This window comes from Streptomyces sp. NPDC048603 (assembly GCF_043199475.1).
Classification (GTDB): Bacteria; Actinomycetota; Actinomycetes; order Streptomycetales; family Streptomycetaceae; genus Streptomyces.
Map to the genome: position 1 here is coordinate 337,847 of NZ_JBICVY010000003.1, position 54,615 is coordinate 392,461.

56 protein-coding genes and 1 pseudogene (1 of these 57 running past the window's edge) are annotated in these 54,615 nt (G+C 72.4%); 29 read left to right on the forward strand and 28 right to left on the reverse strand.

Annotation, left to right across the window (positions count from 1 at the left end; all coding sequences use genetic code 11):
* Positions 1-107 precede the first annotated feature (107 nt).
* From pdhA (ACGFQ9_RS08185) to ACGFQ9_RS08195, 3 genes are read left to right on the forward strand one after another with little or no spacing between them, the layout of a single operon-like run.
* Positions 108-1,247, forward strand: coding sequence for a pyruvate dehydrogenase (acetyl-transferring) E1 component subunit alpha (pdhA, locus tag ACGFQ9_RS08185; protein WP_393572405.1), 1,140 nt, complete (start codon positions 108-110; stop codon positions 1,245-1,247).
* Entirely contained in the window at positions 1,247-2,251 is a 1,005-nt protein-coding gene (locus tag ACGFQ9_RS08190) for an alpha-ketoacid dehydrogenase subunit beta (RefSeq protein WP_393572407.1), read from the forward strand. Before pdhA (ACGFQ9_RS08185) ends, ACGFQ9_RS08190 begins: the two co-directional genes overlap by 1 nt.
* Positions 2,251-3,636: a dihydrolipoamide acetyltransferase family protein gene (locus tag ACGFQ9_RS08195; protein WP_393572409.1), complete on the forward strand. Its 1,386-nt coding sequence runs from the start codon at positions 2,251-2,253 to the stop codon at positions 3,634-3,636. The genes ACGFQ9_RS08190 and ACGFQ9_RS08195 overlap by 1 nt, the downstream gene beginning before the upstream one ends.
* Positions 3,637-3,703: 67 nt before the next feature.
* Here ACGFQ9_RS08195 and ACGFQ9_RS08200 read toward each other — a convergent pair whose 3' ends face one another.
* The 12 genes and pseudogenes from ACGFQ9_RS08200 to ACGFQ9_RS08255 all read right to left on the reverse strand — a co-directional run bounded on the left by ACGFQ9_RS08200 (position 3,704) and on the right by ACGFQ9_RS08255 (position 17,069).
* Entirely contained in the window at positions 3,704-4,102 is a 399-nt protein-coding gene (locus ACGFQ9_RS08200; protein ID WP_393572410.1) for a DUF2752 domain-containing protein, read from the reverse strand.
* A 17-nt stretch (positions 4,103-4,119) separates the two neighbouring features.
* Positions 4,120-4,371: pseudogene (locus ACGFQ9_RS08205) on the reverse strand (TM2 domain-containing protein); the annotation flags it as partial.
* 140 nt (positions 4,372-4,511) lie between these two features.
* A complete protein-coding gene (locus ACGFQ9_RS08210; protein WP_393572412.1) occupies positions 4,512-5,492 on the reverse strand; it encodes an NAD(P)H-quinone oxidoreductase in 981 nt (326 codons plus the stop codon).
* Between the two features lie 58 nt (positions 5,493-5,550).
* On the reverse strand, positions 5,551-6,642 hold the full coding sequence (locus ACGFQ9_RS08215) for a potassium channel family protein (RefSeq protein WP_393572414.1): 1,092 nt from the start codon (positions 6,640-6,642) through the stop codon (positions 5,551-5,553).
* Positions 6,639-8,342, reverse strand: a complete 1,704-nt coding sequence (locus tag ACGFQ9_RS08220; protein ID WP_393572415.1) for a molybdopterin molybdotransferase MoeA — start codon at positions 8,340-8,342, stop codon at positions 6,639-6,641. Before ACGFQ9_RS08220 ends, ACGFQ9_RS08215 begins: the two co-directional genes overlap by 4 nt.
* Positions 8,339-9,205: an NTP transferase domain-containing protein gene (locus ACGFQ9_RS08225; protein WP_393572417.1), complete on the reverse strand. Its 867-nt coding sequence runs from the start codon at positions 9,203-9,205 to the stop codon at positions 8,339-8,341. Before ACGFQ9_RS08225 ends, ACGFQ9_RS08220 begins: the two co-directional genes overlap by 4 nt.
* 187 nt (positions 9,206-9,392) lie before the next feature.
* Positions 9,393-9,929, reverse strand: a complete 537-nt coding sequence (locus ACGFQ9_RS08230; RefSeq protein ID WP_393572419.1) for a bacterial proteasome activator family protein — start codon at positions 9,927-9,929, stop codon at positions 9,393-9,395.
* Between the two features lie 178 nt (positions 9,930-10,107).
* On the reverse strand, positions 10,108-12,957 hold the full coding sequence (locus ACGFQ9_RS08235; RefSeq protein ID WP_393572421.1) for an FtsX-like permease family protein: 2,850 nt from the start codon (positions 12,955-12,957) through the stop codon (positions 10,108-10,110).
* Positions 12,954-13,703 carry an ABC transporter ATP-binding protein gene (locus tag ACGFQ9_RS08240; protein WP_393572423.1) on the reverse strand — a complete coding sequence of 250 codons (750 nt, stop codon included), beginning with the start codon at positions 13,701-13,703 and terminating at the stop codon, positions 12,954-12,956. The genes ACGFQ9_RS08235 and ACGFQ9_RS08240 overlap by 4 nt, the downstream gene beginning before the upstream one ends.
* A gap of 23 nt (positions 13,704-13,726) precedes the next feature.
* Complete coding sequence (locus ACGFQ9_RS08245) at positions 13,727-14,374, reverse strand: PadR family transcriptional regulator (protein ID WP_393572425.1); 648 nt, start codon at positions 14,372-14,374, stop codon at positions 13,727-13,729.
* Positions 14,375-14,566: 192 nt separating this feature from the next.
* On the reverse strand, positions 14,567-15,208 hold the full coding sequence (locus ACGFQ9_RS08250; protein WP_393572426.1) for a hypothetical protein: 642 nt from the start codon (positions 15,206-15,208) through the stop codon (positions 14,567-14,569).
* A 181-nt stretch (positions 15,209-15,389) separates the two neighbouring features.
* Positions 15,390-17,069, reverse strand: a complete 1,680-nt coding sequence (locus ACGFQ9_RS08255; RefSeq protein WP_393572427.1) for a protein kinase — start codon at positions 17,067-17,069, stop codon at positions 15,390-15,392.
* A 250-nt stretch (positions 17,070-17,319) separates the two neighbouring features.
* Here ACGFQ9_RS08255 and ACGFQ9_RS08260 point away from each other — a divergent pair, with 250 nt between their 5' ends.
* A complete protein-coding gene (locus tag ACGFQ9_RS08260) occupies positions 17,320-18,903 on the forward strand; it encodes a protein kinase (RefSeq protein WP_393572429.1) in 1,584 nt (527 codons plus the stop codon).
* Between the two features lie 156 nt (positions 18,904-19,059).
* Here the strand turns inward: ACGFQ9_RS08260 and ACGFQ9_RS08265 are convergent, their stop codons facing one another.
* Entirely contained in the window at positions 19,060-19,719 is a 660-nt protein-coding gene (locus ACGFQ9_RS08265) for a response regulator (RefSeq protein WP_393572431.1), read from the reverse strand.
* Between the two features lie 324 nt (positions 19,720-20,043).
* Between ACGFQ9_RS08265 and pdhA (ACGFQ9_RS08270) the strand changes: the two genes are divergently transcribed.
* The 7 genes from pdhA (ACGFQ9_RS08270) (at position 20,044) to ACGFQ9_RS08300 (ending at position 26,105) form a co-directional block, all read left to right on the forward strand.
* Positions 20,044-21,234, forward strand: coding sequence for a pyruvate dehydrogenase (acetyl-transferring) E1 component subunit alpha (pdhA, locus tag ACGFQ9_RS08270; RefSeq protein WP_393572433.1), 1,191 nt, complete (start codon positions 20,044-20,046; stop codon positions 21,232-21,234).
* A 2-nt stretch (positions 21,235-21,236) separates the two neighbouring features.
* Entirely contained in the window at positions 21,237-22,217 is a 981-nt protein-coding gene (locus ACGFQ9_RS08275; RefSeq protein WP_393572435.1) for an alpha-ketoacid dehydrogenase subunit beta, read from the forward strand.
* A gap of 11 nt (positions 22,218-22,228) precedes the next feature.
* Positions 22,229-23,707 (forward strand): dihydrolipoamide acetyltransferase family protein, encoded by a 1,479-nt coding sequence (locus ACGFQ9_RS08280; RefSeq protein ID WP_393572437.1) that lies wholly within the window; start codon positions 22,229-22,231, stop codon positions 23,705-23,707.
* 138 nt (positions 23,708-23,845) lie between these two features.
* Entirely contained in the window at positions 23,846-24,451 is a 606-nt protein-coding gene (locus ACGFQ9_RS08285) for a hypothetical protein (protein ID WP_393572439.1), read from the forward strand.
* Positions 24,451-24,792: a putative T7SS-secreted protein gene (locus ACGFQ9_RS08290; protein ID WP_393572441.1), complete on the forward strand. Its 342-nt coding sequence runs from the start codon at positions 24,451-24,453 to the stop codon at positions 24,790-24,792. The genes ACGFQ9_RS08285 and ACGFQ9_RS08290 overlap by 1 nt, the downstream gene beginning before the upstream one ends.
* A complete protein-coding gene (locus ACGFQ9_RS08295) occupies positions 24,774-25,826 on the forward strand; it encodes a putative T7SS-secreted protein (RefSeq protein ID WP_393572443.1) in 1,053 nt (350 codons plus the stop codon). The genes ACGFQ9_RS08290 and ACGFQ9_RS08295 overlap by 19 nt, the downstream gene beginning before the upstream one ends.
* A gap of 69 nt (positions 25,827-25,895) precedes the next feature.
* The gene (locus ACGFQ9_RS08300) at positions 25,896-26,105 is read left to right on the forward strand and encodes a hypothetical protein (protein WP_393572445.1); all 210 of its coding nucleotides are present in this window, start codon (positions 25,896-25,898) and stop codon (positions 26,103-26,105) included.
* Positions 26,106-26,154: 49 nt separating this feature from the next.
* On the opposite strand, the gene ACGFQ9_RS08305 is transcribed toward ACGFQ9_RS08300, so the two are convergent.
* The gene (locus tag ACGFQ9_RS08305) at positions 26,155-26,526 is read right to left on the reverse strand and encodes a hypothetical protein (protein WP_393572446.1); all 372 of its coding nucleotides are present in this window, start codon (positions 26,524-26,526) and stop codon (positions 26,155-26,157) included.
* A gap of 197 nt (positions 26,527-26,723) precedes the next feature.
* Here ACGFQ9_RS08305 and ACGFQ9_RS08310 point away from each other — a divergent pair, with 197 nt between their 5' ends.
* The 3 genes from ACGFQ9_RS08310 (at position 26,724) to ACGFQ9_RS08320 (ending at position 28,575) form a co-directional block, all read left to right on the forward strand.
* Positions 26,724-27,443, forward strand: a complete 720-nt coding sequence (locus ACGFQ9_RS08310) for a hypothetical protein (protein ID WP_393572448.1) — start codon at positions 26,724-26,726, stop codon at positions 27,441-27,443.
* A gap of 74 nt (positions 27,444-27,517) precedes the next feature.
* A complete protein-coding gene (locus tag ACGFQ9_RS08315; RefSeq protein WP_393572450.1) occupies positions 27,518-27,760 on the forward strand; it encodes a colicin immunity domain-containing protein in 243 nt (80 codons plus the stop codon).
* A 47-nt stretch (positions 27,761-27,807) separates the two neighbouring features.
* Positions 27,808-28,575 carry a hypothetical protein gene (locus tag ACGFQ9_RS08320; RefSeq protein WP_393572452.1) on the forward strand — a complete coding sequence of 256 codons (768 nt, stop codon included), beginning with the start codon at positions 27,808-27,810 and terminating at the stop codon, positions 28,573-28,575.
* 26 nt (positions 28,576-28,601) lie between these two features.
* Here the strand turns inward: ACGFQ9_RS08320 and ACGFQ9_RS08325 are convergent, their stop codons facing one another.
* Positions 28,602-28,967 carry a nuclear transport factor 2 family protein gene (locus ACGFQ9_RS08325; protein ID WP_393572454.1) on the reverse strand — a complete coding sequence of 122 codons (366 nt, stop codon included), beginning with the start codon at positions 28,965-28,967 and terminating at the stop codon, positions 28,602-28,604.
* Between the two features lie 71 nt (positions 28,968-29,038).
* On the opposite strand from ACGFQ9_RS08325, the gene ACGFQ9_RS08330 reads away from it, so the two are divergent.
* A complete protein-coding gene (locus tag ACGFQ9_RS08330) occupies positions 29,039-29,947 on the forward strand; it encodes a LysR family transcriptional regulator (protein WP_393572456.1) in 909 nt (302 codons plus the stop codon).
* Here the strand turns inward: ACGFQ9_RS08330 and ACGFQ9_RS08335 are convergent.
* The 3 genes from ACGFQ9_RS08335 to ACGFQ9_RS08345 all read right to left on the reverse strand — a co-directional run bounded on the left by ACGFQ9_RS08335 (position 29,936) and on the right by ACGFQ9_RS08345 (position 31,501).
* Complete coding sequence (locus tag ACGFQ9_RS08335; RefSeq protein WP_393572458.1) at positions 29,936-30,463, reverse strand: nitroreductase/quinone reductase family protein; 528 nt, start codon at positions 30,461-30,463, stop codon at positions 29,936-29,938. The genes ACGFQ9_RS08330 and ACGFQ9_RS08335 overlap by 12 nt on opposite strands.
* 25 nt (positions 30,464-30,488) lie before the next feature.
* The gene (locus ACGFQ9_RS08340; protein WP_393572460.1) at positions 30,489-30,908 is read right to left on the reverse strand and encodes a PPOX class F420-dependent oxidoreductase; all 420 of its coding nucleotides are present in this window, start codon (positions 30,906-30,908) and stop codon (positions 30,489-30,491) included.
* 146 nt (positions 30,909-31,054) lie between these two features.
* Positions 31,055-31,501: an anthrone oxygenase family protein gene (locus ACGFQ9_RS08345; protein ID WP_393572462.1), complete on the reverse strand. Its 447-nt coding sequence runs from the start codon at positions 31,499-31,501 to the stop codon at positions 31,055-31,057.
* Between the two features lie 92 nt (positions 31,502-31,593).
* On the opposite strand from ACGFQ9_RS08345, the gene ACGFQ9_RS08350 reads away from it, so the two are divergent.
* From ACGFQ9_RS08350 to ACGFQ9_RS08380, 7 genes are all read left to right on the forward strand, one after another.
* Positions 31,594-32,172 (forward strand): TetR/AcrR family transcriptional regulator, encoded by a 579-nt coding sequence (locus ACGFQ9_RS08350; protein WP_393572464.1) that lies wholly within the window; start codon positions 31,594-31,596, stop codon positions 32,170-32,172.
* A 66-nt stretch (positions 32,173-32,238) separates the two neighbouring features.
* Positions 32,239-32,775 (forward strand): HAD family hydrolase, encoded by a 537-nt coding sequence (locus ACGFQ9_RS08355; protein WP_393572466.1) that lies wholly within the window; start codon positions 32,239-32,241, stop codon positions 32,773-32,775.
* Positions 32,772-33,248, forward strand: a complete 477-nt coding sequence (locus ACGFQ9_RS08360; protein ID WP_393572468.1) for a GNAT family N-acetyltransferase — start codon at positions 32,772-32,774, stop codon at positions 33,246-33,248. Before ACGFQ9_RS08355 ends, ACGFQ9_RS08360 begins: the two co-directional genes overlap by 4 nt.
* Positions 33,245-33,706 (forward strand): DUF5753 domain-containing protein, encoded by a 462-nt coding sequence (locus ACGFQ9_RS08365; protein ID WP_393573003.1) that lies wholly within the window; start codon positions 33,245-33,247, stop codon positions 33,704-33,706. The genes ACGFQ9_RS08360 and ACGFQ9_RS08365 overlap by 4 nt, the downstream gene beginning before the upstream one ends.
* A 2-nt stretch (positions 33,707-33,708) precedes the next feature.
* Positions 33,709-33,906 (forward strand): DUF397 domain-containing protein, encoded by a 198-nt coding sequence (locus tag ACGFQ9_RS08370; RefSeq protein WP_393572469.1) that lies wholly within the window; start codon positions 33,709-33,711, stop codon positions 33,904-33,906.
* Between the two features lie 63 nt (positions 33,907-33,969).
* Positions 33,970-34,434 (forward strand): pyridoxamine 5'-phosphate oxidase family protein, encoded by a 465-nt coding sequence (locus tag ACGFQ9_RS08375; protein ID WP_393572471.1) that lies wholly within the window; start codon positions 33,970-33,972, stop codon positions 34,432-34,434.
* A gap of 88 nt (positions 34,435-34,522) precedes the next feature.
* On the forward strand, positions 34,523-35,809 hold the full coding sequence (locus ACGFQ9_RS08380; RefSeq protein WP_393572473.1) for an ATP-binding protein: 1,287 nt from the start codon (positions 34,523-34,525) through the stop codon (positions 35,807-35,809).
* Positions 35,810-35,825: 16 nt separating this feature from the next.
* Here ACGFQ9_RS08380 and ACGFQ9_RS08385 read toward each other — a convergent pair whose 3' ends face one another.
* The 3 genes from ACGFQ9_RS08385 to ACGFQ9_RS08395 all read right to left on the reverse strand — a co-directional run bounded on the left by ACGFQ9_RS08385 (position 35,826) and on the right by ACGFQ9_RS08395 (position 38,312).
* Complete coding sequence (locus tag ACGFQ9_RS08385) at positions 35,826-36,491, reverse strand: phosphotransferase (RefSeq protein ID WP_393572475.1); 666 nt, start codon at positions 36,489-36,491, stop codon at positions 35,826-35,828.
* Between the two features lie 78 nt (positions 36,492-36,569).
* Positions 36,570-37,112 carry a GNAT family N-acetyltransferase gene (locus tag ACGFQ9_RS08390; RefSeq protein WP_393572477.1) on the reverse strand — a complete coding sequence of 181 codons (543 nt, stop codon included), beginning with the start codon at positions 37,110-37,112 and terminating at the stop codon, positions 36,570-36,572.
* A 135-nt stretch (positions 37,113-37,247) separates the two neighbouring features.
* On the reverse strand, positions 37,248-38,312 hold the full coding sequence (locus ACGFQ9_RS08395; protein WP_393572479.1) for a hypothetical protein: 1,065 nt from the start codon (positions 38,310-38,312) through the stop codon (positions 37,248-37,250).
* A gap of 405 nt (positions 38,313-38,717) precedes the next feature.
* On the opposite strand from ACGFQ9_RS08395, the gene ACGFQ9_RS08400 reads away from it, so the two are divergent.
* Positions 38,718-40,631 carry a C1 family peptidase gene (locus ACGFQ9_RS08400; RefSeq protein ID WP_393572481.1) on the forward strand — a complete coding sequence of 638 codons (1,914 nt, stop codon included), beginning with the start codon at positions 38,718-38,720 and terminating at the stop codon, positions 40,629-40,631.
* 39 nt (positions 40,632-40,670) lie between these two features.
* Here the strand turns inward: ACGFQ9_RS08400 and ACGFQ9_RS08405 are convergent, their stop codons facing one another.
* A complete protein-coding gene (locus tag ACGFQ9_RS08405; RefSeq protein ID WP_393572483.1) occupies positions 40,671-41,636 on the reverse strand; it encodes a D-alanyl-D-alanine carboxypeptidase family protein in 966 nt (321 codons plus the stop codon).
* 137 nt (positions 41,637-41,773) lie between these two features.
* On the reverse strand, positions 41,774-42,973 hold the full coding sequence (locus ACGFQ9_RS08410) for a DUF418 domain-containing protein (RefSeq protein WP_393572485.1): 1,200 nt from the start codon (positions 42,971-42,973) through the stop codon (positions 41,774-41,776).
* Positions 42,974-43,174: 201 nt separating this feature from the next.
* Between ACGFQ9_RS08410 and ACGFQ9_RS08415 the strand changes: the two genes are divergently transcribed.
* The 4 genes from ACGFQ9_RS08415 (at position 43,175) to ACGFQ9_RS08430 (ending at position 47,643) form a co-directional block, all read left to right on the forward strand.
* Positions 43,175-43,858 (forward strand): GntR family transcriptional regulator, encoded by a 684-nt coding sequence (locus tag ACGFQ9_RS08415; protein ID WP_393572487.1) that lies wholly within the window; start codon positions 43,175-43,177, stop codon positions 43,856-43,858.
* 92 nt (positions 43,859-43,950) lie between these two features.
* Entirely contained in the window at positions 43,951-45,270 is a 1,320-nt protein-coding gene (locus ACGFQ9_RS08420; RefSeq protein ID WP_393573005.1) for a nitrate/nitrite transporter, read from the forward strand.
* Positions 45,271-45,356: 86 nt separating this feature from the next.
* Positions 45,357-46,400, forward strand: a complete 1,044-nt coding sequence (locus tag ACGFQ9_RS08425) for a helix-turn-helix domain-containing protein (protein WP_393572489.1) — start codon at positions 45,357-45,359, stop codon at positions 46,398-46,400.
* 58 nt (positions 46,401-46,458) lie between these two features.
* Complete coding sequence (locus ACGFQ9_RS08430; protein WP_393572491.1) at positions 46,459-47,643, forward strand: epoxide hydrolase family protein; 1,185 nt, start codon at positions 46,459-46,461, stop codon at positions 47,641-47,643.
* 125 nt (positions 47,644-47,768) lie between these two features.
* Here ACGFQ9_RS08430 and ACGFQ9_RS08435 read toward each other — a convergent pair whose 3' ends face one another.
* Entirely contained in the window at positions 47,769-48,602 is an 834-nt protein-coding gene (locus tag ACGFQ9_RS08435) for a maleylpyruvate isomerase family mycothiol-dependent enzyme (RefSeq protein ID WP_393572492.1), read from the reverse strand.
* A 158-nt stretch (positions 48,603-48,760) separates the two neighbouring features.
* Here ACGFQ9_RS08435 and ACGFQ9_RS08440 point away from each other — a divergent pair, with 158 nt between their 5' ends.
* Positions 48,761-49,555, forward strand: coding sequence for a carbon-nitrogen family hydrolase (locus tag ACGFQ9_RS08440; protein WP_393572494.1), 795 nt, complete (start codon positions 48,761-48,763; stop codon positions 49,553-49,555).
* A 10-nt stretch (positions 49,556-49,565) separates the two neighbouring features.
* On the opposite strand, the gene ACGFQ9_RS08445 is transcribed toward ACGFQ9_RS08440, so the two are convergent.
* Together ACGFQ9_RS08445 and ACGFQ9_RS08450 are read right to left on the reverse strand one after the other, a co-directional pair.
* Positions 49,566-50,060, reverse strand: a complete 495-nt coding sequence (locus ACGFQ9_RS08445) for an LURP-one-related/scramblase family protein (RefSeq protein ID WP_393572496.1) — start codon at positions 50,058-50,060, stop codon at positions 49,566-49,568.
* A complete protein-coding gene (locus ACGFQ9_RS08450) occupies positions 50,057-50,659 on the reverse strand; it encodes a Uma2 family endonuclease (RefSeq protein ID WP_393572498.1) in 603 nt (200 codons plus the stop codon). Before ACGFQ9_RS08450 ends, ACGFQ9_RS08445 begins: the two co-directional genes overlap by 4 nt.
* 135 nt (positions 50,660-50,794) lie before the next feature.
* On the opposite strand from ACGFQ9_RS08450, the gene ACGFQ9_RS08455 reads away from it, so the two are divergent.
* Positions 50,795-52,609 (forward strand): NHL domain-containing thioredoxin family protein, encoded by a 1,815-nt coding sequence (locus ACGFQ9_RS08455; protein ID WP_393572499.1) that lies wholly within the window; start codon positions 50,795-50,797, stop codon positions 52,607-52,609.
* 119 nt (positions 52,610-52,728) lie between these two features.
* On the opposite strand, the gene ACGFQ9_RS08460 is transcribed toward ACGFQ9_RS08455, so the two are convergent.
* Complete coding sequence (locus ACGFQ9_RS08460; protein WP_393572501.1) at positions 52,729-54,033, reverse strand: M18 family aminopeptidase; 1,305 nt, start codon at positions 54,031-54,033, stop codon at positions 52,729-52,731.
* Positions 54,034-54,132: 99 nt separating this feature from the next.
* Positions 54,133-54,615, reverse strand: partial view of a hypothetical protein gene (locus ACGFQ9_RS08465; protein ID WP_393572503.1) — the 3' portion only. It continues 246 nt past the right edge of the window; 483 of the gene's 729 nt are visible here — the last part of the coding sequence; the start codon falls outside the window, past its right edge; it ends in the stop codon at positions 54,133-54,135.

A 54,615-nucleotide genomic window follows, 5' to 3' on the forward strand; every position in this document is an offset into this window, starting at 1 on the left:
ACGACCGAACAATCGGTAGGTGAGGCGCCTCACACCGCAGCGCGCCTCCCCCAGCCACGGCTGGGAGGTGCCCCCAGCCCGCTTCCCACGAGGAGGTGTACGCCGCCATGACGGTCCAAGAGCTGCCCGGTGCCGGTGCGTCGTCGTCCTACCGGCCCACTCCGCCGCCCGCCTGGCGGCCCCGCACGGACGCCGCTCCGCTGCTTCCGGACCCCGAGCCGTACCGGGTCCTGGGCACTCCCGCGGCCGAGAAGCTCGACCCCGAGCTGATGCGCCGCTACTACGCGGAGCTGGTCCGCGGCCGCCGGTACAACGCCCAGGCCACCGCGCTGACCCGGCAGGGACGCCTCGCGGTGTACCCCTCCACCGTCGGCCAGGAGGCCTGCGAGATCGCCGCCGCGGTGGTGCTGCAGGAGCAGGACTGGCTCTTCCCCAGCTACCGGGACACCCTCGCGGCGGTGGCCCGCGGCCTGGACCCGGTCCAGGCGCTCACCCTGCTGCGCGGCGACTGGCACACCGGCTACGACCCGCACGAGCACCGGATAGCCCCGCTGAGCACCCCGCTCGCCACCCAGCTGCCGCACGCGGTGGGCCTGGCGCACGCGGCGCGGCTGCGCGGCGACGACGTGGTGGCCCTGGCCATGATCGGTGACGGCGGCACCAGCGAGGGCGATTTCCACGAGGCGATGAACTTCGCCGCGGTCTGGCAGGCCCCGGTCGTCTTCCTCGTGCAGAACAACGGCTTCGCGATCTCCGTGCCGCTGGCCAAGCAGACCGCCGCTCCCACGCTGGCCCACAAGGCCGTCGGGTACGGCATGCCGGGCCGCCTGGTCGACGGGAACGACGTGGCCGCGATGCACGAGGTGCTGTCCGAGGCGGTGGACCGGGCGCGTTCAGGCGGCGGCCCGACCATGATCGAGGCGATCACGTACCGGATCGAGGCCCACACCAACGCCGACGACGCCACCCGTTACCGGGTGGACGCCGAGGTCGAGGCGTGGAAGGCGCACGACCCGGTGGAGCTCCTCGAGCGCGAGCTGACCGCACGCGGCATCCTCGACGAGGAGGGCATTCGGGTGGCCAAGGAAGCGGCGGAGACCATGGCGGCGGCCCTGCGCGACCGGATGAACGCCGACCCGGTGCTGAATCCGATGGATCTTTTCGAGCACGTCTACGCCGAGCGGACGGACCGCCTGCGGGAGCAGGCGGAGATGCTGCGGGCCGAGCTGGAAGCGGAGAACGAGTAATGGCGGCTTCGGCACTGGCTGCGAAGCCGGCCACGATGGCGCAGGCCCTGACCCGGGCCCTGCGCGACGCGATGGCGGAGGACCCCACGGTCCACGTCATGGGCGAGGACGTCGGCACGCTCGGCGGGGTCTTCCGGATCACGGACGGCCTGGCCAAGGAGTTCGGCGAGGACCGCTGCACCGACACCCCGCTCGCCGAGGCGGGCATCCTCGGCGCCGCGGTGGGCATGGCCATGTACGGTCTGCGCCCGGTCGTGGAGATGCAGTTCGACGCGTTCGCCTACCCGGCCTTCGAGCAGCTGATCTCCCACGTCGCCCGGATGCGGAACCGCACCCGGGGCGCGATGCCGCTCCCGATCACCATCCGGGTGCCCTACGGCGGCGGCATCGGCGGCGTGGAGCACCACAGCGACTCCTCCGAGGCGTACTACGTGGCCACGCCCGGCCTGACGGTCGTCACCCCGGCCACGGTGGAGGACGCGTACGGGCTGCTGCGGGCCTCGATCGCCTCGGACGACCCGGTCGTCTTCCTGGAGCCGAAGCGGCTCTACTGGTCGAAGGCCGACTGGTCCCCGGAGGCTCCGGCGGCCGTCCCCGGCATCGGGAAGGCGCTGGTCCGCCGCCCGGGCACGGGCGCCACGCTGATCACGTACGGCCCCTCGCTCCCGGTCTGCCTGGAGGCGGCCGAGGCCGCCCGTCAGGAGGGCTGGGACCTGGAGGTCGTGGACCTGCGCTCGCTGGTCCCGTTCGACGAGGAGACGGTGGTCGCGTCGGTACGCCGTACCGGCCGCGCGGTGGTGGTCCACGAGGCCAACGGCTTCGGCGGACCGGGCGCGGAGATCGCCGCCCGCATCACGGAGCGCTGCTTCCACCACCTGGAGGCGCCGGTGCTGCGGGTGACGGGACTCGACATCCCGTATCCGCCGCCGATGCTGGAGAAGTACCACCTGCCCGGCGTGGACCGGATCCTGGACACCGTGGCCCGGCTGCAGTGGGAGAACTGATGCCCAAGGTGATGGAGTTCAAGCTTCCCGACCTCGGGGAGGGGCTCACCGAGGCGGAGATCGTCCGCTGGCTGGTGTCCGTCGGCGACGTGGTGGCGGTGGACCAGCCCGTGGTCGAGGTGGAGACGGCCAAGGCCATGGTGGAGGTGCCCTGCCCGTACGGGGGAGTGGTCACCGCCCGCTTCGGCGAGGAGGGCACGGAGCTTCCGGTGGGGGCTCCGCTGATCACGGTCGCCGTGGGCGTGGGCGACTGCAAGGACCTGGATCTGGACCTGGACCAGGCGGCGGGGGCCGCCGGGGGCGGCTCGTCCACTGCCGCGGCGGATGCCGATGCCGCCGCGTCGGGCTCGGGCAACGTCCTCGTCGGCTACGGCACGGACCACTCGCGTCCGGCCCGGCGCCGCCGCGTCCGTCCGGCGGGCGCGCCGGCTGTCCCGGCTCCGGTGGCGGCCCCGGCTCCGGCCCCCGCCCCGGCTCCGGTCCCGGCTCCGGCCGCGCCGGTCCACGCCGGGCCGGTCCCGGTCATCTCCCCGCTGGTGCGCAAGCTGGCCCGGGACAACGGGGTCGACCTGCGCGCGCTGCACGGGTCGGGCCCCGAGGGCCTGATCCTGCGGGCCGACGTCGAGGCCGCGCTCCGCGCCCCCGAGGTCCTGCCGGCCGCAGTCCCCGGCACGGCCGCCGCGGCCGTGCCGGCGGCGGGCAAGCGGATCCCGCTCAAGGGACTGCGGGGCGCCGTCGCCGAGAAGCTGTCGCGCAGCCGGCGGGAGATCCCGGAGGCCACCTGCTGGGTGGACGCGGACGCCACCGAGCTGATGGCGGCACGGGCCGCGATGAACGCGGCCGGCGGCCCGAAGATCTCCGTGCTGGCCCTGCTGGCCCGGATCTGCACGGCGGCGCTCGCCCGCTACCCGGAGCTGAACTCGACGGTGGACCTCGCGGCCAACGAGATCGTCCAGCTCCCCTCGGTCCACCTGGGTTTCGCCGCCCAGACCGAGCGCGGGCTGGTCGTCCCGGTGGTCCGCGACGCACACACGATGAACCCGGAGGCGCTGTCGGCCGAGTTCGCCCGGCTCACCGAGCTGGCCCGGACGGGGAAGCTCGCCCCGGCGGACCTCACGGGCGGCACGTTCACCCTCAACAACTACGGGGTGTTCGGCGTCGACGGCTCCACGCCGATCATCAACCACCCCGAGGCGGCCATGCTGGGCGTCGGCCGGATCGTCCCCAAGCCCTGGGTCCACCAGGGCGAGCTGGCGGTCCGCCAGGTGGTGCAGCTCTCGTTCACCTTCGACCACCGGGTCTGTGACGGCGGTACGGCGGGCGGCTTCCTGCGCTTCGTCGCGGACTGCGTGGAGCAGCCGGCAGTCCTGCTGCGCAGCCTCTAGCCGGAGTCCCGGGACGGGCCTTGACGGGCCTTGACGGGCCCCCGGTACGGCCTGGCGGGTCCCAGGCCTAGCCCAGGACGTTGCGGAGCACCGTCCACAGCGCGGCGATCGCGATGATCGCCGCGCTGCCGCGTTTCCCGACGGGCACGCGGTAGCGCCGGCCGCGCAGGGTGGCGGTGGTCAGCCAGTGGCCGTAGCCCAGCGCCACCACGGGCAGCACGGCCAGCAGTGCGGCGTTCGCGCGGGCCGCGCCCGCCAGGTCGCCGTGCAGCAGGCTGTACGCCATGCGCGTGCCCCCGCAGCCCGGGCAGGACAGCCCGGTCGCCCACTGCACCGGGCAGCGGGGCAGCAGCTGGGAGGGGTCGTACGGGCTGTGCCCGTACACGTAGACGGCGCCCGCCACGGCGGCCGCGCCGAGAACGACCGGCAGGGCCCGCACCGTCCACGGTGCGGGCCCTGCCGTCATGCCGTCCGAGCTCATGCTCAGCCGCGCAGGACGCGACCGTTCGAGTCGGTGGCGGTGCTGCTGGTGAGCAGCATGATGCCGTCGATCAGGGCCCAGATGCCCAGACCACCACAGGTCAGCAGCTGGCCGATGGCCATGCCCACGTGACCCGTGTAGAAGCGGCCGATACCGAGAGTGCCGAGGAAGAGCTGCAGAACGCCGGCGACGATCTTCGACTTCTCGGAGTAGGGGATACCGTTGGGAGCGTAGCCGAACGGCGCGTTGGGGTCGGGCTGCTGCGGGAATGCCATGAAAGCGGTGGCCTTTGCTGGTCAGTGATACGTGCTCAGGACGCGCGACTATTTCATCGCACTTACCGTCACCTTATATGCCGTACCAAGGGCCTTGGGAATGGCGGGAATGTTACAGATCAGCGACTGACCAGAAGAATCTTCCCCACATGTGTGCCGGATTCCAGCGTCCTGTGCGCATCCGCGGCATTCGCGAGCGGGAACGTCTCGTGGACGACCGGCCGTACCAGCCCGGCCTCGACCAGCGGCCACACGTGCTCGCGTACGGCGGCCACGATCGCGGCCTTCTCCTCCAGGGGCCGTGCCCGCAGCGAGGTCGCGGTCACCGCGGCCCGCTTCGACAGCAGTGCCCCCAGGTCGAGTTCGGCCTTGACCCCGCCCTGCAGTCCGATGACGGCGAGCCGCCCGTTCACGGCCAGCGCTTCCACGTTCCGGGACAGGTACTTCGCGCCCATGATGTCCAGGATGACGTCCGCCCCGGCCCCGCCCGTCGCCTCCCCGAGCGCGGCCACGAAGTCCTGCTCGCGGTAGTCGACGAGGATGTCCGCGCCCAACTCCTTGCAGCGCGCCAGCTTCTCCGGCCCGCCGGCCGTCACGGCCACCCGGGCCCCGACCGCCTTCGCCAGCTGGATCGCCATCGTGCCGATGCCGCTGGCCCCGCCGTGCACCAACAGGGTCTCGCCCGGCCGCAGATGGGCCACCATGAACACGTTCGACCAGACCGTCGAGACGACCTCGGGCAGTGCCGCGGCAGTGGTCAGGTCCACCCCGGCCGGCACCGGCAGCAGCTGTCCGGCCGGTACCGCGACCTTCTCCGCGTAACCGCCGCCGGCCAGCAGCGCGCACACCTCGTCGCCGACCGCCCAGCCGGAGACCCCGGGACCCACCGCCGTGATCCGGCCCGAGCATTCGAGTCCCGGATAGGGCGAGGCGCCCGGCGGCGGGTCGTAGAAGCCCCGTCGCTGGAGCACGTCGGCGCGGTTCACGGCACTGGCCGCGACCTCGACGAGGACCTCGCCCTCGCCGGGCACCGGATCGGGTACGTCGGCCCAGAGCAGGGCCTCGGGGCCGCCGGGCTGCGGAATGGTGATCGCATGCATGGCCCGGACAGTAGTACGCGCCGTCAGGACCCTGAAGTATGTGCGCCGGTGGGCGCGTTCAGCCCGCCGACGGAGGAGTCGCCGCCGGGGTGCCGGGCGGGGCCGCGCGGACGATGACGATCAGCCGGTCCGTCAGCTGGAGCGGGCCGGCGTGCGGGTCGTCGTAGGGCAGCAGCCGGTGGCCGCGGAGCACGCTGACCACCAGGTCGGAGGTCTCCCGGACGCCCTTGCCCACCTCGGACTTGTTCACCGGGCGCTCCAGCAGGTCCAGGCCGCTGCCCTGCTGGATCAGGTCCTCCATCACGGTGCCCGCGCTGGGGCTGAGCACCGACAGGCCGAGCAGCCGTCCGGCCGCGCTGGCACTGGTGATGACGGCGTCGGCGCCGGACTGGCGGAGCAGCGGGGCGTTCTCCTCCTCGCGCACCGCCGCGACGATCTTGGCGCCCCGGTTGAGCTGCCGGGCCGTCAGGGTGACCAGGACGGCAGTGTCGTCGCGCTGGGTGGCGATGACCACCTGACGGGCCTTCTGTACCTCGGCGCGGAGCAGGACCTCGGAGCGGGTGGCGTCACCGACCACCCCCGTGAACCCCTCCGCGTTGGCCGCGTCGACCACCTTGGCGCTGGGATCTACGACGACCACCCGCTGCTTGTCCAGGCCGGTGGCCAGGAGGGTCTGCAGGGCCGACCGGCCCTTGGTGCCGAAACCGACGACCACCGTGTGGTCACGCAACTGCTTCCTCCAGCGGTTCTGCCGCCACTCGTCCCGGGTCCGCTCGGTGAGGACCTCCAGGGTGGTGCCGACCAGGATGATCAGGAACAGCACGCGCAGCGGCGTGATCAGCAGGATGTTCATCAGCCGCGCGCTGTCGCTGTAGGGGACGATGTCGCCGTAACCGGTGGTGGAGAGGGTCACCGTCGCGTAGTAGACGCAGTCGAGGAAGTCGAGCGTCTCGTTGGCGTTGTCGTGGTAGCCCTCGCGGTCGGCGTAGACGATGAAGACCGTCAGGACCAGCACGAACAGCGCCATCAGCAGACGCTTCATGACCTGCCGGAGGGGCTTTCCCACCACCCGCGTGGGCATCTGGACCCGGTGCTGGGCGAGCTTCTCGTCGGCCTCGCGGGCCATCGCGTCCTGGCCGTGGAGCTTCACCGGTCGTACCGGCCGATGGGGTCGACGGAGTCGGCCGAGTCGGTGGAGCTGGGGGAAGTCCACTCTCCCGCCGTGGCGGTCCAGGGCAGTTCGAGGACCTCCAGTTCCTGGCCGGCCCGTGCGCCGCCGCGCGGTACGACGGCCAGCGCGTCGGCGGCGGCCACCCCGCGGAGCATGGCCGGGCCCTGGTAGCGCAGCGGTACGGCCAGGTCGCCGGAGAGGACCACCGGAACCAGCCGGGTGTCGTGGGGGTGACCCGGTACGTCGTCCCGCACGGCGGCGGTCCAGCGCGGGCGGGGCCCGAGGCCGGCCAGCCCGCGCAGGAGGGGCTCGGCGAGGGTGAGCAGCCCGGAGACGGCGGCCAGCGGGTTCCCGGGCAGGCCGACGAGGAACCGGCCGGCGGTGAGGCGGGCCAGCAGCATCGGGTGGCCGGGCCGGACGGCCACGCCGTCGACGAGCAGTTCGGCGCCGAGCCGGCGGAGCACGGGGTGCACGTGGTCGACCGGACCGGAGGCGGTGCCGCCGGTGGTGACCACCAGGTCGGCCGGCGAGTCGGTGAGGGCGCGGTGGAGCTCCTCGACCCCCTCGGGGTCGTCGCCGAGCCGGCGGGTGCCGAGGACCTGCGCGCCGAGCCCGGCGAACCAGGGCCCGAGCATGGGGCTGAGGGCGTCCCGGATCAGGCCTTCGTGCGGGCGGCCCTCGGTGAGCAGCTCATTGCCGAGGACCAGGACCTCCACGCGGGGCCGGGGGCGGGTGTCGAGTTCGTCGTAGCCCGCGGCGGCGGCCAGGCCGAGCACGGCGGGGGTGACCCGGGCCCCCGCGGGCAGCAGCCGGTCGCCCGTACGGCACTCCTGGGCGCGCGGCCGGATGTCCTGGCCCGCGACCACTTCGCGCCGCGGGTACAGCCGGGCCCGGTTCTCATCGGTGCGGGAGTGCTCGCTGCGGATCACGGCGGTGGTGTCGGCGGGGACCCGCGCGCCGGTGGCGATCGGCACGGCCTCCCCGTCGGCGAGCGGGGAGGGCTCGTCGCCGCCGGCCAGGGTGGTGCTGCCGGGGCGGATGACCCAGGGGCCGGGACCGGAGACGGCCCAGCCGTCCATGGCGGAGGTGTCGAAGGAGGGCAGGTCGGTGAGGGCGTCGAGCGGCTCGGCCAGCACCTCGCCGAGGGCGTCCGCGAGCGGCACCCGGTGGACGTGCTCCCGGCGGCCCGCCCCGGCCCGCCCGGCCAGGTCCCGGGCCCGGGACCAGGGGGCGGCGCGGTGGCCGCCGGCGTCGGGAGTGCGTGCGACCAGGGCGAGTGCCTGGTCGAGGGCCTGCTCGTGGGTGGGCCGTCGGCGGGCGCCGCGGTCGGGGGCGGGTGCCGGGGCGGGGCCGTGGTCGTGGCCCTGAGCGTGGTCGCGGCCCTGGTCGCGGTCTCGCGCCGGCTCGCGACGTGTGTCGTCGTTGCTGTCGCTGTCGCTGTCGCTGTCGCTGTCGCTGTCGCTGTCGCTGTCGCCGTTGCCGTTGCCGTTGCCGTTGCCGTTGCCGTTGCCGTTGCCGTTGCCGTTGCCGTTGCCGTTGCCGTCGTCCGAGGACGGAGGCGGTGGGCCGGCCTCGGCCCGGGCGGCCGGGGGGAGCGGGCTGCTCAGGCCCACGGCGTGGAGGAGGGCTTCGTCGAGGTCGCGTTCGGCCGGGGAACCGGGAGCGTGTGCGGGGGTCATCCGGAATCACCCGCGGCATCGGTGCCGGCCTCGTCGGCCCAGCGCAGGGCGAGCGCCGCGGCCTGCCGGGACGCACGGGTCACGGCCTCGGCGGGGTCGGCGCCGCCGGCGGCGGCCTGGGCGGCCGCGTAGCCGATCAGGAAGGTGGTCAGCGGCGCTGCGGGGCGGGCGACGCCGTGGGCGGCGTCGCGGGCGAGGTCGAGCAGGGTCTTGGTATCGACGTCGACGTCGATGCCCAGCTCGTTCTTGACGGCGGTGATCCATTCGTCCAGCACGTTCCCATGCTCCCTGATCCGGGCACGGGCGGCGGCGAGATCGTCCCAGGTGTCGCAGTCGAAGGAGGCGAGGGGCCGGGCGGTGACGCGGGTGAGGTTCAGCTCGGCGAGGAGGGCGCGCAGGGGCAGGCCGGTGAGGGTGCCGTGCTCGGTGGCCAGCAGCGCGATCTCGCGGCGCAGCGGTTCGGCACGGTAGACGGCGACGAGGGGCTGGTCGCGGCCCGAGGGGTCGCGGAGCAGGGCGCCGTCGGCGGCGGCGCGGCCGGCTTCCAGGAGCGGCGCGACGGTGGTCGTACGGTCCAGGAACGGCAGGTCGGCGGAGAGTACGAGCACCAGCTCGGCGGAGCTCTGCCGGAGCCCGGCGTCCAGCGCTGCCAGCGGGCCGGCGCCTGGTGGGGACTCGCGGGTCCAGGTCACGGGGCGGGCGGTGGGGCGGCGGGGGCCGACGACCACGGTGCGGCGGGCGTCGGCGCAGGCGCCGAGCACCCGGTCGAGGAGGGTGCGGCCGCCGACGCTGAGGCCGGGTTTGTCGGCACCTCCCAGCCGTTCGGCTGCGCCGCCGGCGAGGACGATGGCGTCGTAGCTCATGTGCTCGAGTATGGCCCGCGCGAAGTCCCGCGCCGACCCGGCCTCACCGGCTCCCGGCCGGCCCGGCCGACTCCGTCACCACTCCCGTCACCACCGGCTCCTCGGGCCCGCCCCGGATCCCGTGGAGCCGGGGCAGGCTCCCGAAAAAAGAACTCCGCCCCCTTCGTGGGGAGCGGAGTTCACGGGGTTACAGGTACGGGCCGCCCGAGCGGATCGGGCCGTGGCCTTCGTCGTCGTCCGTCGGGGCACCCGGGGGAAGGGCCCGGCGCATCTGCTCGAGCTGGGCCCGGGCGGCCATCTGCTGGGCGAACAGGGCCGTCTGGATGCCGTGGAACAGGCCCTCCAGCCAGCCGACCAACTGTGCCTGCGCGATGCGCAGTTCCGCTTCCGAGGGGATCGCTTCGTCCGTGAACGGGAGCGAGAGGCGCTCCAGTTCCTCGACCAGTTCGGGGGCCAGGCCGTCCTCGAGTTCCTTGACCGAGGAGGCGTGGATGTCCTTCAGGCGGACCCGGCTGGCCTCGTCCAGAGGAGCAGCGCGGACTTCTTCCAGAAGTTGCTTGATCATGCTGCCGATCCGCATGACCTTGGCTGGCTGTTCGACCATTTCCGTCACCGGGACCTCGCGCGACTCGTCATCGGCGCCGCCGACCGCCATCCCGTCCTGGCCCACGATCAGGACCTGCGGGGGGCTGTCCTGCGACCGTTCACTCCTCGGCATCTCCATGCCGCCATTCTCTCCCACACCTTCGTTCTCACACGGTGTGCCCCCTGGGAGGGGTGATCCACCCTCCCAGGGGGCTTCCTTGCGCCACACCGTCCGGTTCATCCGGGGTTGTGTGGGTTAGTGGTGTGCTGGTCGTCCCGGCCGGGGCGCGGACCCGCCCCCCGCCTACTCCTCCCGCCTACCCCGCCGCGCGGCGGGCCAGGGCGCCGGACGAGCGGGTGACCAGCGCCGCCAGCAGCGCCGCGCCCACCGGGACCAGCACCAGCAGGGCCGCCAGCGTGCCCCACGGCACGACCACCGGCACGAACGGCTTCGCCGTGTCGATGCCCCAGCCCTTGGCCATGCTCTCCTCCCAGAAGGAGATCTGCTCGCGCCGCTCGGTCAGCCGCAGGCCGATCGCCGGCAGCACCCCGGCCGCCGAGCCGAGCAGCACGCCCATGGCCGCGACCACCCCGCACTGGAAGCCCGACAGGGTCCGCCGTACCCGCGGCGGTGCACCCACCGCGGCCAGCGTCTTCAGGTCGGCCTCGGCGTCCGCCTGGGCCAGCCCGGTGGCGATGCCGGCCGCGCCGATGGTGACCAGGCCCGCGAACACGCCCAGGGCCAGCAGCACCAGGCTGTCGCTGCCCTGGTAGCCGTTCTCGATGTGCACGCCGACCTCGGCGCCGATCCGGTCGATCTCGCCTTCCAGGCGCTGCCGCTGCTCGCTGCTCGGCTTCGTGTCGAGGGTGAAGTACGAGCCGTACGGCACGGTCGTCAGTCCGGCCGCCCGCGCCGCGGCCGGCGGCAGGACCAGCCGGACGCCGTAGGCGTTCGCGGACTCCGGTGCCTGGTGCACGGGGAAGACCTTGTCCTGCCCCGGGGCGTCCTCGCCCTTGGTGGAGGCCTCCTCGGCCTTCTGCATGTCGGTGATCAGCCGGAGCGTGACCTTGCCGTCCTTGACCTGCCGCCGGTCGAAGGAGACCGCCTTCCCCGACTTCAACGCCTGCACCGTCCCCGGGTCGGTGACGGCCAGGGTGCTCAGCAGCTTCTCGTCCGCGACCAGCGTCCCGTATTCGGAGTAGCTTTCATGCTCCTTGCACCGCCAGTCCTTCCGGAAGGTGCGGATCTGCTCCGGGGTGAGGCTCTCCGGCCCCTTCCCCTCCCACAGCGGACACCGCTGGTCCTTCGGTACGAGCACCTCGGCTCGGCCACAGCCCTGTTCGCTGGACCAGGCGTCGCAGCCGGGACGGCCGACCGCGATCCGGTCGGTGTCCGCCCGTACGGCGACCGGCAGTTCACGGGAGAGCGCCTGCCGGACGGCCGGCACCTCCCGGTAGTCGTTGCCCTCGAGGGAGTTCATGGAGCCGACGCCGTACGGGAGTGTGGCCCGGTACTCGTGCCGCCCCTGGGCCTCCTGGCTCTGCTGGAACGTCGCGACCGCGACCGTGCCGGCCACCGCCGCGAGTACCGCCGCCACCGCCGGGGCCGTACGCCCCCGGTTGCGCACGGCGTCGCGCAGCGCGAGCCGCGGCGACAGCGGCAGCCACCGGCCGGTCCGGCCGAACAGGCCGACCAGCACCGGGGTGAGCGCCACCAGACCCAGCTCGGCCAGGATGCTGCCGGCCGCCACCACCATGAAGCCCAGGTCGGCCGCGGTCCCGTAGAGGGCGACGGCCACGCCCAGGGCGATGGCGATCAGGCCCAGCACCGGCAGCACCCGGTTGGCCTTGCGGACCCCGCGGCGGCCGGTGAGCGAGGCCAGCACGGTCTGCCGGGAGGCGGTGACCGCCGGGGCGATCGCGGCCAGCAGGCCGGTCAGGACGGCGATCAGGGCGATGCCCAGGAGCTCCAGCGGGCGGAAGTCCCAGCCGCCGAAGCGGTTGCCGAGCTGCTGCTCCAGCAGCGGCCGGAGCGCGACCGTCAGCAGGACGCCGAGCACCGTGCCCACCACGGCGGCCGCCGCGCCGATGACCAGACCGCCGGAGAGCACGATGGCCCGGATGTGGCTCCGGTCGCCGCCGTTGGCGCCGACCAGGCCGAGCTGGCGGCGCGACCGGCGGGCGCCCACCGCGAAGGCGGGGCCTGCCAGCAGGCAGATCTCCAGCATGGCGAGGCCGACCACGGTGGCGGCCATGGCCAGGGCGGTCGCCTCGAAGCCCTCGCTCGTCACGAAGAAACGGCCGTCCTCCTGCTGGTACAGCGGGACTTCGGAGTCGGCGGGCGGGTCGAGCACCACCGCGCGGGAGACCACGAGCAGGCCCTTGGCGTTGGCCTGCTGGACCATGTTCCACGTGAAACCTTCGCCGCCGACCTTGACCAGGTACCGGTCCTCGGCGGTGACCCCCTGCAGCCCGGCCGCGACCAGCGCCTTGTCCAGCGGGGCGAGCACGGTGCCGGGCGGAGCCAGCAGCTGGTCGGTCTTGAGCTCGTCCGGGAGCTCGTAGGCGCCGACGATCTTGTACTTCAGGTGCTCGGCACCACGCGCCACCACCGTGGAGCCGACGTAGAGGCCGGAGGATTCCAGGAAGTTCTGCGTGGCCGCGACCTCGCCGGGCTGCTGCGGCAGTCGGCCCCGGACGGTGGTGAACAGGCCCTTCGCCAGCGGGCTGCGGGTGTCGAGCTCGCGTACGGTCGTGTCGAGGATGCCGTGCCGGGTGCGCATCCGGGCACTGGCGGAGCTGTCCTTGAGGGACTGGGTGCCCGCCGGGATCGCGGCGCGGGGGTCGGCGGGGGTCTTGGAGCCCTGCGGGACCGGCTTGTGGTCCTCGAAGCCGCCGACCGGCGCGTAGTTCCGTCCGTCCGGCGACTGCAGCATCGGGCCGTCCAGCCCCGAGACCCTCAGACTGGCGTCGGCCGCGCCGAGGACGCGGTCCATCCGCTGCTCAGGGCTGAGTTCGGCGCTGCGCAGGGTCAGGTCCGCGGCGCTCACGCCGAGGATCGGCAGCGCGATCATCGACAGCACCAGGAGGCTGCGGCCCTTGGATCGCCAGGCGTCGCGGCGGGCGATCCGGATGGCGGCGATCCAGGAGTGGTACCAGGAGTTCACCGGGCGGCCGCCTGCCCGGACAGCAGGGTGTCGGCCCCGGCGCGCGCGGTCTCGTCGACCACGTTGCCGTCCCGCAGGAAGACCACCCGGTCCGCCCAGGCCGCGAACCGCGGTTCGTGGGTGACCAGGATGCCGGCCGCGCCCGCGTCGCAGCGGGCCCGCAGCAGCGCGAGCACCGACTCGCCGGTCTCGGAGTCCAGCGCGCCGGTCGGCTCGTCGGCCAGGACCAGGCGGCGGTCGCCGACCAGGGCGCGCGCGATGGCCACCCGCTGCTGCTGGCCGCCCGACATCTCGTCGGGGAACCGGTTGGCGAGCTGGGCCAGACCCATCTCCTCCAGCGCGGCGAGCGCGGAGACCCGGGCCTTGCGGGCCGAGACCCCGTCCAGCTCGCGGGGGAGCGCCACGTTCTCGGCGGCCGTGAGGGCCGGTATCAGGTTGTAGTCCTGGAAGACGTAGCCGATGCTGCGCCGGCGCAGGGCGGCGAGCTGCTTGCGGTTCGCGGTGGTGATGTCGGTGCCTTCGACGATCACCCGCCCGCCGCTGGGCTGGTCCAGGCCGCCGGCCAGGGTGAGCAGCGTGGACTTGCCGGACCCGGAGGGGCCCATGACGGCGACGAGTTCGCCCGGGTACACGTCGAGGTCGATGCCGCGCAGGGCGTGCACCTCGGTGGCCCCGCTGCCGTGCACGCGGGTGAGCCGCTGCAGCTGCAGGACGGGCTGCTGCCGGGAGTTGTTCGGATCGGGCATGTGGAGTGTCCCCCTGAGGCGGGTCAGCCGCGCGGTGTGCGGGCAGCGGGCCGAGTGGTGTGCGGTGCGGTGGCGGGCGCGGTGGCCGGGCCCGCGGTGTCCGCGGCCGTACGGGGCTCCCCGGTGAGGGCGGCGAGCCGTACGAGTCGGGTTTCGGAGTGGTCGAGCCAGCGGGCTTCGGCCTCGGTCTGGAAGATGAGCTGTTCCAGGACGAGCAGCCAGGCCAGGTCGTCGCGTTCGCGGGACTTCCCGCTCTCGATCGCGGTGAGCGCCTGGGCCTTGAGCCGCGTGTAGTCCTGCATGGCCTGGACGGTGGCGTGCCGCTGCGACTGGATGACGGCGCGGATGTCGACACCGTGGGCGCCCACGGCCATGGCGAGCTTGATGGCCAGCTCGTCACGCGGCGGGTTGGTGCGGTCGACGGGGCGGCCGTACCAGGAGCGCAGCTCGGTGCGGCCGGCGTCGGTGATGGCGTAGAGCGTGTGGCCGGCCTCGTCCTCGCCGCCGGGGGCGACCAGGCCGTCGCGTTCCAGGCGGGCCAGGGTCGTGTAGACCTGGCCGACGTTGAGCGGCCAGGTGGCACCGGTGCGCGATTCGAACTCGGTGCGCAGCTGGGAGCCGTACCGGGGGCCGCGTTCCAGCAGGGCGAGGAGACCATGGCGGATCGACATACTCAGTATGTATACCGAGTATGTCGCAACCGGCAACCGCCCTGGGTCCTACATCTCAAGGGGGACCGCCCTGCTGGGGAGGGCCCCCGGCAGGGCCGCGGGAAGGCCACGGGAGGGGCACAGGAGGGCCTCGGGAGGCCGCGGGAGGGCCGCGGGAGGGGGCGGCCCCCGGGCGCTGGTCCGCGGGGGCGGTCAGTCGCGCCGCAGGCGTACTCCGATGAATCCCAGGCCCAGGCCCATCAGGGCGAGCCCCGTGCCCAGCGGCAGTATGTGCGCCGCCAGGTCGGCCGCGCGGGAGTCCGCCTCGGTGCCGAGCGCGGTGGAGGGCGAGTCGCCCTCCGCCCGGGAGGCGGACGGCGGCAGGCCGGGGCGTTCGGGCCGGTCGGGAAGGCCCGGGCGGTCGGGAAGGCCAGGGAGGTCCGGCCGGTCCGGCCGGTCCGGCCGGTCCGGCCGGTCGGGGAGCCCGGGGCGGTCCGGGCGGTCCACGCGGGGCGGCGCGAGGGGCCGTGCGGCGACCACGACCTCGGGGTTGGCGGGCGCGTCGGCGGGCCGTCCGGGGCGCTCCCGCCCGGCCCCGGCCGGGCTGCCGGCCAGCTCGTGCAGCTCCTCGTCGCTGATCGGGACGGCGGAGGGGTCATCGGCGCCGGGGCGGTGCGCGGTGGGGCGGTGCGCGGCGGGGTGGTGTGCCGAGAGGGGGTGCGCCGAGGCGCTGTGCGGGAGGCCGTACGCGCGGGCGTACGCCGCCCCGCCGAACGCGGAGCCCGTCGGCAGCAGCAGGGCGCAGCCGAGCACCGCCACCGCGGCGGGCCGTCGGAGCGCGCGCAGTCGAGTCACGGGGAGCCCTCCCGTCACCGGAGTCCCCCCGGACCGGGTCCGGGGCGAGCCGAGATGTCAGGCTCAGATTCACATATCAGGGCAAAAGCGGCACCCGGAAACCGCCGTCACACATGCGCGCGTCCCGGGCCGCCCCAGGAGGGGCACCCGGGCACCCGGGCACCCGGGACGCGCGTCCGGCCTACTGCGCCGGGTAGCCGGTGGAGACGACCAGCGTGAACTCCGTGCCGGCCTTGTCCACGGCGGTGGTCGGCGCCGGGAACTGCTCCAGCACCGTGTCCTTGCCGTACACGGCCTCGTCGCGGTCCTGCGTCTTGATCTTCCAGCCCGCCGCCTGGATGCACGCCTTCACCGAGGCGAGGCTCATGTAGCGGAAGTCCGGGGCGCTGACCTTCTTCGGGTCGTCCCAGGACTTGTTCGCCTCGCTGCACTTCTCCGGCGCGATCGTGCGCGACGGGTCCGGCCCCTTGAAGCCCGGCTTCGACGCGCCCGGGGAGGCCGGGGCGCCCGAGCTGCCCTGTGCGTTGGTGTTCGGGTCCGACGGGTCGTCATCGCCGTTCATGTTGATGGCCGCGATCAGACCGCCGACCGCCAGCAGCGCCACCACGATGGCACCGACGACCACCGGCATGTTCCGCTGCCCGCCGGACGAGCCGGCGGCCGACGACGACTGCTGCGTCACCGGGGAGATGGTGAACGGCGGCGGGGTCTGCGGCGCGTATCCCTGCTGGTGCCCCTGCTGGTGCATCGGGGCCGGCGGCGGCGTGTGCTGCTGCGGCGGGTACGCATACCCCTGCTGCTGCATCGGGGCGGGCGTCGGCGGCGGGGTGTGCTGCTGCGGCGCGTACGGCTGGTACGGCTGCTGCAGGGCCTGCGGCGGCGGCTGCGGCAGGGAGGAGTCCACCGGCGGGAACACGGCGGAGCCGACCCCGGCCCCGCTGTTCACGGCGCCGCCCGGGACGATCACCGGCGCGGCGGTCTGCCCGGCCGCCAGCACCCGCGCGATCTCGTCGCGCATCGCCGCCGCCGTGGGGAAGCGCTCGTTCGGGTTCTTCTTCAGCGCCCGGGCCACCAGCGCGTCCATCGCGGGCGACACGGACCGGTTGACGGAGGACGGAGCCACCGGCTCCTCCTGCACGTGCGCGTACGCGATCGCCAGCGGCGAGTCCGCCTCGAACGGCAGCCGGCCGGTCAGCAGCTGGAACAGCATGATGCCGACCGAGTACAGGTCGGCACGGGCGTCCACGCCGCGCCCCAGCGCCTGTTCCGGCGACAGGTACTGCGGGGTGCCGACCACCATGCCGGTCTGGGTCATCGAGGTGACGCCGGACTGCATCGCGCGGGCGATGCCGAAGTCCATCACCTTGACCACGCCGCGCTTGGTCACCATCACGTTGCCGGGCTTGATGTCACGGTGCACCAGGCCGACGTCGTGGCTGGTCTCCAGCGCCGCCAGCACGTCGGCGGTCACCTTGAGCGCCTTGTCCGCGGGCATCGCGCCGTACTGGGCGACGTCCGCCTGCAGCACCGAGCCCAGCGGCTTGCCCTCGACGTACTCCATGACGATGTACGGCATCATCGTGCCGTCGAGGTCGCCCTCGCCGGTGTCGAAGACCGACACGATGTTCGTGTGCGACAGTTTCGCTACAGCCTGCGCCTCGCGGCGGAACCGCTCGCGGAAGGACGCCTCCCGGCCGAGCTCGCTGTGCAGGGTCTTGATCGCCACCTGGCGGTCGAGCGCCGCGTCGTAGGCGAGGTACACGGAGGCCATGCCGCCCTCACCCAGCAAATCCCTTAGCTGGTAACGCCCACCGGCCAGGGAACGGCCTGCGTAGCGGCCCTCGGTGCCGTCCTGGCTCATCGTCTTTGCTTCCCCTCGCCACTCTTGTGTCGCGCCCAGTCTGCCGGAGGGCAAGCCCACGTCAAGCCGGGCACCCGTTCCGTGACCACGCGGTTGTCATGCGGTCACGGCACGTTCATGCCCGAACAGTGACCGGCCGGAAGGCTGTAGCGTTCATGGGAGCACCCCGAACGAGAGCCCCGCATGCGCGGCCCGATAGAGACGACGGCGAGGACTGATGGCACCCGAACCCGAGGCAGGTGGCGCCGGGATGGCCGAGGATCCTGTCCACTGGGGAGCCGGCGGACTCGTCGGCGACGGCCGGTACCGGCTCACGCACAAGCTGGGCCGCGGCGGCATGGCCGAGGTGTTCGCCGCCGAGGACGTACGCCTGGGCCGCACGGTCGCCGTCAAGCTGCTGCGCGCCGACCTCGCCGAGGACCCGGTCTCCAAGGCCCGGTTCACGCGCGAGGCGCAGTCGGTGGCCGGCCTCAACCACCACGCCGTGGTCGCCGTGTACGACTCCGGCGAGGACCGGGTCGGACCGAACACCGTCCCCTACATCGTGATGGAGCTCGTCGAGGGCCGCACCATCCGGGACCTGCTGATCAGCGCCGAGGCCCCGGGCCCGGAGCAGGCGCTCATCATCGTCTCGGGCGTGCTGGAGGCGCTCGCCTACTCGCACCAGCACGGCATCGTGCACCGCGACATCAAGCCCGCCAACGTCATCATCACCAACGGCGGCGCGGTGAAGGTGATGGACTTCGGCATCGCGCGCGCCCTGCACGGCGCCCAGTCGACGATGACTCAGACCGGCATGGTCATGGGCACCCCGCAGTACCTGTCGCCGGAGCAGGCCCTCGGCAAGGCCGTGGACCACCGCAGCGACCTGTACGCGACCGGCTGTCTGCTGTACGAACTGCTCGCGCTGCGGCCCCCGTTCACCGGCGAGACCCCGCTCTCGGTGGTCTACCAGCACGTCCAGGACTCCCCGGTGCCGCCGTCGCAGATCGCGCCCGGCCTGCCGCCCGAACTCGACGGCCTGGTGATGCGTTCGCTGGCCAAGGACCCGGACGACCGGTTCCAGAGCGCCGAGGAGATGCGCGGTCTGGTCCAGTACGCCCTGCAGATGCTGCAGGACCAGGGCGGCAACACCGGCACCTGGAACACCGGTCCGGTCACCATGGCACTGCCGCACCGTCCGGGCCCGGCGGCCACCACCGCCATGCCGGTGGGCGGCACCGGTCCGGTGCCCGGCTATCCCTCGCACGCGAACACCTCGCAGTTCCAGCAGCCGATGGTGCCCCCGCTGAACCCGGACGACGGCTCGGCCTTCCCCGGCGGTGGCGGCGGCTACTACGACGGCGGCCAGGGCGGCCGCGGGGACGGCTACGGCAACGGGCGCGGCAGCGGCCGCTGGAAGGTGTGGCTGTTCGCCGCCCTCGCTCTGCTCGCGATCGGCACCGGTGTGGTCTTCGCCATCGACAAGGCCGGCTCGCACAAGACGCCCGGCGGCGGTACGACGACCAGCCAGACCCCGCCGGCCGGCAGCAAGCCGAACGAGGAGCCCGGCGACCAGCCGAAGCCGGAGGAAACCCCGGAGCGGACGGAGCCCTCGAAGCAGCACTCCAACACCTACGTCCCGTCGACGCCGAGGGGGACGCGCAGCTACTCGCCGTCGTTCTCGCCGAACCCGTCGGCCTCGAGTTCGGCCTCCACGAAGCCGAGCGGAGAGCCCTCGGGCGAGCCGAGCACGACGCCGTCGACGTCGACGTCCTCGAAGCCGTCGACCAAGCCGTCGACCTCGCCGGAGCCGCCCAAGACGGGCGACCCGGACCCGGGCACCGAGCCGTAGCGGCGGCACGCCGGGAGGGCCGGGCGCGTCCCACGGGGCGTGCCGGACCTCCCGGCGATCGCTCCGGACGGGCTCGGGCCCCGCTCGCGCCCAGGTCCCGCCCTGCTCGCGCCCAGGTCGCGCCCTGCTGGAGTCCCGCTCGGGCCCCCGTCGCGGCTAGCGCCTCTCGGCCTGGAGCCGGGCCACGTACGCCGCGGCCTGCGAGCGGCGCTCCATGCCCAGCTTCGACAGCAGGCTGGACACGTAGTTCTTGATCGTCTTCTCGGCCAGGTGCAGCCGCTCGCCGATGACCCGGTTCGTCAGGCCCTCCCCGATCAGATCGAGGATCTTCCGCTCCTGATCGGTGAGGTTGGCCAGCCGGCCGTCGCCCCTGCCGCCCGAGCCGTCGCGCAGCCGCTCCAGCACCCGGGCGGTGGCCACCGGGTCCAGCAGCGACTTGCCGGCCGCCACGTCGCGCACCGCGCTCAGCAGCTCGTTCCCGCGGATGGCCTTGAGCACGTAGCCGGAGGCCCCAGCCATGATCGCGTCGAACAGCGCCTCGTCGTCCGCGAACGAGGTCAGCATGAGGCACTTGACCTCCTCGTCCTGCGAGCGCACCTCGCGGCAGACCTCGACCCCGCTGCCGTCCGGCAGCCGCACGTCCAGTACCGCCACGTCGGGCCGGACCGCCGGGATCCGCACGAGCGCGTCAGCGGCCGTCCCGGCCTCTCCGACGACCTCGATGTCGCCCTCGCTGGACAGCAACTCGTAGACGCCTCGACGGACCACTTCGTGGTCGTCAAGGAGAAATACAGTGATTTTTCCCTGTTCGCGCACGAAGTCATCTTCACACACTCGCCTCTTCCCTGCCGGAGTTACCCGGGATAACGTGCCGTTGTTCCGGCCCCCTGCGAGGCTGTGACCAGTGGTTGTTCCGGCTCACCCCGGATTTACTTGGAAATCAAAGCAAAATCCCAGGTCAAATGGGGTTTCGCGGTTCCGTGGCGCACTGGGTAACGTGCTTTTCGCAGGGCACTCGCCGGGGCGCCTGTCACGCCTGTTTCCCGGACGAGTCGCACCCACCCCGTGCGCGGGTTACGGACCAGGCGAGCCGCACTGGTTCCCGGAGAACCCGGGTGCCGGACCGACGGAGGAGCACACGTGACCGTGGAGAGCACTGCCGCGCGCAAGCCGCGACGCAGCAGCGGCACCAAGCGAGCAGCGGCCGGGGCGAGCCCCCGCAAGACCGCCGGCACCGGTACCAAGAGTGCCGACCAGCTCGTACAGCTGCTGACGCCCGAAGGGGACCGGGTAGAGAACGCGGAGAACGCGGAATTTCTCTCCTACGTTTCCGACATCACAGCCGAAGACCTGCGCGGGCTCTACCGCGACATGGTCATGACCCGCCGTTTCGACGGCGAGGCCACCGCGCTGCAGCGCCAGGGCGAGCTGGGCCTGTGGGCCTCGCTGCTCGGGCAGGAAGCCGCCCAGATCGGCTCCGGCCGCGCACTGCGCGACGACGACTACGTCTTCCCGACCTACCGTGAGCACGGCGTGGCCTGGTGCCGCGACGTCGACCCCACCAACCTGCTGGGCATGTTCCGCGGGGTGAACCACGGCGGCTGGGACCCGAACACCAACAACTTCCACCTCTACACGATCGTCATCGGCTCGCAGACGCTGCACGCGACCGGTTACGCGATGGGCGTGGCCAAGGACGGCGCCGACTCGGCGGTCATCGCGTACTTCGGCGACGGCGCGTCCAGCCAGGGCGACGTGAACGAGGCCTTCACCTTCTCCGCGGTCTACAACGCCCCCGTGGTGTTCTTCTGCCAGAACAACCAGTGGGCGATCTCCGAGCCCACCGAGCGGCAGACCCGCGTGCCGCTCTACCAGCGCGCTCAGGGCTTCGGCTTCCCCGGCGTCCGGGTCGACGGCAACGACGTCCTGGCCTGCCTGGCCGTGACCCGCTGGGCCCTGGAGCGGGCCCGGCAGGGCGAGGGCCCGACGCTGATCGAGGCCTTCACCTACCGCATGGGTGCCCACACCACCTCCGACGACCCGACCCGCTACCGGCGGGACGAGGAGCGGGCCGCCTGGGAGTCCCGGGACCCGATCGAGCGCCTCAAGGCCCACCTGCTGGCTTCCGGCGGCGCCGACGAGGCCTTCTTCGAGTCGCTGGAGGCGGAGAGCGAGGCCCTCGGCAAGCGGGTCCGCGAGGCCGTACGCAACATGCCCGACCCGGACACGATGTCGATCTTCGAGAACATCTATGCCGACGGGCACGCGCTGGTGGACGAGGAGCGCGCCCAGTTCGCGGCCTACCTCGCTTCGTTCGAGGAGGGGCACTGATCATGGCTGTCGAGAAGATGTCGATCGCGAAGGCGCTCAACGAGTCGCTGCGCAAGGCCCTGGACACGGACCCCAAGGTCCTGATCATGGGCGAGGACGTCGGCAAGCTGGGCGGTGTCTTCCGGATCACCGACGGCCTGCAGAAGGACTTTGGCGAGGAGCGGGTCATCGACACCCCGCTCGCCGAGTCCGGCATCGTCGGCACCGCCATCGGCCTGGCTCTGCGCGGGTACCGGCCGGTCGTGGAGATCCAGTTCGACGGGTTCGTCTTCCCGGCGTACGACCAGATCGTCACGCAGCTCGCGAAGATGCACGCGCGGGCCCTGGGCAAGATCAAGCTGCCGGTCGTCGTCCGGATCCCCTACGGCGGTGCCATCGGCGCCGTCGAGCACCACAGCGAGTCCCCCGAGGCGCTCTTCGCCCACGTGGCGGGCCTCAAGGTGGTCTCCCCGTCCAACCCGTCCGACGCGTACTGGATGCTGCAGCAGGCCATCCAGAGCGACGACCCGGTGATCTTCTTCGAGCCCAAGCGCCGGTACTGGGACAAGGGCGAAGTCGACGTCGAGGCCATCCCCGGCGAGCTGCACCGGGCACGCGTGGCCCAGGCCGGCACCGACATCACCCTGGCCGCCTACGGTCCGATGGTGAAGGTCTGCCTGGAGGCGGCCGCGGCCGCCGCCGAGGAGGGCAAGTCGGTCGAGGTCGTGGACCTGCGGTCGATGTCCCCGGTCGACTTCGACACCGTCCAGGCGTCGGTGGAGAAGACCCGCCGGCTGGTGGTGGTGCACGAGGCGCCCGTGTTCCTGGGCGTGGGTTCGGAGATCGCCGCCCGCATCACGGAGCGGTGCTTCTACCACCTGGAGGCCCCGGTGCTGAGGGTCGGCGGCTTCCACGCCCCGTACCCGCCGGCCCGGGTGGAGGAGGAGTACCTGCCCGGACTGGACCGCGTGCTCGACGCCGTCGACCGCTCGCTGGCGTTCTGAGGAGAGCCGCTGTGACGATCCGCGAATTCAAGATGCCCGATGTGGGCGAGGGACTCACCGAGGCCGAGATCCTCAAGTGGTACGTCCAGCCGGGTGACACCGTCACCGACGGCCAGGTCGTCTGCGAGGTCGAGACCGCGAAGGCGGCCGTGGAGCTGCCCATCCCGTTCGACGGCGTGGTGCACGAGCTGCGCTTCGACGAGGGCGTGACGGTCGACGTCGGCCAGGTCATCATCACCGTGGACGTGGCCGGCGGGGAGCCCGCTCCGGCGGGCGCCGCTCCGGCCGCGCAGGCCGCGGCCGCCCCGGCCGCTCCGGCCGCGGCGGAGGAGCCCGCCCCGGAGGGCCGCCAGCCGGTCCTGGTCGGCTACGGCGTGGCCCAGGGCTCGACCAAGCGCCGTCCGCGCAAGGCTCCGGCCGCCGCGGCTGCCGTCGTGGCAGCTCCTGTGTACGAGGCCCCGGCGACCGCCCTGAACGGCACGGGCACCGGCACGGGCAACGGCGTGAGCAACGGGAACGGCAACGGCAACGGCTTCACGGCCCTGCTCACCACCGCCGAGCGCCCGCTCGCCAAGCCGCCCGTGCGCAAGCTCGCCAAGGACCTCGGCATCGACCTCGCCACGGTGATCCCCACCGGCGACGGCGGCGTCGTGACCCGCGAGGACGTGCACGCGGCGGCCGCCGCAGCCGCCACGGCCACGGCCGCGCCGGCGACGGTCCCGGCTCCGGCACCCGCTCAGGCGCCCGTCCCGGCGGCGGCACCGGCCGCGCTGGTCGCCGAAGCCGGCGCACGGGAGACCCGTATCCCGGTCAAGGGCGTCCGCAAGGTCACCGCCCAGGCGATGGTCGGCTCGGCGTTCACCGCGCCGCACGTCACCGAGTTCATCACCTTCGACATCACGAAGACGATGAACCTGGTGCAGGAGCTGAAGGCCGACCCGGACCTGGCCGGCCTGCGCATCAACCCGCTCCTCCTGATCGCCAAGGCCGTGCTGATCGCCGTACGCCGCAACCCGGACGTCAACGCGTCCTGGGACGAGGCGGCCCAGGAGATCGTGCTCAAGCACTACGTGAACCTCGGCATCGCCGCGGCCACCCCGCGCGGCCTGATCGTCCCGAACATCAAGGACGCCCAGGCCAAGACCCTGCCGGAGCTGTCGGAGGCCCTGTCCTCCCTGGTCACCACGGCCCGGGACGGCAAGACCTCCCCGTCCGACATGCAGGGCGGCACGATCACCATCACCAACGTCGGCGTCTTCGGCGTCGACACCGGTACGCCCATCCTGAACCCCGGCGAGTCCGCGATCCTCGCGGTCGGCGCGATCAAGCTCCAGCCGTGGGTCCACAAGGGCAAGGTGAAGCCGCGTCAGGTCACCACCCTGGCGCTGTCCTTCGACCACCGCCTGATCGACGGCGAGCTGGGCTCCAGGTTCCTCGCGGACATCGCGGCGGTCCTGGAGAACCCGAAGCGCCTGATCACCTGGGCGTAAGGCACAAGCAGCGCCATCGCTCCGAACGGCCGGTCAACCCCCTGCGGGTGACCGGCCGTTCGCTTGTTCGCCAAAGCATCGCCTGCGTACGGTGTGCCGGAAGGGGGCCGACGGAGCCCCGGGACGGGGGCTCCGGGCGTGAGCGGTGACGACGAACTCCAGATATCCGCGCAGGCTGTACAGGGTGTGCAGAGCGGTTTGCGAGCGGCGATTTCGGAACTCCGGGAATCCGGCGCCGACGCGGGCGGCGCCTCGATGGGCGCCGGATTCGAGGACCTGTCGATGACGGGCATGGAAGCCGGACACCCGGGCCTGGCAACGGACTTCGAGGATTTCTGCGAACGCTGGGAATGGGGCGTACGCTCCCTCGTCCAGAACGCCAGCGTCCTCGCCGCCCGCATGGGCATAGCGGCCGGCACCCTCTGGGAGGAGGACCAGTACCGGCACGGCTCCCTCAAGGTCCTGGTCAACTCCCTCTACGGCAACCCGTACGCGAGCGAGGACGAGGTCGAGAAGAAGCCGTGGGGCGACTTCGCGAAGCTCCCGTGGGAGGTCTACAAGCCGGACTGGAGCGTCGAGGACTTCGACCAGGCGCGCAAGGACATGGGGCAGACCTGGAAGGACACCGGCCGAGAACTGGAGGAGAACGGCCGGATCGGCTCCCTCAAGGACCTGCTCGACCAGACCGGGGACGGCACCGGGAACGGGGCAGGGGCCCGCGGCGTGGCCGGGGGACGTGACTGATGGGCCTGCGTGACTTCGTCCCCGACCCGGTGGAGAACTGGGTCGAGGACCGGGCCGAGGACGCCGGCGACCTCGTCGAATGGGCCGGCGACAAGACCGCGAAGGCAGCGGACAAGGTAGGCCTGCACGACGCCGGCGACTGGGTCCGCGACAAGAGCCGCTCCGCCGCCAACCGCCTGGGCGCCGACGTCTCCGAACTTGAACTCGGCGAGACCGAGGACCCGAAGAAGCTGGTCTACGGCAGCGTCTCCAAGATCCGGGCACAGGCGGCCCACCTGAAGGACTTCCTTCCTTCACCGGTGTCGGCAACGGTCTCAAGGGCATGCAGGGCGACGGCCTGAAGGGCAAGTCGGCGGACTCCTTCCGTGAGGCCGTCGCCAAGGAGCCGCCCAAGTGGTTCAAGGCCGCCGACGCCTTCGCCAAGGCCGCGGACGCGCTCACCCGTTTCGCGGAGACGGTGGAATGGGCCCAGGGCCAGGCGGCGGACGCCCTCGCCGACTACAACGCGGCCCGCAAGGCATCGCAGGACGCCGTCGACGCCCACAACAGATGCGTCGACGCGTACAACGACGCGATCAAGGCGAAGAAGGACCCGCTGCCGCCCCGCCCCGGCACCTTCACCGACCCGGGCAAGGCGAAGGCCGCTGCGGCCCAGGACAAGCTCGACTCGGTCCGCAAGCAGCGCAACGACATGGCCGAGACGGCGCGCGCTGCCGTCCGCGCGGCCCGCGACGCGGCACCGCCGAAGCCCTCGTACGCGGAACAGCTGAACGACGGCCTCGACTACCTCGACATCGCCAAGACCCACCTGGCCGGCGGACTCTTCAAGGGCACGGCCGGTCTGATCAACTTCGGCCGTTCGCTCAACCCGACGGACCCCTACAACCTCACCAACTTCGACGAGTACCTGACGAACCTCAACTCGACGGCCGCCGGCCTGGTGAAGGCGGTCAACGACCCGGCCGGCACGGGCAAGAACATGCTCGACGAGTTCATGAAGGACCCGAGCGAGGGCGTCGGCAAACTCATCCCGGAACTGCTCGGCACGAAAGGCATGGGCGGCGCGAAGAAAGCCGGATCGGCCGCAAGGATCGCGGACGACGCCGCCGGCAAGGGCCGCACCTCGGTCGACAAGGACGGCCCGGAGGCCACCAACAAGCAGAGCTCGGTGTGCTTCAGGATCCGGATTCCTGGTAGCCCAGTTGTTAACTGTCGGCTGGAGTTTCGCCACAGAGTTGTGTTGGAGGCTGCTGAGCGGATGGCATCGTGCTCGCCGAGTGGGGCGAGAGGGCCTTTCCTGAGCCGGGCCAGTGGATCGCCTTTCGGGCGGCCGGGGTGGGACTGTACCCGTACCGGGTCTAGCCAGGTCTGGTGAATCCTGACGGCCTGGCCTGCGCCCTGCGGTTCGGTGCGAGCAGCTGAGGTCGCATGGGAGCATCTCGTTATGCGCCTCGTAGCTGACGGGATGACACCGGTTTCGAGATCGGTGCTGGTGCACGACGTGACGGCCGACGGCGGATACGCCTTCGAGCTGGCCCATCCGCTCTTCCTGTTCGCGGGGGATCGAATCATGTTCGAGGCTGCCGCCCTGGTGGTCGTGCGGGCTGACGGACAGCGGTTGTCGTATGCCGGCGACTGGTCCACACGATGCTGACTCGGTGCTGGGCCGTTTGCTCCTCATCGCAGTGCTCGCCATAGGGGTGTCAGTTCATCTGGAGCCAGGTCCAGATGGCGAGGCCCGTGGCGAACGGGCAGGCCAGGATGCCCAGGACCAGCAGGCGGGTCGTCGCGGGCAGGCGGCGGATGGCGGGGATGAAGGCCAGGCCGGTGAAGGTGCCGACGGCCGCGACGGCGATCAGGACGATGGGGGTCAGGAATTCGCCGACAGGCCCTCCGGCCGCGGCGCTCCAGATGGCCACAATGCCCACGACGATGGTCAGCCAGGCGAGCGAGCCGAGGGTGATCGTCCACAGCAGGCCCGCGAGTACGGCGATGGCGGGGTGCTCGCGGCGGGTGGGCTGTACGGCACGCAGCGGGGCGGGCTGCCAGGGACCGTACTGGGCGGGAGGGTTCATCGGGCTGCTCCTTCGGCGGGGACGGACATGATCGTCGCGCCGGGAGCGGCCCTTCGGCATGGGCGCCGGTGCTCAGTCCGGGGTGAGCGGGTACTCAGGTCGTCTCTCCCGGCCTCGGCGAGGCTGGGGATGCCGGAAATGGTTGGCCGGCGGGGCGGGACGACGCCAGGCTGAGTGTGCCGGGGAGTGTGGTGAGCATGGTTCCCCGCGGCCACGGGATGGGAGAGGCGATGGGGTCAGCGCGTGGTGACAAACCGCTCGGGACGCGGGACTTCGGTCGGGCGCGGGCCGTGCTGGAGAGGTTCTCGCCCCTCGCCTGGTTGCGGTACACGGACGCCAGACATCGGCAGCTCGGGCACTTTCAGGTCCCGGTGCTCGGGTGGCGCTTCGCCGAGCCGCGGGACGAGCTGATACCGGTCTTCGAAGAGGTGGTGAGGGAAGTGCCCGTGCGGGTCGGCCGGGCGCCGCAATCCCACGGTCTGAGCGTGGAGTTCAGCGTGCGGGCTGAGGACGGGGAGGAGCCGTCCGGGTTCGATCTCGGGGACATGCGGTGGGTCGGGGGGTTCGGGACGGCGGATTCCGTCGGGAGGACGCCCGACCAGGGGATGATGATCCACCTGTCGGTGCCTGAGCTTGTCGAGCGGTTGATGCCCATGCTGCGCAGGCGGACGGGATACGTGTCGTTCGAGGGGGCCGCCAGTTCCTTCCGGCTGGAGTTCCGGGCGGTCCGGCACGGGGTCCGGATCGCCGGGACCGACGGAGCGGTGGGCATCGTCAGTCGCGACGTACTCGCTGCGGCTGTGCTGCGGGCTGCCGAGGGAATGGCCGGTGCCTGGGCAGCTCCCCTCTCGGATGGGGATGCCGCCCGGCGCATGAGCCTGGACGCGCTGGCGCAGCTGCGGGGGTTCGTGCGGTGAGCAGGGGCGGCAGGCAGTGGAAGCATGCGGCGGACGTTCCGGCGGATTCTGCGACCGGGCGGCAGCTGGCGCTCATGCGGCAGTTCGCGGAAGGGCGGATCCCGCCGGACGTGTTCGCCGTCGGGTGGCTCGGTGCCCGGCGGGCGGCCATGGAGTCCGGCGAACGGGTGGCGGAGCGGATCGGGCGTCCTCTTGATCAGGTGTTTTACGCCCTGGATGACTATCCGATCGACCCCCGGTTCCGGGAGGAAGGTGACACCACCGACGAGCAGTTGATGGCGTGCGTGCAGGAGCAGGTGGGGCGCATCGGCGGATGAGGGGTCGTGGAGCGGTTACGCTCCCGCCGGAGAAGGGGGCGGGCAGCGTGCCGATCACCGAGGTGCAGGTGTACTCCGTCGAAGAGGCGGACGGGGCCGGCGGGGTGTGTGTCGTGCGGTGTGTGGGTGGGGTCGCGCGGGTCGGGCAGCTGTACGCCGCCGGGGAGTCGCGGATCGTGCTGCGGCGGGCCGAGCGGTGGGGGCGGGCCGTTCCGCAGGTCGATGCCGGGCACTCGGCGAAGGTGTGGCTGAGGGGGCCGGTGGTGGCCTTGCTCGGCAAGGGGCAGGTGATCCGGTCGGTGCCGGTGCACGGGCTGGGGATCGAGGACGCCGAGTTCTGGCTGGGCGGTGGGGTGGGGCCCGCCGATCAGGGGGATCTGCACTCGGTGAGGGTGCTGAGCGTCAACCGGCTGCAGGACGGGGGGCTGCAGGCGGAAGAGCGGGTGCGGTGGGGGCGGGTGGCGCTGCTGGCCATCGAGGGCATCGGCGGACACCCTTTCGCGGCCGCCCACAGTGCCGCCATGGTGCGCGCCTACCTCATCCGCCACCTCGGTCCCGACCTCGCCGAACCGGACCGGCTCCGGGATCCCGCCGGCCTGTGCCGGTTCGTACTGGAGCGGGTCGGCACCGATCCGGAGGAGGCCGTACGGGCCGGCCGGGTCTGGCGGGACCTGGACCGGGAACGGATCGTGCACCTGAGGCGGGTGAAGGGACTGCTGGGCGCGCTGGAGGCGGCCCGGCCGCATCTGGTGGAGGGGGATCCGCTCGGCGCCGCCGTGGATGCCTGGCTGCGGGTCCGGGTGGAGCTGCCGTAGGGGCTGTCGCCTGGCGGCCGGGGTGATCAGCGGTCCAGCGCCGCCAGGATGCCGCGGGGGTCGAAGGTGACGCGGATCCGGGTGATCCTGCCGTTCTCGACGCGGGTCCAGTTCGCGGTGGGGGCCGGCGGGGCGACGGTGGTGTGCAGGTCGAACCAGGTGATCACGTCGGTGCCGTCCGCCACCCGGGTGTGGACCTCGATCCTCTCCAGGATCTGTGCCATGCCGCGCAGGCCGTTGAGGCAGGCGTCGGCGCCGGAGGCGGTGCCGAGTGCGCCGACGAAGTCGACGTCCTCGGCCAGGAGGCCGCGCAGGGTGTCGAAGTCGCCCGTCTGCCAGGCGGTGAAGTACTTCTCGGAGATCTCTGCCGGAGTCATCGTCGTCGTCTTCATGTGTTCATCGTCGCTTCCCGCCTTCCCATCGGTCCAACAGATGGATCGGATGGTTGATATCATTGCTGGTTATGGAGATGCATCAGCTGCGGTATCTCGCGGCGGTGGTGGACGAGGGGACGTTCACGGCGGCTGCGGCCCGGCTGCACGTCAGCCAGTCCGGTGTGTCCACCCAAGTGGCCAAGCTGGAACGCGAGCTCGGGCAGCAGCTGTTGGAGCGCTCCGGGCGGCGGGTGCGGCTGACGGCGGCGGGGGAGGCGGTGCTGCCGCTCGCCCGGGAGGCGCTGGAGGCGCTCGCGGGCATCGAGTACACGGCGGCGGAGTTCGCGCAGGCCGTCCGCGGGCGGGTGCGGCTGGGGATGATCCGGGGCTGTTCGATACCGGGATTCCTCGATGCCGTCGCCGACTTCGGGCGGGCCCATCCGGGTGTCGACCTGAGCCTTCACGAAGACGACTCGCAGGCGTTGCGGGGGCAGGTCCTGGCGCGGTCGATCGACCTGGCGCTGTTCGCCTTCCCGGGACGCGGCGGGCAGGCCGGGCAGGCCGGGCAGGCGGCTGAGCCGGAGCTGGACGTCACCGTCGTCATCGACGAGCCGATCGCCCTCGCCGTGCCCGAAGGGCACCGCCTGGACCGGGACTCGGTGCGGCTGGCCGACGTACGGGCGGAGGCGGAGCGGGTCCTCTGTCTGCCGCACGGGACCGGGATCCGGGCCGCCTATGAGCGGTCCTGCCTCCAGGTGGGGATCGAGGCGCGTGTCGACATCGACGCCAGTGCGCCGCAGACGCTGCTCGGGCTGGTCAAGCGTGGGGCCGGGGTCGCCGTCCTGAGCCCGTCGTCGGCGGGCGGGGTGGAGGGACTGCGGACCGTTCCCGTCACCGATGCCGCCACGCACGCCTGCCTCGGCCTGGCCATCCGCTCCGATCAGCGCTCCCCGGCCGCCCGGCTGCTGCTCGCGGGGCTGGCCGCGTCACTGGCCTGACCGGTGGTCGTCGTCCGGCTGAGGTGAGGCCGGAGGGGGCGCGGCCGGTTCCAGGATCACCACCGCCGTTTCGGCGGGGCGCAGGGCGGCGTACGCGTCCAGGTCCTTGTCGATCTCGCGCCAGCGCGCCCACAGCCGGGTCCGTTGCTCGCCCATCGCAGCGCGGGCGCGTACGGGGCGGCGGGTGCCGCCGGGGAGGTCCGCGGTGCCGTACGGGTGGGACCGGAGGTTGAGCCACCAGAGCGGCTCGCCGGGGCCCCAGCCGTTCATGGCCAGGGTGACCAGGTCCGGGCCGTCCTCGAAGTAGCCCAGGACCACGCTGCGCGTCCGTCCGGTGCGGCGGCCGGTGGTGGTCAGGCGGAGCGTGCCCCAGCCCTTCCGGCCCGGCCGCCACAGCCCGATCCGGCCGCCGGACGCCCGGTACGCGGTCCGGTGGACGGACCAGGCGAGGCGGATGAACCAGCGGGGTGGGAGGCGTACGGCGGCGGATCGTGTCGCGTCTTCTCCGGCCGGCATGACCTCGCCTCCGCCCGTACGGTCCCTAGGCGCGTGCCGCGTTGCCGAGGACCCGGCGCGGGCTGATCCGGACGACCATCCGGACCGCCTCCGAGGGGGCCTCCGCGTACTCCTTGCCCCCGCCCGGCCCGAGGTACTCCTCGGCGATGCGGACGGCCACGGCCCGGCCGAGGTCCTCAGTGACGGTCGCCTCGCCGCGGATCTCCACGTAGGAGTAGGGGTTGTTCAGGTCGAAGACGGTCAGGCTGACGCGCGGATCGCGGACGATGTTCCGCTCCTTGCGGCGCCCCTGTTCGGTGGAGATCAGCAGGTCCGTGCCGTCGCGGGAGACCCAGACCACCGAGGTCTGCGGGCTGCCGTCGGGGTTGAGGGTGGACAGTACGGCCGGGTGCGGGGCGTCCAGGAGCCGCTGTACGGCTTCGTTGAAGGCAACGGTCGTCGTCATGGCCGTGACCCTACGTCCGCCTGCGGCGTGCGGGCCGGTGAATGCGCCGGTCCGTACGGACTACGCGAAGTCGACGTTCAGGCAGGGGGTTTCGGCGTCGGACACCGGGCCGTTCCGGACCGATGGGGTCATGCGGGCCCGCGGGGTCAGGCGAGGGCGGCGACCAGCAGGGCGAAGGCGGCGATGATGACGGCCACGCGGGCGTAGTGGTAGCGGTTCCAGCGGTTCAGCTGCTGCTCCCAGTCGGCGGGCCGGTTCTCAGGGGTCCACGTCTTGTTCCGGTTGTTGATCGGGACGAGCAGCAGGACCGACATGACCACGCTGACGATCAGCAGCGCGCCGGCGGTGACGACGAGGCCGGCGCCGTGGTGGTGCCATCCGGCTATGGCCCAGGCCGCGACGAGGACGAGCGAGCCGATGTACCAGACCGGCATCACGGCGCCGAGCATCCGGCCCCCGTGGGCGTGGCCGAGTTGGCGACTGTCCTCGGGGAGGGCGTTGAGGATCGGGTTGATGACGAAGGCGACGGCGAACTCCACCCCCACCATCACGCCGACGACCACGGTGGTGAACACCTCGAGTGCGTTGAGCATGATGAGACCCTTTCGGCATCTAGCGTTGCTAGCTGATGAGGCAAAGCTAGCGCTGTCGTTGCCTGATTGTCTAGCGGTGCTAGGATCGAGTCATGTCGGTACAGGAACGCAAGCAGCGTGAACGGGCGGAGCGCGAGCGCCTCATCGTGGCGACGGCCCGCGAACTCGCCGAGCAGCAGGGGTGGGACGCGGTCACCACCCGCCGGCTCGCCGAGCGCATCGAGTACAGCCAGCCCGTCCTCTACAGCCACTTCCGGGGCAAGCGCGAGATCATCGGCGCCGTCGCCCTCCAGGGCGCCGCCGAGCTGGCCGCGGCGGTGCGGGCCGCGGCCTCCGGCGCGAACGGCCCGCGCGAGCGGGTCGCCGCCCTCGCCCGCGCCTACCTCGACTTCGCCGAACGCCATCCGGCGGTCTACGACGCCATCTTCCAGCTCGACGGCGGTCTCGCGTACGCGCAGGAGGACACCCCGGAACCGCTCAAGGACGCCTTCGCTGCACTGCTGGAGTGCCTCGGCGAGGTCGCCGGGGACGGGGTCCAACCGGGGCTGTTCACCGAGGTGTTCTGGGCGTCCCTGCACGGCGTCGCGACCCTGACCCGGGCGGGACGGCTGCCTCCGGAGTACACCGAGTCGAGGGTGGAGATGCTGGTGGACCGGCTCGCCGTGCTCTGACGGGCCACTCGGTCACGGCCCCGTTCTCGGCTGACGCTGCGTCATGTCGCTGTATGTGGCCAGTGCTTGGGAAATGGCCCTGGCGTCGAACGTGACGGCGTAGGCAGGATCGCGAGTCATGCGTGCAGTTGTGTTCGACATGGATGGGACGCTTCTGAGCTGCGGCCGTTCCCCGGCATACCGGCCCTGCTCGACGAACTCGCCGATGTGGGCATGAGCTTGAGCGTGTTCACGGCGGCCACCCGGCGAGTGGCTCTGAGCATGCTCGCCGCCGCCGGGATCGACGCCGGATTCGGCGTGGTCATCGCAGGCGACGAGGTCGACAGGCCCAAGCCGGCGCCGGCCGGGTTGTTGCTGGCACTGCGGCGGCCCGGGGTTCCGGCCGAGGCGGCTGCCTATGTGGGTGACGCCGAGGTGGACCTCGGCTGTGCCGACGCCGCGGGTTCGCTGGGAGTGCACACCGGGTGGGGTGCGCGCGTCGGTGTCCGTGCCGGGGCTCACCCGGTCGCGGCGAGTCCGTACGAGGTGCTCAGCCTGCTGCCGGCGCCTGGGAGGCGCACGGGCGACGGCACGGCCCGCGAGAGTGAGGAGGGGCAGTCGTGATCACTGTTGGTTCGTTGCGCGAGGAAGATCGCGCCGTCTGGGAAGCGCTGGCGCGCGGTTACAAGGCGTTCTACCGCACCACGGTGCCGGACGAGGGCTACGAGGAGACGTGGCAGCGGCTACAGGGCGGCACCGGGTTCCACGGCATCGGCGCCTGGTCGCGGGGGGAGCTGGTCGGCATCGCGCACTATCTGTTCCACCCGACCTTCTGGATGGAAGACAGCTGCTACCTCCAGGACCTCTTCGTCGACGAGGCGGCCCGCGGCCGGGGCGTGGCGCGGATGCTGATCGAGAAGGTGGCCGATGCGTCGCGGGACCAGGGGGCGTCCCGCTTCTACTGGACCACGCAGGAGGGCAACACCGCCGCCCGCGCGCTGTACGACAAGGTGGCGAGCTTCGAGGGATTCATTCGCTACGACTACGCCATTGGCTTGCGACCTGGGGGAAGTGCCGGTGGGGGCAGTTCCGGCTGACCCGGGCTGATGCCGAGCTCGGCCCACACGGTCTTGCCGATGCAGCGCTCGTCGACGCCCCAGCGGTGCGCCAGGACCGACTCCGGCAGCGAGTGCCCTTGCGGCTCCATGCCCTCATCTCGGAAGCGGTGTTGCGGCAGCAGGTCGGCGGCCCGGAAGTGATGCGGGCGCAGTTGTGCCACCTGGCGGAGGTGGCGGCACTCCCGAACGTGCACGTGCAGGTGGTTCCGTTCCATGCGGGCGCGCACTCCGGACTGTCCGGGTCGTTCAACGTGTTCTCGTTCGCCGAGCCGGGGGCGGTCGACGTCGGCTATACCGAGACGATTGCGTCTACCGTGTGGGTGGAGAGCGCAGAAGGAAGCGCCCTCTTCAGGGCGACCTTTGACCGGGTCGCTCGACTGAGCCTGGCTCCAAGGGACTCGGTCGAGTTGATCGAAGGCATCAGCAAGGGGTGGTGACGGTGGCGGGATTCAGGTTCCGGAAGTCGAGCTACAGCGGCGGCGTGAACAACGACTGCGTCGAGGTCGCGACCAATGTCCCCGGCACTGTCGCCGTCCGCGACAGCAAGCGGCCCGGCGGGCCGGTGCTCCGGCTGGCGCCCGGCGCCTGGGAGGCGGCCCTCGCCGCGGTCAGTGCGGGGAGCCCAGGCCGGCCGTGAAAGTGGTGGCCGGGATTCCGGGTGGCGTGGAATGGCCTGGTACACGGGTGAGTTGACGGTGTCATGACTCAAGGTCCCGCACCCCGGCCCCTGTCCGACGAAGCCCTTTCCGAACTGCTGAGCAGTCAGCAGTTCGGCACCCTGGCCACCAACAAGAGCAGTGGTCACCCGCATCTGACCACCATGCTCTACAGCTGGGACGCCGAAGCGCGCATCGTGCGGTTCTCCACCACTGCCGACCGGGTCAAGGTCAAGCAGCTCCGGCGTGACCCGCGCGCGGCCGTGCACGTTCCCGGCGGCGACGTGTGGTCGTTCGCCGTGGCCGAGGGTGAGGCGGAGGTCTCCGAGGTCACGACCACGCCGGGGGACGCGACCGGGCGGGAGCTGCTCGCGATGATTCCGGAAGCCGCGAGGCCCGAGGGCGAGGACGAGGACGCGTTCCTGGAGCAGCTGGTCGCCGAGCGCCGCGTGGTCATCCGGCTGAAGGTGTCCCGTCTGTACGGGACGGCACTCGACGTCAACGGCTGAGGCGCCGGTCGCTCCGCTCGCCGGACGACCCGCCCGCGGGGAGAATGGCGGGTGTGACCTGCCGCTTCACCACTGGGACGGAAGGTGAGTGCGCGTGCCGGTCTGGCGCCTGCGGGACTTCCATGACGACGACCTGGACCAGGCCATCCAGCTGTGGGACCAGAACCGCCAGTCCGATGCGTCGCAGCCGGTGTTCCCCCTGTCCGAGGTCGTGTCCGCGGCCAGGAACGGTCAGCCCGCCGTCGTCGCGCACGTCGCGGAACAGGTGGTGGGCGTGGCCGTGGCACGCGAGGAGGGGGAGCGCGCGTGGATCGTGCTCATCGCGCTCTCGGGCTCATGGCGGAACCGGGGTCTCGGCAGCGCGCTGATCGCCGACATCGAGCGGCGTCTGCGCGGTACCGGAGTGCGCCGCATCGGCGCGGTGCTCTCCCCCGGGGCGACCGGGGCGACGGCTCTGGAGAACTCCGGGTACCACCAGGTCGACGGGCTGGTCTTCTACGAGAAGGTCCAGCACCTGGGCGCGGGAGACGCGGGGCTGCTGGCGGAACTCGGCGGCCGGATCCTGCCGCGCGGCCTGTGGGAGGACCTCGCCGGCATGCGGGAGGCGAAGGAGACCATCGAGAAGCGGATCGTGCTGCCGCTGGCTGAACCCGACGTCGCCGACCGCTACGGAGTGACCCCGCCGAAGGCGGTGATCCTGTTCGGTCCGCCCGGAACCGGCAAGACCAGCTTCGCCAAGGCCGTCGCGTCCCGCCTGGGATGGCCGTTCGTGGAGCTGTTCCCCTCCCGGATGGCCTCCGACGGGTCCGGTGGCCTCGCCGCGTCGCTGCGGGACGCCTTCTCCGACCTGGCCGAGCTGGAGAGCGTCCTGCTGTTCATCGACGAGGTCGAGGAGATCGCCGCCGCGCGTTCCGGCGTCGCCGTCGACCCCGGCCATGGCGTGACCAACGAGCTGCTGAAACTGATCCCCGCGTTCCGGGACCACACCGACCGGCTGCTGATCTGCGCCACCAACTCGTTGCGCACGCTCGACCCGGCGTTCCTGAGGCCCGGACGGTTCGACTACATCATTCCGGTCGGCCCGCCGGACCCGGTGGCCCGCGAGGCCATCTGGAGGCGTTACCTGGGCCCGGCCGCGGGGGCAGTGGACCTGGACGCACTCGTGGGGGCCAGTGAGAGGTTCACTCCGGCCGACATCGAGTTCGCGGCCCGCAAGGGGGCCCAGCGCGCGTTCGAGCGCGAGGTGACCCATCGCAGCGGTGAGCCGGCCGGCACCGATGACTTCCTCACGGCCGTCGCCGACACCCGACCCACTCTGACCGACCAGGCACTCGCCAGCTTCCACGAGGACATCGAGCACCATCTGCGCGTCTGAACGCACCGAGGCCCGGTCACCGGGGTACGGGCGCGGCGGCAGCGTGCTTCCGCAGCCACGCCGCCTCCGCAGCGGTGGTGTTCGGGTCGGCCAGTCTGGCGTCGGCCGCGTCCCGGATCCGCGGGGCGGGGTCGGTGCCGCCGGCACTCCGGAAGGCCTGCAGGAGCAGGCCCCGTCCCAGACGCGCGGCGAGCCCGGGGACCTCGGCACCGCCGACGGTGACCAGGGTCATCGCCACGTCGGCAGCGGGATCACCGGCGCGCGCGTTGCTCCAGTCGATCACCACGGGGCCGTGCCCGGTCAGGATGACGTTGCCCGGATGCAGGTCCAGGTGCAGCACCCGGTCGTCCCCGGCCGTGCCGAACCGCGTGGGCAGCCAGTCCGGTGCCGGTATCCCGTGGAGCCGATCGTGCAGGCCGGCCAGCATCCGGCCGAGCTGACGCACTCGCCACGGGCGCCGGGCGAGCTCCTCCAGCATCGTCGGCCCGGTGAGCCGTTCGAGGACCATGTCGGTACCGGTGACCTCGTACACCTCCGGCACCGGATACCCGCACGCGGCCAGGTGGGCCATCAGGCGCGACTCGCGGTCGGTCGGCCGCTCCTCGTGCCGGTACCGGCGCAGCACCCTGTGCTCGTCCAGGGCGAAGACATCGGCGTCACGCCCGCGTGCGATCAATTCCATGCTTGCCAGTCTGGGGTTGGCGAGGGAGGGAAGTCGAGCGGACGACCGACGTGTTGACGAGCGTCCGCCGCGCGGACCCTAGCCCTTCGAGCCGGACTTCCACTCATGGGCGAGGAGCCCGAGCAGCACCTCGTCCAGGAACTCGCCCAGCACCCAGGCCGAGGAGCGCAGCACGCCCTCACGGACGAAGCCGTTGCGCTCGGCGGAGCGCAGCATCGCGGTGTTGTCGGACAGCGTCTCGATCTGCAGCCGCTGCAGACCGCGTACGGCGAACCCGTAGTGGCACAGCACCGCGACCACGTCGGTGCCGTAGCCCTTGCCCCGCGCCGACGGCAGAAGTCCGAGGCCTACGTGCGCCGACCGGTTGTGGTTGTCGATGCCCCACAAATTCGCCATGCCGACGAGGGAGTCGCCTTCCAGCTCCACCACGGAGAACTGGACGAGCTCCGGGTTCGTGTCGTCCCCCACGAGCCGCGGATCCTTCGAGCCCGGGGTGGTCGGCCGCCACGGGACGCCTGCGGCCCGCGAGCCGTTGACCACGTCGTCGAAGAGCTCTGTCCGCAGGATCGGGATGTCTTCCTCGTGCCGGGCCCTGAGCCCGACCTTGCTGCCCTTTAGCATGCGAGCTTCCTATCCGGTCGGCTTCACCGACGGCAAGCAGATTTGGGCGCCCCCTCGGCGCCCCCGCGCCGCTCAACTCCATGTTGAGCGACTGGGGTTGGCCGCCACCCGGAACGGTTCGGCCGACCGGCCGTTTCACGACGGTTCGGGCCGCGAGGCGTTCACCTTCAGCATGGCTTCCAGCAGGTTCTGCGTCGGGGCGCGGAAGAGGTGGCCGGACTCGGCGGCTTCCACCACGGACCTGGCGAGTCCGATCGCTTCGTTGAGATCGGTCGCCGAGCGGGTGCGGTTGAAGCGGCGCGACAGCGCGTAGGCGAGGTCATACCCCATCGCCGTGCGGTCGAGGAGGCGCGCCCCTTCGGCGGCGAGCGCCCGCCTGATGACCTCTATCGCCCGGTCCAGATCGGAGTCGGCGCCGGTGCGTTCGAATCGGTTGAGCAGGGAGTCTCCCAGGCCGCTCAGCCACTTGACGGCGTCTGCGTCATCGACGGGCGCCATCGCGGCACCGGCTTCACAGCACTCGATCACCCGGTCCAGATCCGCGGATTCGGCGGTGGCTGCCAGCCGGAGCCTGAGCGCCTTCGCCAGGGTGGAAAGAACGGCTTCCCGCTGGTCGACGGCACTGGCCAGCGCCGCCTCAAGCAGTTCGACGGACTGGTCGAGATCCTCCGCCGAGCGGCCGTTCTCGAACCGGAGCATCAGCAAGTGGCCCAGATTGGCGGCCATTCCGGGACGGAAGGGGTGGTCGGGAGCGAGGTGGACCATGATCTGCCGGGACAGCGTGATGGCGCTCTCGATCCGGTCCGGGGCCTTCGTATCGATCGCCGACTGCTGGAACGAAGCGGCTGTGGGCACCGCCCGTTCCGCGAGCGTGGGGAGCATGGGCTCAGGGATGCCGTCCAGCGCCAGGAGGAAGGGCAGCTCGAACAGGGCCAGCGCGGCATCGTGGTCGCCGTGTCCCTCGCCTTCGGGCACCAGCCGGGACCGGTGCCAGCGCAGCCTGCCCAGCAGGTGCTGCGCGACGGCCGCCATGCTGACGTCGATGTCCGCGCCGCCCTCGGCGAGTATCGCCTCGAGCTGCAGCACTTCCGGGAGGTCACCTGACGTCAGGATCGCGCGCAGGTCGCCGGACGCGGCCGCGCTCTCCATCTTCCTGTTGATGAGGTGGATCAGTTCCCAGACGTCGTTTTGGCTGTTCATGTACCCAGACCTTGGCAGATCCCGAAGCGATCGGCCAGGACGGCGCTCGCGGACCGCGCCGCACGAGCCGGACCGGAGGAAAGGGCGGCCGGAGTACGGCCGTAAACCGCCCCCGGTACAGGGAACTGCCGATGGCCTCCGGCCGTCCATGGGTGTGACGTGCACCACCCGACGGCCGGCTGGCCCGCCGCTGTTGTTCGGGGCGTCGGCGGGCTCGTCGAGCCGGCCCGTCGCGGATCTCGTGAACAGGATCAGGGAGCTGCTCGGCCCGTAGTCCCGAGGGCGGCCCGCCGCGGCCGGTTGACCCCCTTGACGGACGGTTCGGGTGGATGGACGCTCACGGCTCCGCATCCGTAACGGTTCAGACGGTTCGATCGGTTCGCACGGTTCAAGGGGGGAGCCGCGATGGCGGAGGGACACGATGATGCCTGGGGCCGGCCCGACGGGCCGCAGCTCGCGGGGGAGCTGCGGGCCCGGCTCGACAAGCACGCCGCACGCTGGTCCGTGATCGAACGGCTCGGTGACGACGAGCCCGTGCCGCGCCCCGCGCTCGGCCTCGACGCGGACGGCAGCCCGCTCACCACCGCGGCGGAGGCCGCCCGGGTCGACGTACGGGAGCTGATCGCCCGGCTCCCCGACAGCGGCAACCCGCACCTCCGCCGCCGGCGGGCCGCCTCGTCCCGGCCGGCCGCCGTGGACTGGCGGCACCGCTGGGGCTGGCCCTGGATCACAGCGGTCCGGGACCAGAACCCGTGCAGCGCGAGCTGGGCCTTCGCCGCCGCCGGCCTGGTCGAGTCGATGGCCCGGATCGAGCACGACGTGTGGGCGCCGCGCTCCGAAGGGGACGTGCACGACGGCCTGCGGGCCGCCTGCGGCCGGCTCGGCACACCGGAAGCCGCCCTCGACTGGGTCCGCGACAACGGCGGCCTCGCCGACCCCGACTGCCATCCGTACGGCACGCCCCCGCCCGGACTCCCCGCCGAACGGCGCGAGGCGTGGCGGGCGGCCGGTGTGCCCAGCTGGGACCGGTCCGGGCGGACCGTCCGGATCCGCGGGTACGTCCGGCTGGGCGACGTGGAGCAGCAGAAGGTCTGGCTGGACACGGTCGGGCCGCTGACCGCCTGCTTCGACGTGTACGAGGACTTCTTCGGGCTCGGCGCGGGGGTCTACCACCCGACCACCGACCGGCTCGCCGGCGCGACTTGCGTGCTCGTCGTCGGCTACGACGACGCGGCGGGCTGCTGGCTCTTCAAGAACTCCTGGGGGACCGGCCACCACGTCGGCGGCTACGGCCGCATCGGCTACGGCGAGGCCCGCGTCGACCACTGGGCCAAGTGCGGCCTGTACGGCACCAACATCGACCCGTGGAGCAAGCGGCGGCTGCACGCGGGGAACGCGTACGAGAGCGGCAACGGCCCCGCCCACCGCAACGTGGAGATGCTGACCGCGGGCCCCGACGGCCGGCTCCGGCACTGGTGGCGGGCGGGCGAGGCGCCGTGCCGCTGGACCCGGGCGGGCCGGCCGGCCTTCGGCAGGGACGCGTCCGGGCAGCCCGCCTTCACCGGGACCACGTACAACCGGAACATGGAGTCCCTGCACGTCACCCCGGGCGGGCGGCTCCGCCACTGGTACTACGAGCAGTCCGCGCGCACCTGGCGGGACGGGGGGCTGTTCGGCGCCGAGGGGGACGCGGCGCCCGGCTCCACGCCCGCCTTCATCCAGAGCGACTACGGGCAGCCGGGGAACTTCGAGGTGGTGGTGCGGACGGCCGACGGCCGGCTCCGGCACTGGTGGCGGATCAACGGCTCGCCGTGGACCTGGAACGACGGAGGCTGCTTCGCCTCCGGCATCGCCCACTACGGGCCCGCCCTGGTGCAGACCCGCGCCCGCCGCCTGGACCTGGTCGCCACCCGCAGGGACGGCCGGATGCAGCGGTGGTGGCGGGACGACGCGGCCGGCTTCGTGTGGCGGCCCGGGGAGATCTTCGGCAGCGGCATCGGTTCCGCGCCCTGCCTGATCGAGTCGCAGTACGACGCCCGGGACGAGGACACGGCGGGCAACTACGAGCTGTGCGTGGTCCGGGCCGACGGCCGGATCGAGCACTGGTGGCAGGGGAACGCGCGCGGTTCGGCCTGGCAGCGGAGCGCGGTGTTCGGGCACGGCGCGGTGTCCGTGACCGGGATGCTGCAGGGCAGCTTCGGATTCCGGCTGGAGGTGTTCGTGCTGCGCGCGGACGGGCGGCTGCAGCACTGGTGGCGGGACCCGGACGCGGACGGGCGGGAGGGGGAGGGATGGCACGAGGGGGCGGTCATCACCTGACCGCCCCCTCGGGCCCTTACGTGTGCGTCGCTGTCAGGATCAGTCCTGGTTCGCGCCCGCCGGCAGCTCGCGGAGCTTGAACTCACCCGAGCGCATACCGGTCTTCAGCGGCGGCAGGGTGTAGTCGAGCATCTTCTTGGCGTCGGTGTAGCGGGTGTCGACCGTGCTGGCGCCGAGCACCACGCCGATCACGGACTTGCCGTCCCGGGTGGCCGAGAAGACCAGGCAGGGGCCGGCCGGGGTGTTGGTGCCGGTCTTGATGCCGTTGGCACCCGAGTAGGAGCCGAGCAGCCGGTTGCTGTTGGCCCAGCTGTAGGTGTACGGCTTGCCCTGGGGGTCGATGGCAGTGCCGCCGACGCCCGTGGACTGCACGATGGCGCGGAAGGTGCTGTTCTTCATCGCCTCGCGCGCCAGCTTCGCCAGGTCGCGCGGGGTGGTGTAGTTGTTCGCGCTGCTGTTGGGCGAGTTGCCGTCGAACGAGTCGAACTTGGTGTTCGCCAGGCCGAGCGCCTTCGCCTTGGTGTTCATCTGGGCGATGAAGTTCTTGGTGCGCTCGGCGCGGGTCGTGCCCTTGCCGAAGGTGTCGGCGAGGGCGTAGGCGGCGTCGCAACCGGAGGGGGCCAGCATGCCGTCCAGCAGGTCGCCGACGCGCACCTTGTCGCCGACGCGCAGGTAGGCGCTGCTGTAGGGGTTCTTGGTGACGTAGTCCTTGTGCGCCTGCTGGACCGTGACCCGGCGGTTCAGGTCGAGGCCCGACGTGGTGAGCACGACGTACGCCGTCATGATCTTGGTGGTGCTGGCCATCGGACGCTTGGTGTCCGCGGCCTTGGAGAACTTCGTGGCGCCCGTGCTGCTGTCCAGCACGAACGCACCCTTGGCCGTGACCGTCGGAGCGGGCGCGGTGGCCGCTCCCGCGCTGCTGACCAGCGGGGTGGCGGTCATCAGGGCGCCGGTGGCGGTGGCCACCAGGAAGGCCCGGCGGGTGCGCGAGAAGCCGAATTTCAAGAGGGATCCCCCGGGTTCGCGGAAGAAGGGCGAATGTGTCAGGGCCCGCGAGTCGAGGCGGGCCCTGACATGAGACGCACGGCGGACGCGAATGGATGTACGGGATCAGGACCTGTTTTCCGGGGGATGGCCTGCCGTCAGGAGAACGCCCGCAGCGCCCGGTGCTGTACGGATTCCAGCGGGCCGCGGCCGAAGCGACGCAGCCACAGCCAGGAGCCGGTGGCGAGAACCGCGCAGACGGCCGCCCACAGCCCCATCACCCACCAGGGCCGGGCATCGGCCCCGAACCGGGTCGCCAGGCCCAGCCCGAGCCCGTAACAGGCCAGCATGCACAGCAGGTTCTGCAGGACGTAGCAGGACAGCGCGGTCCGGCCGACCGAGGACAGCGCGCCGGTGAACACGGCCGGCACCCGGGCCCGGTCCAGCACGCAGCCGATCAGCCCGATGTAGCCGAGCGCGACCAGCGGGGCCGCGGCGTAGCGGCCCAGCAGGAAGAAGTCGGATCCGGCGAGCGCGGTGGCCAGGTTCAGCGGCAGGCCGATGCCGAGGCCGAACACGGCGAGCCGGGTGCGCAGCCGCCGGCCGGCCGGGCTGTCGGCGAAGGCCCCCGCGCGGTGCAGCCGTACGCCGAGCAGGAAGAGGAACAGCAGCAGCCCGAAGGAGAAGACCGGCTCCATGCGCAGGGCGAGGGCGTTCTGCGCGCGGAAGGCGATCTGCTCGGCCCAGCTGCCGTGGGCGTAGAGCTCGACGGCCCGGTCGGAGACCTTCGCCGGCTCGCCCGAGCCGCCGGCCAGGGCCAGGGTGGCCAGGCCGACCAGGGCCAGGTGCAGGCTGATCGAGGTCCACAGGGCGATGCGGCGGGCGCGCTCGGAGCGGGCCAGCAGCCGGGCCGTGAGCAGGGCCGCGACCGCGTAGCCCATCAGCACGTCCCAGGCGAAGACCAGCAGGAAGTGCACGGTGCCCTCGAGGAAGAGGAAGGCGGCGCGCTTCCGGTAGGAGCCGGGCCAGGGCAGGCCGCGGCGGGCGGCCGAGTCGTACTGGATGGCCAGCCCGACCCCGAACAGGATCGTCAGCAGGGCGAGGAACTTGCCGTCGGCGAGGAAGCGGAAGACGAACTCGGCGTTGACCCGGTCCGGCATGTCGAGCCCGCCCTGGAGGACGCCCCACTCCGAGCCGGGCGCCGCGAAGATCCAGACGTTGGTCATCAGGGTGCCGAGGATGGCCGCCCCGCGCAGCACGTCGAGCAGCGGGATACGGCCGGAGGCGGGGCCGGGAGCGGTGCGGGACGCGGTGCCTGATGTGGCGCCCGGCACGGTGCCGGAGGAGGTGTCAGCCATGTCTTCAGCGTCCCGGCGGGGCGGGCGCGGTTCGTCCTGCGGCCGGACGAAAGCGGCGTACATCCTTCGATGCAGCGGGCCGCCCGGGTGCTCCGACCGGCCCGGCGCGTCCGGGCGGCTCCTGGCGCCTCCCGGTGGCTCCTGCGGTCCACATGGCGGACGGCGCCCGGCTTGCACCCCTGTTGTATCTATGCTGCGTCCATGTCGTCCATCCCCACGGCGCCGACCGCTGTCCCCACCGCGACGGCCAAGCAGCCACCCGCCACCGACCGCGTCTACCGGCACGTCAAGCAGGGTGTGCTCGACCGGCGCTACGAGGGCGGCACGCTGCTCACCGAGGGCGAGCTGGCCGAGGCCGTCGGAGTGTCCCGCACCCCGGTGCGCGAGGCGCTGCTGCGACTGGAGACCGAGGGGCTGATCAAGCTCTACCCGAAGAAGGGCGCGCTGGTGCTCGCCGTGTCCGCGCAGGAGATCGCGGACGTGGTCGAGACCCGGCTGCTGGTCGAGGAGTTCACGGTCCGGCGCGCCGTACCGGCACCGCCCGCGCTGCTGGACCGGCTGGCCGGGCTGCTCGCGGAGCAGCGGCGGTGCGCGGAGAGCGGCGACCTCGCCGCGATGATGGTCGCGGACCGCTGCTTCCACGCCGAGATCGTCCGGCACGCCGGGAACCAGATCCTCTCCCGCCTCTACGACCAGCTGCGCGACCGCCAGCTGCGGATGGGCGTGGCACTGCTGCACGCGCACCCCGACCGGGTCGCCAGGACCCTGGCCGAGCACGCGGAGATCCTGGACGCGCTGCGCGCCGGGGACCGGGAGGCCGCGGCCGCCGCGGTGCGGGGGCACATCGGGCGGGTCGACGCGCTGGTCCGCGGGGCGGAACGGTGAGCGGCTCCGTGAACGGCTCCTTGAACGGGTCCGTGGAGGGGTCCGTGGAGGGGTCCGTGGAGGGGTCCGCCGCGTCGGCGGGCGATGCCGGGGTGGCGGCGACGGCCGGCGGTTCCGCGGCCCGCCCGGCGGCTCCGCCCGAGCCGCCGGGCGGGCGCCGGGCCGCGTTCGTCTGGTCCATCGGCGTCGCCGTCTACTTCGTGGCCGTCATCTTCCGCACCAGCCTGGGCGTGGCCGGTCTGGACGCCGCCGACCGCTTCCAGGTCAACGCCTCGGCGCTGGCCGCCTTCTCCCTGCTCCAGCTGCTCGTCTACGCCGGCATGCAGATACCCGTCGGCCTGATGGTCGACCGCCTCGGCACCAAGCGGGTCCTCACGCTCGGAGCGGTGCTCTTCACCGCGGGCCAGATCGGCTTCGCGCTCTCGCCCTCGTACGGGATGGCCCTCGCCGCCCGGGCCCTGCTCGGCTGCGGCGACGCGATGACCTTCATCTCCGTGCTCAGGCTCGGCACCCGGTGGTTCCCGGCCCGGCGCGGCCCGCTGATGGCACAGCTGGCCGGGCTCGTCGGGATGGCGGGCAACCTGGTCTCCACGCTGGTCCTGGCACCGGTCCTGCACGAACTGGGCTGGGTTGCGGCCTTCGCGGGCAGTGCGGTGGCGGGCCTGGTCGTGCTGGTCCCGCTGGTGCTGTTCCTCAAGGACACCCCGGAGGGGCAGGGTCCCGCATCCGCCGCATCCGCCGCATCGGCCGCACCGGCGTCCGCGGCGGGCGGCCGGGGCTTCGTACGGAACCAGATCGCCGAGTCCTGGCGGGAACCCGGCACCCGGCTCGGCCTGTGGGTGCACTTCACCACCCAGTTCCCGGCCATGGTCTTCCTGCTGCTGTGGGGCATGCCGTACCTCGTCGAGGCACAGGGCCTGTCCCGCTCCGCCGCGGGCGGCCTGCTCACCCTGATCGTCGCCTCGAACATGGCCTGGGGCCTGGTCTACGGCCAGATCGTGGCCCGTCGGGCCGCCTCCCGGATCCCGCTGGCGCTCGGCACGGTCGCCACCACCTCCGTGCTGTGGGCCGCGGTGATCCTCCACCCGGGCGGGCGGGCCCCGATGTGGCTGCTGGTGGTGCTGTGCGTGGTGCTGGGCACCTGCGGCCCGGCCTCGATGATCGGCTTCGACTTCGCCCGGCCGGCGAACCCGCCCGAGCGCCAGGGCACCGCGTCCGGCATCACCAACATGGGCGGCTTCCTCGCCTCGATGACCACGCTGCTGTCCGTCGGCGTCCTGCTGGACGCCACCGGCCAGGACTACCGCACCGCGCTCTGCTCGGTGTTCGTGCTCCAGGTGCTGGGCGTGACCCGGATCCTGTCGCTGCGCGGCGCGGCAGTGCGGCGGGAGCGGGAACACGCACGGCAATGATCCGAACTCCCTTCTCCGTGGCCGGAACTCGGGGGCTCCGGGGCGGCGTCTGATCTCCACGGGACCGTGGAGGGGGACGACGGAGCATGTGGCAGAGGATCTCCGCCGGTGCGCTGCCGGCAGCGGAGAGATTCGATTGGTACAACGACGTGGTCGCCAGAACCCTGCTGCCGACCGCGCTCAGCGCCGACCGGGACGCCGACTTCCACGCCGAGGCGGCCGCCCTGCCCCTCGGCGTCGCACAGCTGTCGGAGTTCGCCCACTCGCCGTTACGCTCGCGCCGCACGCCCGCGCTGATCCGGCGCGGCGATCCCGAGCAGTACCAGCTGGCGCTGATGACCAGGGGCCGGTACTGGCTCTCCCAGTGCCGCAGCGACACCCTGATCGGCCCCGGCGACATGATCCTCTGGGACACCTCGCACCCGCACGAGGCCGCGTCGATGAGCGGGCCGCCCGTCGGAGTGCTCATCCTCCAGCTGCCGCGGGAGGCCGTGCCCCTGCCCACCGGCCGCATCGACCGGCTGCTCGGCCTCCGGATCCCCGCCGACGCCGGCACGGGCGCCGTCCTGGCGGACTTCATCGGCTCGCTGGACTCCCACGCGGCCGGGTGCGCGCCGGCCGAACGGGCCGCGCTGGGCTCCGCCGCCGTCCAGCTGGCCGCCGCCTGCCTCGCCGGCCGGGCCGATCCGTACGGGCAGCCGCCCGCGGAGTTCCGCGCCCAGGTCCTGCGCCGGCAGATCGACGCCTTCATCGAGCACCACCTGGGCGACCCGGCGCTCGGCCCAGGCGCCATCGCCGCCCACCACCACATCTCCGTACGCACCCTGCACGAGCTCTTCCGCGGCCGGCCGGAGGGCGTCGCGGCGTCCATCCGGCGCCGCCGTCTGGAGCGCTGCCGCGCGGACCTGGCCCGGCCGGACCTCGGCGGGCGGCCGGTCCAGGCCGTCGCCGCCCGCTGGGGGTACACCAACGCGTCGGCTTTCAGCCGTGCCTTCCGGGAGGCGTTCGGGGTCAGTCCGCGCGACTTCCGCCACGGAACCGGCGACGGGCACCGGCCGGACGGGCGTCCTGCGCGCAGCGTCGGACAAGGCCGCGCTGCCGGCACACTCCGGGCCGCCGTCCGTTCCTAGGCTCGGTGTCCTGAAAGCACCACGGGGCCCGCGAGACACGGGACAGAGGAGACACGGCATGCCCGCGTACGACGAAGACACCGGCACCACCGGCGCCGGCGCCAGCGCCACCACCGGCACCGAGACCATCCGTCCGTTCCGGATCGAGATCGAAGACAGCGCCCTCGAAGACCTGCGCGACCGGCTCGCCCGCACCCGCTGGCCGGCCGACGCGCCGGGCGAGGGCTGGGCGTACGGGATCCCGGTCGCCGAGGTCCGGCGGCTGGCCGAGTACTGGCGCGACGGCTACGACTGGCGCGCGCACGAGGCGCGGCTGAACGGCTTCCCGCAGTCCGTCACCGAGATCGACGGCACGGACGTGCACTTCCTGCACGTCCGCTCGCCCGAGCCGGACGCGCTGCCGCTGGTCCTCACACACGGCTGGCCGGGCTCGTTCGCCGAGTTCGCCGACATGATCGGGCCGCTCAGCGACCCCCGCGCGCACGGCGGGGACCCCGCGGACGCCTTCCACGTCGTCGTCCCCTCCATCCCCGGCTACGCCTTCTCCGGTCCGACCCGGGACCGGGGCTGGAGCTCCCGCCGCATCGCCGCCGCCTGGGACGAGCTGATGCGGCGGCTCGGCTACGACCGCTACGGCGCCCACGGCGGTGACGCCGGCTCGCTCGTCGGACGTCAGCTGGGGCTGCTGAAGCCCAAGGGGCTGGTCGGCACGCACGTGCTCCAGCTGTTCTCCTTCCCCTCCGGCGCGCCGGGAGAGATGGAGTCGCTGACCGCCGAGGACCACGCACGGCTGGCGGTCCTGGCGGACTTCCAGGAGAAGGCGGGCTTCTCGGCCATCCAGTCGACCCGGCCGCAGACCCTGGCGTACGCCCTCACCGACTCGCCCGTCGGCCAGCTCGCCTGGAACGAGCTGCTGCTGGGCATGGGCGCGCCCAACGGGCTCACCGACGACCAGATCCTCACCCACGTCACCCTGTACTGGCTGACCGGGACCGCCGGCTCGGCGGCCCGCCAGTACTACGAGGACGCGCACGACCCCGAGCCGATCGCCGGGCCGAACACCGCGCCGACGGGGGTCGCCGTCTTCGCCGGCGACTTCCTGTCCATCCGCCCGTTCGCCGAGCGCGACAACACCGACATCCTGCAGTGGAGCGAGTACGACCGCGGCGGCCACTTCGCCGCCATGGAGGTCCCGGACGTCCTGACCGAGGACATCCGCGGTTTCTTCCGCCGCCTGCGCTGACGGCTGGCGCGCGGAGGCCGCCGCACCCCGGGCACGCGGACCGGCCGTCCTACGGGGGGACGGCCGTGCCGCGGCCTACGGAGGGACGGCCCGTCCGCGCCCTACGGAGGGACGGCCCGTCCGCCCTACGGCGTGACCGCGAAGTTGGCGAGGATGGCCGCGGCCAGATCCCGGTCGCCCTCGACCTTGACCCGGTCGGCGACCGCGGCCGGGCGGACGCGGCCCGCGGCCAGCCGTACGTACGTCTCCCAGTCCAGCACCAGCGTCACCGCCGGCCCCAGCGACGGGGTCCCGTCCACCGAGCCGCGGCCGTCCGCGTCGACCCGGACGGTCCGCAGGAACTCCGGCCCCGGTCCGTGGACGTCCACCACCACCGCCGAGTTCGCGGGCGCGCCCGCCCGCTTCGCCACCACCTTCGGCAGCCCGGCCAGCAGCACGTCGCGGGCCACCAGCGCGCCCGGCGAGTCCAGGTTCCCCGGCACGCCCAGTGTCGTCCGCAGGTCCTGCTCGTGCACCCACACGTCGAACGCGCGCAGCCGCAGCGCGTGCTCCAGCGTCACCTGGTCGCCCAGCGGGCCCCGCACCATCGTCTGCGGGTCGCGCTTCTCGTTCCGCAGCTGCCGGGACCGCCGGATGACCGTGTACTCCAGTTCGGAGGTCATCTCCGGTGCCGTGTGGTGCCGGCGCACGTCGACCTGCACCTCCATGTACCGGCTGAACTCGTCCACCACGTGCCGCAGGTCCCGCGGCAGGGTGTGGATCGGCCGGGGGTCGCCCAGCATCTCGCACTCGATCCCGATGACGTGCGACACCACGTCCCGCACCGACCAGCCGGGGCACGGCGTGGCCCGGTTCCACTCGCCTTCCGTCAACGGCGTGACGAGTTCGGATATCGCCTCGATGGAGTGAGTCCACGCGTCGGCATACGTTTGGAGGCTGGGATGCGGCTGGACGGTCAACGGGACCCCTCGCGTGCTGTTCAGTGGCGCAGTGGCGCGTTGTGGACTGCGGGTGGACGTGTGTCCCAAAGCTACGCTGCCCAGGAGCACCCCGGCAGTGCTTTCGTGTGACGATCGTAGGCCCGAGTTGACGGCTTGAACGCCAGGACGGTGGTACCGTGCGCGCCTCCCTCATCCAAATCGCTGTGGACGACGCCGAGTCGGTGGTCTCACGCCGCCGGCGGGTCGCCGGACTGGTCCGCGAGCAGAGCGACTCCGACCTGGTCGTGCTGCCCGAACTGTGGCCGGTCGGCGCCTTCGCGTACGAGCAGTTCGAGACCGAGGCCGAACCGCTGGACGGGCCGACGTACGACGCGCTGTCGAAGGCCGCGCGGGACGCCGGCGTGTGGCTGCACGCCGGGTCCATCGTGGAGCGCGCCGGCGACGGCCGGCTCTACAACACCGCGCTGGTGATCTCCCCGGCGGGCGAGCTGGCCGCGACCTACCGCAAGATCCACCGCTTCGGCTTCGACGAGGGCGAGGCCGTGCTGATGTCGGCGGGCGACTCGCTGACCACGGTGGAGCTCCCGGAGCAGACCCTGGGCCTGGCCACCTGCTACGACCTGCGCTTCCCGGAGCTCTTCCGCGGCCTGATCGACTCCGGCGCCACCACCCTGGTCGTCTCGGCGGGCTGGCCCGAGCGGCGGCGCGCCCACTGGACCCTGCTGAGCCGGGCCCGCGCGGTCGAGGAGCAGGCGTACGTCCTGGCCTGCGGCACCGCCGGCACCCACGCGGGAGTGCAGCAGGCCGGCCACAGCCTGGTCGTCGACCCGTGGGGGGAGGTCGTGGCGGAGGCCGGGCCGGGCGAGCAGGTCCTCACCGTGGACCTGGACCCGCGGAAGGTGGCGGAGACCCGCGAGCAGTTCCCCGCCCTGAAGGACCGCATGCTGGGCATCCGCCCGGCCAGGGGCTGAACCGGACGGACTACCCCTCCTCGCGCTCCTTCTCGGCCATCCGGATCACGCACACCGCGACGGCCACCAGGAGCGCGGGGTCGGCGTCCTCCCGCAGCACGTCGACCGCGTACGTCTCACGCAGCCGGAACCACTGCCGGGACACCAGTGCGAGCAGCTCGCCCTCGTATTCGACCTTGAACTCCCGGTCGAGGATCCGCCCGCTGACGTCGAGCTCGGTCCCCTCGGCCAGCCGAACCAGGAAGTGGTTCCGCAGCAGCGACAGCCGCTTGCGCCGGACCAGGGCGAGCCGGTGCCCGTCCCGCTCCAGCTCCATCGCGTCCCGCAGCCCGAACAGCTTCCCGCGCAGGGTGATCAGCACCCGCCCCTCGGGATCCCTCACATCGAGGGTGTCCCGCAGCCGCAGCGCCTTCCCGTCGACGAGGAACGCGTGCCGCCCGTCCTCGTCCTCGACCCAGTAGTCGTCGCCGACGGCGAACGCCTTCTCCCTGACGAGGTACTTCACTTGAGCTCGGTGGTGTCGAGCACGAGGTCGAAGGGCTCGGGCAGGCGCACGGGCGTCCCGAACGGGTGCGGCCCGTCCTTGGCCTCGTACCCGAGCTGTCCGGGCTCCGAGAACAGGGTGATCTCCCGGCTGATCCGGTCGACGAGCAGGTAGAGCGGGGCACCGTACTCGGCGTACCGCTTGCGCTTGACGACCCGGTCGGTCTCCGCGTTCGACTGGGACGTGACCTCGACGACCAGCAGGGTCTGGTCCGGCAGGAGCGCGCCTCCGCCGGAGGCGAGCTCTCGCGGCACAACGGCGAAGTCCGGCACGTACCAGTTCGCGGTCTGAGGAAGATCGAGGTTGCCGGAGCCGGTGATGCAGCCGAGTACCCGGGCCCGTGGTTTCACCTGGTCCCGGATGATCTCAGTGGCGTCCTCGTGGTCCCAGGTAGGCGTCACGAGTGTGATGACCCCTTCGATGAGCTCGGCGCGGTCGTCACCGGCAACGTGCTGGATGGCGTACTTCAGTGCACGCTCGGGGTCGATCCCGTCGGTGTAGTCGTCCGTGTTCGGGTCGATCCTGTGCTGGTGATCGCCAGGCTGGGCGGCAGTGGCCATCGGACGTCTCCTTCCGTCTCGGTCCCACGCTCCCACGACGCTCCGTGCCGCGTCCGCCGGGCGCGGTGTCCTTCACCCGGGGGTGTGCCGCAACACGCTGCTCTGCGCTTCACGGGTGGATGGCAAGCTTGAAGCATGAACGATTCCGCCCCGGCGCACACCCCCGCGCCCGCGCCCCGACGACGTGCCCGTGTCCGTGCCCCCGAGCTGATCGGCAAGGGCGGCTGGCTGAACACGGGAGGCAAGGACCTTTCCCTCGCGGACCTGCGCGGGAAGATCGTGATTGCCGATTTCTGGACGTTTTGCTGCATTAACTGCCTGCATGTCCTGGACGAGCTGCGGGAGCTGGAGGAGAAGCACCGCGACACCGTCGTGATCGTCGGCGTGCACTCGCCGAAGTTCGTGCACGAGGCGGATCACCAGGCGGTCCTCGATGCCGTCGAGCGGTACGAGGTGCACCACCCGGTGCTCGACGACCCCGAGCTCGCGACGTGGAAGCAGTACGCCGTGCGGGCCTGGCCCACGCTCGTCGTGATCGACCCCGAGGGATACGTGGTCGCGCAGCACGCCGGCGAGGGCCACGCGCACGCCATCGCGCGGCTGGTCGAGGAGCTGGAGGCCGAGCACGAGGCCAAGGGGACGCTGCGGCGCGGTGACGGACCCTACGTGGCGCCCGAGCCGGTGGCCACGCATCTGCGCTTCCCCGGGAAGGCCGTCCGGCTGCCGTCCGGGAACCTGCTGGTCAGCGATTCCACCCGGCACCAGCTCGTGGAGCTGGAGGCGGACGGGGAGACCGTCGTCCGGCGGATCGGCGACGGGGAGTTCCGCGAGCCGCAGGGGCTGGCGCTGCTGCCCGGAGGGAAGGTGGTCGTGGCCGACACCGTCCACCACGCGCTCTGCGTCTTCGACCCGGAGACCGGGGCGGTCGAGCGGGTCGCCGGCACCGGACGGCAGTGGTGGCAGGGGTCGCCGACCGCCGGGCCCGCCCTGGAGGTGGACCTGTCCTCGCCGTGGGACGTGGCCTGGTGGCAGGGCAAGGTGTGGATCGCGATGGCGGGCGTGCACCAGCTGTGGACGTACGACCCGGAGGCCGGGACCGTGCAGGTCGCGGCCGGCACGACCAACGAGGGCCTGGTCGACGGGCCGGCCGCGGAGTCCTGGTTCGCGCAGCCGTCCGGGCTGGCCGCCGCCGGGGACCGGCTGTGGATCGCCGACTCCGAGACCTCCGCGCTGCGCTGGATCGACACCGACGGGGTCGTGCACACCGCGGTCGGCACCGGCCTGTTCGACTTCGGGCACCGTGACGGGGACGCCGCACAGGCGCTGCTCCAGCACCCGCTCGGGGTGACCGCGCTGCCGGACGGGTCGGTGGCGGTCTGCGACACGTACAACCACGCGCTGCGCCGCTTCGACCCGGCGACCGGACAGGTCTCCACTCTGGCGACCGACCTCCGGGAGCCCAGCGACGCCGTGCTGGACGGCGAGGACATCGTCGTCGTGGAGTCCGCGCGGCACCGGCTGACCAGGCTCCGGCTGCCCGAGGAGGCGGTACGCGTCGACGCCGTCGCGCACCGCACCCAGCGGGCGGCGACCGAGGTGGCGGTCGGGACGCTCCGGCTCGACGTGGTGTTCAGCGCCCCGGCCGGGCAGAAGCTGGACAACCGCTACGGGCCCTCGACCCGGCTGCTGGTGTCCTCGACGCCGGCGGAGCTGCTCGCCGGGGGCGCGGGCGCCGGCACCGACCTGTTCCGGGAGCTGGTGCTGGACCCGGACGTCACCGAGGGCGTCCTGCACGTGTCGGCGATGGCCGCGTCCTGCGACGACGACCCGGAGAACGAGTACCCGGCCTGCCATGTGCACCAGCAGGACTGGGGAGTTCCGGTGACGGTCACCCCCGACGGCACCGCCCGCCTCGCCCTCGTCCTGGCCGGGATGGACGACGAGGGCTGAGCCGTACGGACCTTTGCGGATCCGTCAACTCCGGGGCCGTGCATGGTGGTCGTGCGGTCCGCGGAGTTGACGGGGCAGAGGGCGGGCGGTCGGCCGAACGGTATGCCGACCGGACACTCCTAGCCCTCCAGGAAGGCGACGAGTGCGTTCGCCAGGAGGTACGGGTCCTCGGCGCCGCAGAGTTCGCGGGCGCTGTGCATGGAGAGGATCGCCACGCCGATGTCGACGGTCTGGATGCCGTGGCGGGCCGCGGTGATCGGGCCGATGGTGGTGCCGCAGGGCATGGAGTTGTTGGAGACGAAGGTCTGCCACGGCACGCCGGCCCGCTCGCAGGCGGCGGCGAACACCGCGCGGCCGCTGCCGTCGGTGGCGTAGCGCTGGTTGACGTTGACCTTCAGGATGGGGCCGCCGTTGGCGCGCGGGTGGTGCGTCGGGTCGTGGCGCTCACCGTAGTTGGGGTGCACCGCGTGGCCGGTGTCGGAGGAGAGGCAGACCGTGCCGGCGAGGGCGCGGGCGCGGTCCTCGAAGGAGCCGCCGCGCGCGAAGACGGATCGTTCCAGCACGTTGCCCAGGAGCGGGCCGTCGGCGCCGGTGTCGGACTGCGAGCCGTTCTCCTCGTGGTCGAAGGCGGCCAGGACCGGGATGTAGGGGAGCTTCTCGGCGGTACCGCCGGCGGAGGCGACCGCGGCGAGGGCGGCCACTCCCGCGTGCACCGACAGCAGGTTGTCCATGCGCGGTCCGGCGAGCAGTTCGCGGTCGCGTCCGAGGTACGCGGGCGGCTCGACCGAGTGGACCATCAGGTCCCAGCCGGCCACCGAGCCGGCCGGCAGGCCCTCTTCCTCCTCCAGGAAGGCGATCAGGTCGCCCTCCTGCGCGTCGCCCAGGCCCCAGATCGGCTGCATGTGCCGCTGCTTGTCGAGCTTCAGGCCGTCGGTGTTCACCGACCGGTCCAGGTGGACGGCGAGTTGGGGGACGCGCAGCAGCGGCCGGTCGATGTTGACCAGGCGTTCGGTGCCGTCGGCCAGGGTGAGCCGCCCCGCCAGGCCCAGGTCCCGGTCCAGCCAGGTGTTGAGGAGCGTCCCGCCGTAGATCTCGACCGCGATCTGGCGCCAGCCCTGGGAGCCGGTGTCCGGGATCGGCTTGACCCGCAGGTTCGGGGAGTCGGTGTGCGCCCCGATGATCCGGAACGGGGTGTGCGCGGCCGAGCCCTCCGGCACGTACCAGGCGATGATCGCTCCGCCGCGGAGCACGAACCGGCCGCCCGTTCCCGCGTCCCAGGCGTCCGTCTCCGACAGCTGCCTGAAGCCCGCCTTCTCCAGCCGCTCGGCGGCGTTGGCCACGGCGTGGTACGGCGAGGGGCTCGCCGCCAGGAAGGTCATCAGATCGTCGGTGTGGCCGCGGTCGAAGCGGGCGGGAGAGCTCATGTGGTTCACCTTAACGACGGTCGTGTTCGTCATGGCCGGACTGCGGCGGATGGCCGAAGAGTTGGGATTCGGGTGGTGGTGAACGCCGTCCCCGTTCGGTCAGCCCGGCGGTCGCTCGAAACGCCGCAGCAGGCCACGCCGCTCTCCCCGGCGGATGCGGGGGAGCATCTCGGGGGTCTGCGGTGACCGCTGCGCACGTCTTCTGCGCCCGGCGCAGAAGATACAGGCTTCCCCGGGCGGGGCATCGGGGTCGATCGGCGCGCCCGGGTGCTCGGAGCAGCCGGAGGCGTTCCGGGGGCGGGACAGTTCCCGGGCGACGATGAAGGCGCGGTGGAGGTCGTCGGCGATCCGCACGAACTCCGCGTCGGGTGAGGAGATGCCCAGATGGAAGCGGCGCTCCTCGATCGTGCGGAGGTGCTGGTGGAGCACGGCGAGGGTGTACGGCCCCGGCGGCACCGGGTATCCGAGCCGGCGCTGCTCGGCGGCCGCGGCGGTGGACCGGACGCCCTGCGAGCGCTGCCCGAGCCGGCGCCGGTCGTTGCAGAGCAGGCAGCGTCCCCAGCCCTCGGGCGCCTCGGGGTC

Excerpts from the sequence above, each read along its gene's own strand:
- pdhA (WP_393572405.1), top strand. The coding sequence starts at position 108 with ATGACGGTCCAAGAGCTGCCCGGTGCCGGTGCGTCGTCGTCCTACCGG.
- ACGFQ9_RS08190 (WP_393572407.1), top strand. The coding sequence starts at position 1,247 with ATGGCGGCTTCGGCACTGGCTGCGAAGCCGGCCACGATGGCGCAGGCC.
- ACGFQ9_RS08195 (WP_393572409.1), top strand. The coding sequence starts at position 2,251 with ATGCCCAAGGTGATGGAGTTCAAGCTTCCCGACCTCGGGGAGGGGCTC.
- ACGFQ9_RS08200 (WP_393572410.1), bottom strand. The coding sequence starts at position 4,102 with ATGACGGCAGGGCCCGCACCGTGGACGGTGCGGGCCCTGCCGGTCGTT.
- ACGFQ9_RS08210 (WP_393572412.1), bottom strand. The coding sequence starts at position 5,492 with ATGCATGCGATCACCATTCCGCAGCCCGGCGGCCCCGAGGCCCTGCTC.
- ACGFQ9_RS08220 (WP_393572415.1), bottom strand. The coding sequence starts at position 8,342 with ATGACCCCCGCACACGCTCCCGGTTCCCCGGCCGAACGCGACCTCGAC.
- ACGFQ9_RS08225 (WP_393572417.1), bottom strand. The coding sequence starts at position 9,205 with ATGAGCTACGACGCCATCGTCCTCGCCGGCGGCGCAGCCGAACGGCTG.
- ACGFQ9_RS08230 (WP_393572419.1), bottom strand. The coding sequence starts at position 9,929 with ATGGAGATGCCGAGGAGTGAACGGTCGCAGGACAGCCCCCCGCAGGTC.
- ACGFQ9_RS08240 (WP_393572423.1), bottom strand. The coding sequence starts at position 13,703 with ATGCCCGATCCGAACAACTCCCGGCAGCAGCCCGTCCTGCAGCTGCAG.
- ACGFQ9_RS08245 (WP_393572425.1), bottom strand. The coding sequence starts at position 14,374 with ATGTCGATCCGCCATGGTCTCCTCGCCCTGCTGGAACGCGGCCCCCGG.
- ACGFQ9_RS08255 (WP_393572427.1), bottom strand. The coding sequence starts at position 17,069 with ATGAGCCAGGACGGCACCGAGGGCCGCTACGCAGGCCGTTCCCTGGCC.
- ACGFQ9_RS08260 (WP_393572429.1), top strand. The coding sequence starts at position 17,320 with ATGGCCGAGGATCCTGTCCACTGGGGAGCCGGCGGACTCGTCGGCGAC.
- ACGFQ9_RS08275 (WP_393572435.1), top strand. The coding sequence starts at position 21,237 with ATGGCTGTCGAGAAGATGTCGATCGCGAAGGCGCTCAACGAGTCGCTG.
- ACGFQ9_RS08290 (WP_393572441.1), top strand. The coding sequence starts at position 24,451 with ATGGGCCTGCGTGACTTCGTCCCCGACCCGGTGGAGAACTGGGTCGAG.
- ACGFQ9_RS08295 (WP_393572443.1), top strand. The coding sequence starts at position 24,774 with ATGCAGGGCGACGGCCTGAAGGGCAAGTCGGCGGACTCCTTCCGTGAG.
- ACGFQ9_RS08300 (WP_393572445.1), top strand. The coding sequence starts at position 25,896 with ATGCGCCTCGTAGCTGACGGGATGACACCGGTTTCGAGATCGGTGCTG.
- ACGFQ9_RS08305 (WP_393572446.1), bottom strand. The coding sequence starts at position 26,526 with ATGAACCCTCCCGCCCAGTACGGTCCCTGGCAGCCCGCCCCGCTGCGT.
- ACGFQ9_RS08310 (WP_393572448.1), top strand. The coding sequence starts at position 26,724 with ATGGTTCCCCGCGGCCACGGGATGGGAGAGGCGATGGGGTCAGCGCGT.
- ACGFQ9_RS08315 (WP_393572450.1), top strand. The coding sequence starts at position 27,518 with ATGCGGCAGTTCGCGGAAGGGCGGATCCCGCCGGACGTGTTCGCCGTC.
- ACGFQ9_RS08325 (WP_393572454.1), bottom strand. The coding sequence starts at position 28,967 with ATGAAGACGACGACGATGACTCCGGCAGAGATCTCCGAGAAGTACTTC.
- ACGFQ9_RS08330 (WP_393572456.1), top strand. The coding sequence starts at position 29,039 with ATGGAGATGCATCAGCTGCGGTATCTCGCGGCGGTGGTGGACGAGGGG.
- ACGFQ9_RS08335 (WP_393572458.1), bottom strand. The coding sequence starts at position 30,463 with ATGCCGGCCGGAGAAGACGCGACACGATCCGCCGCCGTACGCCTCCCA.
- ACGFQ9_RS08340 (WP_393572460.1), bottom strand. The coding sequence starts at position 30,908 with ATGACGACGACCGTTGCCTTCAACGAAGCCGTACAGCGGCTCCTGGAC.
- ACGFQ9_RS08345 (WP_393572462.1), bottom strand. The coding sequence starts at position 31,501 with ATGCTCAACGCACTCGAGGTGTTCACCACCGTGGTCGTCGGCGTGATG.
- ACGFQ9_RS08350 (WP_393572464.1), top strand. The coding sequence starts at position 31,594 with ATGTCGGTACAGGAACGCAAGCAGCGTGAACGGGCGGAGCGCGAGCGC.
- ACGFQ9_RS08375 (WP_393572471.1), top strand. The coding sequence starts at position 33,970 with ATGACTCAAGGTCCCGCACCCCGGCCCCTGTCCGACGAAGCCCTTTCC.
- ACGFQ9_RS08385 (WP_393572475.1), bottom strand. The coding sequence starts at position 36,491 with ATGGAATTGATCGCACGCGGGCGTGACGCCGATGTCTTCGCCCTGGAC.
- ACGFQ9_RS08390 (WP_393572477.1), bottom strand. The coding sequence starts at position 37,112 with ATGCTAAAGGGCAGCAAGGTCGGGCTCAGGGCCCGGCACGAGGAAGAC.
- ACGFQ9_RS08395 (WP_393572479.1), bottom strand. The coding sequence starts at position 38,312 with ATGAACAGCCAAAACGACGTCTGGGAACTGATCCACCTCATCAACAGG.
- ACGFQ9_RS08400 (WP_393572481.1), top strand. The coding sequence starts at position 38,718 with ATGGCGGAGGGACACGATGATGCCTGGGGCCGGCCCGACGGGCCGCAG.
- ACGFQ9_RS08410 (WP_393572485.1), bottom strand. The coding sequence starts at position 42,973 with ATGGCTGACACCTCCTCCGGCACCGTGCCGGGCGCCACATCAGGCACC.
- ACGFQ9_RS08415 (WP_393572487.1), top strand. The coding sequence starts at position 43,175 with ATGTCGTCCATCCCCACGGCGCCGACCGCTGTCCCCACCGCGACGGCC.
- ACGFQ9_RS08425 (WP_393572489.1), top strand. The coding sequence starts at position 45,357 with ATGTGGCAGAGGATCTCCGCCGGTGCGCTGCCGGCAGCGGAGAGATTC.
- ACGFQ9_RS08430 (WP_393572491.1), top strand. The coding sequence starts at position 46,459 with ATGCCCGCGTACGACGAAGACACCGGCACCACCGGCGCCGGCGCCAGC.
- ACGFQ9_RS08450 (WP_393572498.1), bottom strand. The coding sequence starts at position 50,659 with ATGGCCACTGCCGCCCAGCCTGGCGATCACCAGCACAGGATCGACCCG.
- ACGFQ9_RS08455 (WP_393572499.1), top strand. The coding sequence starts at position 50,795 with ATGAACGATTCCGCCCCGGCGCACACCCCCGCGCCCGCGCCCCGACGA.
- ACGFQ9_RS08460 (WP_393572501.1), bottom strand. The coding sequence starts at position 54,033 with ATGAGCTCTCCCGCCCGCTTCGACCGCGGCCACACCGACGATCTGATG.